We start from the raw sequence: 53,695 nt of genomic DNA, 5'->3' as shown, positions 1-53,695 counted from the left end.
GGCTGTCCCCTAGTCCTGCGCGCGCGAAAGCTGCTCTGCCTCGGCGGCGGCGATCTCGGCGGCGGATTGCACCAGCGGCACCGCCACGGGTTCCGACAGGCCCAGAACGAAGGCCCGCCCATAGCCCCACAATTGCAGCACCAGCCGCAGGCACAGCACCGAAAAGGCGACCGGCGCCAGCAGTTTGGCGGGCCACAGCGGCAGGTTGATGTCAAAGCTGGAATCGCGGCTCCACATCGGGGCTGCGAAATCGAAACTGCGCTGGAAATGGGCCCAGGTGCCCCAGACCAGCAGGACCATCAGCACCAGAACGGCAAAGGTGGTCAGGAATTCCGCCGCCCACAACAGGCGCCCTTTCAGCGCGCCGATCAGGATGTCCATGCGGATATGGCCGCCGTCGCGCTGCGTGTACGCGATCCCCATAAAGGCGATCAGCGGCATCGCCTGCTGGATCCAGTCCACGTAACCGGGCAGCGGCGCGTTGAAGAAGTTGCGCCCGCCGACCGAGAACACGGCCAGAACCATCAGGCCGAACACGGCCAGCCCGGACAGCAGGGCCAAAAAACGTTCGATGCGGTAGAAACCACGATCTAGGCGGGACAGGAGGCTGTGATCCTCCAGCACCGGGGCAAGGGCAGCCATGGAACCCTCCGGTCAGGCGAAACGCCCTGCCCCGGTTGCGCCGGGGCAGGGCAGGCGGATCGTCAGGCCGGGCTTATTGCCCGATCATGCCGGTCACGAGGTCATAGAGTTCCTGCGCGGGCAGGCCCCGGGCGCTGTTTTCGTCGATCCAGGCGGCGGCGGCAGGGCCCGCGGCCGCCGCTTCGAAGGCGGCCAGTTCCTCGGCGGTGAAGGTCACACGCTCGATCCCGCGCTCGTCCAGCGCCGGGCCCCAACGTTCCATCGTGTTGGAGTTGTAGTAGTCGATGTAGTAATCCAGCGCCTCATCGACCGACCCCAGCAGCGCCTCGCGGTGCGCATCGGACAGCCCGTCCAGCGCGTCGGTATTCACCACGACCGGGCAGTTCACAGTGCCGGGGTTCAGGTTGGTGGTCCACCATTCGCCGGTTTCGATGGTGCCAAAGGACATGTGCGCATGCGGGGCAAAGCTGACGCCCTTGACCACGCCGGAATCCAGCGCCTGGCGCACCTCGGACGCGGACATCGAGGTCGGCACAGCGCCGATGGCGGCCATCGCCACCCCGATCCCGCCGGTGGCGCGCACCGGGAAGCCTGCGAAATCGTCCAGCGTGTGCGGCGCGTCGCCCACACCCACGACGTTGTATTGCGGCAGCGGTGAGGGCATCAGCAGCGTGGCGTTCCAGCGCGCCAGATCGTCCTGCACCGCCGGGTGCTGATAGACGGCCTGGCTGATCTTGCGCTCTTCCTCCAGGCTGGAAACCCCCAGGAACGGCAGTTCCAGAACGGTGATCGAGGGGTTCTTGTCGCGGTGATAGCCCGCGCAGAACTGTGCCATCTCGAAGGCGCCGATGGAAATGCCGTCCAGATTCTCGGTGTTCTTGGACAGCCCCCCGTAAGAGATGTTCAGCGTGAACTCTCCCCCGGTCTTTTCGGCGACCAGCTCGGCCAGCTTTTCGACATGCTCGGTAAAGGCGCGGCGCTTGCCCCACAGGGACACATTCCATTCCTCGGCCATCGCCTCGGCGGCCAAGCCAAAGGTGAAGGTGGCAACCGTCGCGGCGCCCAGCAGCGTTTTCATGATAGTCCTCCCGTGTTTGTTATTGGGGTCGAGAGTAACGGGCCGGGGGCGCGGGTAAAGGGGAAATTTCCCTACGCTTCGGGTGCGCAAGTCGCTTGCTCTGGCTTTGTCGGGCATGGCACATCAATGACCGCAAGCACAGGAGCCCCGCCCATGTTCACGCCACGCCCCCGTTTCGGCGAACAGACGCCGCCCGCGATCTTCCCCCCGGTGCTGGGGCTGTTCGGGCTGGGTCTGGCCTGGCGGCGCGCGGGGGATGTGCCGGGGGCGCCGGCCTTTCTGGGGGAAATGGTGCTGGGGGCCGTGACGTTGCTGTTCCTGTTCTGCGCATTCGCCTATGGGCGCAAGGTTGCCCGCCGCGCCGGTGTCGTGGCCGAGGATCTGCGCGTCTTGCCGGGCCGGGCGGGGCTGTCGGCGCTGGTGCTGTCGGTCTACCTGTCGGCCGCGGCGCTGGCCCCGCTTGCCCGCCCGCTGGCCGAGGGCGTTCTGTGGGCCGGGTTCGCGCTGCATGCGGGGCTGGTCGTGCTGGTCGTGCGCGCGCTGCTGACCGGCCCGGCCGAGGCCCGCACGGTCACCCCGGTCTGGCACCTGCAATTCGTGGGCTTCATCGTCGGGGCGGTGGCCGCGCTGGCGCTGGGGCGTGTGGGCGTTGCCGCCGCCATCCTGCCGGTAACGGCGGGTCTGGCCGTCCTGATCTGGGGGGCAAGCCTGGTCCAGCTGATCCGTCGGGACGTGCCGGCGCCGCTGCGGCCGCTGCTGGCGATCCATGTTGCCCCGGCCAGCCTGTTGGGCACCGTAGCCGCGGGCGTGGGCAACTGGACGCTGGCCTATGTGTTCGCCGCACTTGCGTTGGGGCTGGTCGTGGCGTTGTTGGCGCGGTTGCGCTGGCTGATCGCGGCGGGGTTCTCGCCGCTGTGGGGGGCGTTCACCTTTCCGATGGCGGCCTTTGCGGGGATGTTGCTGGCGTTGGGGCAGGGGCCTGTTGCGGCGCCGGTCTTTGCCGTGGCGGGGGGCGGGGCGCTGGTGGCGGCCAGCTTGGCGATCCCTGCCATCGCGGTCAAGGTGATGCAGGCCTGGGCGCGCGGCGGGCTGGGGCCCAAGACCAACGCCGCCCGGGCGTGATCCGGGCGTTTGCACGGTGCCCATCCAATGGGCAAGCTTCGGGAAAGAGGGTATCTTTTCCGGTCTACTGCGGGGCGCGCGTCCAGTTTCGGCGGTTTCCTCCTGACGTCCCCCTTGCGAGGCGCTAAGCCGCGCGGGTCGCGCAGCAGGCAAGGAGACACCGACATGACCGACCAGACCCCCGACCGCTATGTCAGCTTCAGCGGGATCGACTGCAATGGCAATGCCGCACGCCTGATGGCGATGCTGGAGGCGCATATGCAGAAAAGCGAGTCACGCTGGGTCAGCTATTTCGAGACCAAGCAGGAAGAGCGCCGGCGCATGGGCAATGACGACCTGCATTTCATCGGCTCGCAGCTGAACACCCTGCGCGCCTTTTTCGAAGAGCTTGAGGATGACGCGGCGCTGGAGCTTTTGTGGGATCTGGAACAGACCTGCTGCTAGCGCCGGTCAATCGCTGCCATCGAAGTCGTCGAAATCGCTGGTCATCCCCACGGCCCAGATCGTGGCTGCCGCCGCGGCCGGGTCGGCGGGCTTGCGCGGTTTGCGCAGAACCACGACGAGCAGCAACAGCCCGCAAAAGCAAAGCAGTCCGCCCATGAAGATCCCGGCATACAGGTCGTCGCGGTTCCCCGTGGCAAGCGACTGTTCGTAGAACCCGAAGAAGGACGCCAGGCCGAAAAACAAGAACCCCAGGGCGATGACCAGGCCCAGCAGTTTGCGGATGAAACGCATGACAAACCTCCCTTTTTCCTCGGCGCATCGTAGCAGACATTCGACATTCCGTAGGGGAAACCTGCGCCGCTGAGGCAATTCGCGCCTATGCTAGGGGGCGTGGCGCAGGGTATTTTCAACCATGGCGGCGCTTTGGGTCGCGGTGTTCAGCCAAGGGTCGATCGAATGCGGCGAACGATGTCCTGTCTGTTGATGTGCCTGCTGGCCAGCCCGGCCTTTGCCGGGCCGTTTGATGGCCGATGGGAGCTTGATCCAGCGTCGTGCGGGGCGGTCTATTCCGAAGCGCGGGTTGCCATCGCCGACGATCGGATCGGCTTCGTGGAATCCGCATGCCGTCTGACCAACCCGACCGCAATTCGCGGAATGGACAGTGCCGTTCTGTACGACATGGAATGTTCGGGCGAGGGCATGATGGAATGTTCGGGCGAGGGCATGACATGGTCGGAGCGTATCCTGCTGGCCCGCGACGGAGAGGCCGGCCTGCTGATCTATTCGCGGGGGTTCGCGTCGCGCCGCCAACGTTGCCCCGAGTCCTGAGCCGCTGACCCGGCGTGCGCCGGGGCCGGTGGGCGCGTCACAACAAGCGGGCGCCGTGCAGGAAGACGGCGATGGCGCGGTTGACATGGGCGCTGCGCGTGGCGGCATCCGACTGTCCCTCGCCGGGGTTCAGGAAGGCCTCCAACGGGCAGGGCAAGGCCATCGCGTGCAACAGATCCGCGGCGGTCCCGGTATCGCGCAGCGCGATTTCGCCCCGCGCGACGCCGCGATCCAGTTCCTGATGGATCAGCCCGCGCACGGCGCGCGGACCGTCCTGTAGAAAACGCCGGGCCAGATCGGGGTGTTGCGGGGCCTCTGCCACCACGGCGCGCAGGATTTCCAGTGCGGTGGCGCGCGCCTGATTTTCGGCCTGCGGATCCAGCAACAGGTGCAGGCGCCGTTCAAGGGGCAGCGCGATCTGCTCGGCGTTCAGGGGTTTTATGACCGCCTCGCGCAGGCGGGTGACCAGGGCCGACATCAGCGCATCGCGCCCCGAGAAATGGCAGTAGAGCGTGCGCTTCGACATCCCGGCGGCTTGGGCCACGCCCTCCATCGTCAGGGCGTGCAGGCCCCCGTCCAGCAGCACCTGTTCGGCGGCGTCCAGGATCAGCGCCCCGCGTTCGGCGGGGCTCATCTGCGGCGGGCGGCCGCGGCGGGACGGTGGACGGCCCATGGGGCGGAGCTACCTCTTTTGCTGTGCCGGCACGTCGCGGGTGCCTTTTTGCTTGCGTGGCGTGGCGGGAGAGAATAACGAAACGCTGACGTTTCTTAAATCCAACTCCGGCGCATTTCCAGCCCCATTCGCGCCGATCAGGAGCTTCGCCATGCCCCGTCCGTTCAGGGTGGCTGCCGCCCTTGCGCTTTTGTCCGTGTTTCTTGCGCCGCCCGCGCTGGCCCAACAGGGCGGCGGGCAGGACCGTCCGCCGCCGGCCGTTACCGTCGTGACGCTGAGCGCGCAGGATGTCACGCTGACCACCACGCTGCCGGGGCGGGTCGTGGCCTCGGGCGTGGCAGAGGTGCGCCCGCAGGTGGCCGGCATCATCACCGAGCGGCTGTTCGAAGAAGGGGCAGAGGTTGACGTGGGGGACGCGCTGTACCAGATCGACCCGGTGGTCTACGAGGCCCGCGTCGCCGCCGCCCGCGCCGCCGTGGCGCAGGCCCAGGCCACCCTGAATGCCGCCCGCAAGGAGGCCGACCGCCTGCAAACCCTGCTGGAACGCAACGTGACCAGCCAGCAGAACCTGGACGATGCCGTCGCCGCCCGCGATGCCGCCGCCGCCGGGTTGCAGGTGGCCGAGGCCGAGTTGCTGGCCGCCCAGATCGATCTGGATCGCACCGTTATCACCGCGCCCCTGTCGGGCCGGGTGGGTCGGTCGCTGACCACGCGCGGGGCGCTGGTCACGGCGGGGCAGGCCGATCCCCTGGCGGTGATCCGCAATCTGGACCCGGTCTATGTGGATGTGACCATGTCGGCTGCGGAACTGATCCGTTGGCGGCGCGGCCACATGGATGCCGAACTGGGCGAGGCCGACCGCACCGTGACCCTGCGCCTGCCCGATGGCGGCGCGTATGAGGAAACCGGCCAGTTGACCGCCGCCGAACCGCAGGTCGATCCCCTGACCGGCGTGGTCGTGCTGCGCATGACCTTTCCAAACCCCGATCAGCTGCTGCTGCCGGGGATGTACGTGCAGGTGGAACTGCCCCAGGGCGTGGCCGAGGACGTGATCCTGGCCCCACAGGCCGCGATCAGCCGTGACCGGCGCGGGCGGCCCACCGCAATGGTTGTCACCGCCGAAAACACCGTCGAGGCCCGCGTGCTGGACGTGCTGCGCGACCGTGGCAGCGACTGGATCGTGCGCGGCGGGTTGGCCGACGGCGACCGCCTGATCGTCGAGGGCCTGCAAAAGATTGCCGCCGGCGCCCCCGTCACCCCGCAGGAACGCGGCGCGCAGCCGCAGAACTAAACAGCAGGAACCGCCCACATGGCCCGCTTCTTCATCGACCGTCCGGTTTTTGCCTGGGTGATCTCGATCCTCATCATGGGGGTGGGGCTGCTGTCGATCTTCAGCCTGCCGGTCGCGCAATATCCGCAGATCGCGCCGCCCTCGGTCAGCGTTTCGGCCAGCTATCCGGGCGCCTCGGCCCAGACGGTCGCCAACACGGTGACCCAGGTGATCGAGCAACAGATGACCGGCCTAGACGGGATGCGCTATATCTCGTCCTCCTCCACGTCGTCGGGGCAATCACAGATCACGCTGACGTTCGAGACCGGGACCGACCCGGACATCGCGCAGGTGCAGGTTCAGAACAAGCTGGCGCAGGCCACGCCGCTGCTACCCGAAACGGTGCAGCGGCAGGGGGTCAGCGTGCGCAAATCCTCTGCCGGGTTCCTGATGGTGATCGGCCTGATCTCCACCGATGGCGCGCTGGAGCAGGTGGATTTGTCCGATTACATGGTCTCGAACCTGGTGGACGAATTCAGCCGGATCGAGGGCGTGGGCGAGGTGCAGGTGTTCGGCGCGCAATACGCCATGCGCATCTGGCTGGATCCCTCGAAACTGGCGGCGTTCGAGTTGACGCCCTCGGACGTGGTGTCGGCCGTGTCCGCCGAGAATGCACAGATTTCGGCCGGTTCCTTTGGCGCACTGCCCGCGCCCGAAGGGCAGATGCTGAATGCCACGATCACCGCGCAATCGCTGCTGTCCACGCCCGAGGATTTCGAACAGATCGTGCTGCGCGCCGAAACCGATGGCGGGCTGGTCCTGCTGAAGGATGTGGCGCGGGTGGAAATCGGGGCAGAAAACTACGCCACCATCGCCCGTTTCAACCGCCAGCCCGCCGCGGGTATGGCGATCCGGCTGGCGCCGGGTGCCAACGCGCTGGACACCGCGACGCTGGTCAAGGAACGGCTGGAGGAGGTGTCGGCCTTCTTCCCCGAAAACGTGGATTACGTGATCCCCTACGACACCACGCCTTTCGTCGAGATTTCGATCAAGGAGGTGGTCAAGACCCTGTTCGAGGCGATCCTGCTGGTGTTCCTGGTGATGCTGCTGTTCCTGCAAAACCTGCGGGCCACGCTGATCCCGACGCTGGCCGTGCCGATCGTGTTGCTGGGAACGTTTGGGGTGATGGCGGCGCTTGGCTTTTCCATCAACACGCTGACCATGCTGGCCATGGTGCTGGCTATCGGCCTGCTGGTGGACGATGCCATCGTCGTGGTCGAAAACGTCGAACGCATCATGGAGGAAGAGGGCCTGTCCCCGCGCGAGGCCACGCGCAAATCCATGGGCCAGATCACCGGCGCGCTGGTCGGTATCGCGCTGGTGCTGTCGGCGGTGTTCGTGCCGATGGCGTTTTTCCCCGGCTCTACGGGCGTGATCTACCAGCAGTTTTCCGTGACCATCGTGTCCGCCATGGCGCTGTCGGTGCTGGTGGCGCTGACGCTGACACCGGCGCTGTGTGCCACGATCCTGCGCTCGCGCGATGCGGTGCATGTGCGCAAGGGGCCGTTCGGCTGGTTCAACATCGTCTTTGACAAGATCACCGGGGGCTATGGCGCCTCGGTCGGGTGGATCGTGAAACGGCCGCTGCGCGTCGGGCTGATCTACGTGATGCTGGCGGTGGCGATGGGCTGGCTGTTCGTCAAGACGCCCACCGGGTTCTTGCCGGACGAGGATCAGGGCATCCTGTTCACCCTGATCCAGGCGCCCACCGGGGCCACCGCCGAACGCACGCTGGATGTGGTGCAGCAGGTCGAAAACCATTTCCTGGAAAACGAGCCCAACGTGAACTCGATGTTCGGGGTTGTCGGTTTCAGCTTTGCCGGGCGCGGCCAGAACATGGGTATCGCTTTCGTTCAGTTGAAGGATTGGGACGAGCGCAAGGAACCGGAGCAAAGCGTGCAGGCGGTGGCTGGCCGGGCCTTTGGCGCGTTCAGCCAGATCAAGGACGCGATGGTGTTTCCCATCGTGCCGCCCTCGGTGATCGAACTGGGCAACGTGTCGGGCTTTGACTTTTACCTGCAGGCCCGCGCCGGTCAGAGCCACGAGGAATTGCTGGCCGCGCGCAACCAGTTGCTGGGTATGGCGGGGCAAAGCCCGATGATCGCCTCTATCCGGCCCAACGGGTTGCAGGATGCCGCGCAGTTCAACCTGGATATCGACTGGCGCGCGGCGGGCGCGATGGGGCTGTCGGCCACGGATATCGGGCAGCTTTTGTCCATCGCCTGGGCGGGCCGCTATGTGAACGATTTCGTGGATCGCGGCCGGATCAAGCGCGTCTATGTCCAGGGCGAGCCCGAGGCCCGCGCCACGCCCGAGGATATCGAACTGTGGCGCGTGCGGAACACGTCGGGGGGGCTGGTGCCGTTTTCCAACTTTACCACCGCCAGCTGGGAATTCGGGCCCCAGGGTCTGAACCGCTATAATGGCGTGCCCGCGATGCAGTTGCAGGGCAGCCCCGCACCGGGCGTGTCCACCGGCGAGGCGATGGCCGAGATCGAGCGGCTGGCCGCGCAGTTGCCGCCGGGCTTCGATGTCAGTTGGACCGGCCTGTCGCTGGAGGAACGGGAATCGGGCAACCAGGCGCCGCTGCTTTACGCGCTGTCGCTGGCTGCGGTGTTCCTGTGTCTGGCGGCGCTTTATGAAAGCTGGGCCATTCCGTTTGCGGTGATGCTGGCTATGCCGATCGGCGTGTTGGGCGCCCTGATCGGCGCCTGGCTGGGGCAGTTCGAGAACGGCGTGTTCTTCCAGGTGGCGATCCTGACGGTGATCGGCCTGACCGGCAAGAACGCGATCCTGATCGTGGAATTCGCCCGTGACCGGCAAGAGGCGGGGGACAGCCTGTATCAGGCGATCCGCACCGCCGCGCAGCAGCGCTTCCGCCCGATCATCATGACGTCGATGGCGTTTTCGCTGGGCGTGCTGCCGCTGGTGCTGAGTTCCGGCGCGGGTGCGGGCGGGCGCACGGCTATCGGCTCGGGCGTGCTGGGCGGCACCCTGACGGCGACGATCCTGGGGGTGTTGTTCGTGCCGCTGTTCTATGTTGCGATCCGGCGGCTGGCGGGCGGCAAGTCCGGGGCGTAACCCGTGGCGTGCGGGACCGGTCGGTTCAGGCCGGTTCCCGCAGCGCCTCCAGCGTGGGTTTGATGGCGCACCAATCCGGTAATGTGTCGGCCTGGGCGGTCTGCTGGCCCATCCAGGCCATGCAGCTTTCGGCGCGGTCGCAATGGCAACAGGCGGCGACCAGTTCGGCATACGCGCCCCGTGCCATGCGGCCGTCCTTCAGCGCGTCGTTGACGTTCACGCCAAGGGTGCGCGCCATGCCCTGCGTCAGCCAGAAATGCTTGGAAAGTTTGCCGTGATCTTCCATGACACTCAGGCAGAAACCAGCCGGGTACGCATCGCCTCCAGCAGGTCCTTGTTGCGGCAATAGCCGGGGGTTTCCTTGGCCCCGTCGCGGTTGTCGGTCAGCCAGCCCTTGCACTGGGCGGGATCGGTGCAGCCCATGCAGCGGTTGACCGTGGCCGACATGTCCTCGGGGGTCCAGCGGCCGGCCATCGTTTCCTCGGCCAGATCAACCCCCAGGGTTTCGGCCATCGCCTCGACCAGGCGGGTATGCTCGTCATAGCGTTTCGCACCGGACATCGGCGGTCTCCCGTTGGTTGTGGTCGGGGCTAAGGTGCCCCGAAAGGCAGGCGGGTGCCTTGATGCGTGTCAAATCGGGGCGATCCCTGTCCGAACGCGCCCCGGGCACTATTTCAAGGAGTATGAACCAGACCGAAGTGATCTATAACGCAGAGTGCCCCATCTGTTCGCGCGAGGTTGGCGCCTACCGCCGCCATGCGCAGGCGCGGGGGCTGCCGATCCGGTTTTCGCCGCTGGACGGGGCGAATCTGGCCCGCTGGGGTCTGAGCGCCGAGGACGCCGCGCGCCGGTTTCATGTCGTGCAGGACGGGCGGCTGATTTCGGGCGTGCCGGCCTTTGCCGCGCTGTGGTCCGCGATGCCGCGCTATCGCTGGCTGGCCTGGCTGGTGACGCGTCCCGGCCTGCGCGGCGTGGCGGGGTGGGGCTATGACCGTCTGGCCGCGCCGCTGCTTTACGCGATGCATCGCCGCCGGCAGGCGCGCGCGCTTCACAAGCGGGCCGCGGGCGGCTAGCCTGTTCCCATGTTCACGATCGAGCACGAATTCGACGCCACGATCATCACCCTTGTGGATGAGGGGCCGACCCATTTGCAGGAGGACGTGACCGTCACGGCCTTTGAGGATTGCGTGACGGTCGAGCAACTGGACCCACGGACCGACCGGGTGCAGAAGGTGACCCTGTCGCTGGCGCAATTGCACGAACTGGCCGCGGCGCTGGACCTGCCCGAAGGCGTCTACCGAATCCGCCCCCCCATCGACTGAGCGATGGGGCCGCAGATACCCGCACGCAATCGGCGCAACGCTGTGTGGTGGATAGCCCCCACGCCGAAGCGCATCCGCACCCCGGCCATGCCAGGAACGGATGCACCCCGAGCGTACTGGTTACCGACATGGGGCGGGACTGGCCCCTCACGCGTGATCGGTGAAAAACCTTCCGATCATTTTCCATACTAGGGGCGGAACCATGTCCCGAGTTTGTGGGAAGAATGGGAAAATTATGGTCTTTGAGTGAAAGGGCGCCCCTTGGCCGGGCCGCGGCTGCGGGGGATATGGCGGGGATTGTCCATGGGGCAGGCGATTCGACCTGTCCATTGGGGCAGGTTTCGGGTGGGGGTGTTGCGGTTCTGTCCAGCGAACATGAACAATCCGTTTCGCCCAACGGTGCCACAATTCGGATGATCGTGCGAACGGGGCGCAACTGTGGGGCGGTTTGCCACGCTGCGGCCTGTGGTAACGGGTGGCCTACCCGCTGACGCGAAAGACCTTGTCCCGTGCCGTCTGCCCGCGGACCAGATCCAGCCGTGATTTCGGCACGCCCACGGCCTTGGCCAGCAGCTTGACCACCGCCGCCGTGGCCTTGCCGCCCTCGGGGACGGTGGTGACGTAAACGCGGATCTGGCCATCCTCGAACGTCACGCGGTTGCGCGAGGCCTTGGGCGTGACGCGCACCGCGATTTCGGTGCCGGGCGCGGACAGGTGCGAAAGATCGGTCATGGCACAGGTGCTGTGCGATCCGTGGCAGCGGGTCAAGGGTTGAACCCCGCGACCCATGGCCCAAGATCGAACCCAAAGGAGGTGCCCCTTGCCCATGCCCATACATCGCCCCGCCGTTCTGGAATTCCTGCACACCCGCCGGTCCTGCCCGTTGCGCACCCTTGCCGCACCGGCGCCGGATCGCGCGGCGCTGCGCGAGATGCTGACCGCCGCTGCCCGCAGCCCCGATCACGGCAAGCTGGAGCCCTGGCGCTTTGTCGTGCTGGAACGGGGCGCGCTGGACCGGCTGGCCGACCTGGTGCGCCTGCGCGGGCCGGCCCTGGGCAAGGATGCCGCCACCATCGACAAGGCCGCCAACGCCTATCTCGGCAGCCCGCTGGCGGTGGCGGTGATCGCCTCGTCCAAACCGTCGGAAAAAGTGCCCGAGATCGAGCAGATCTATTCCGCGGGCGCGGTCTGCCTGGCGCTGGTAAACGCGGTGCTGGCCTCTGGCTGGGGCGCGGCGTGGATGTCGGGCTGGGCCTCGCACGATCGGGATTTCGTGGAACAGGGGCTGGGCGTGGCCCCGCATGAACAGGTCGCGGGCATCGTGCATATCGGCACCGCCACCGCCGCCCCGCCCGAACGCCCGCGCCCCGACATCGATGCCATCACCGAGTGGAGGGCGGAATGATCCTGTCAGCCTTTCTGAAGACGCTGGGCCAGATCGGCGACCGGGCCTTTCGCCGGGTTCTGTTGCTGGGCCTGGGGTTGACCGTGCTGTTGCTGGCCGTGGTTTATGCGCTGGTGTTTTTCCTGGTCGGCTGGATGTTGCCCGACACGCTGAGCCTGCCGTGGATCGGCGCGGTCAACTGGGTGGACGAGTTGCTGTCCGGCGCCTCGCTGCTGTTGATGCTGGTGCTGTCGGTGTTCCTGATGGTGCCGGTTGCCTCGGCCTTTATCGGGGTGTTTCTGGATGATGTGGCCGCAGCGGTGGAACGGCGCCACTATCCGCATTTGCCCGAGGCCCCGCGCATCCCCGTACTGGACCAGATCCGCGATGCGGTGGGCTTCTTCGGCGTGGTGGTGGCGGTGAACCTGGCCGCGCTGGTGCTGTATTTCCTGGTCGGCCCGCTTGCACCGCTGCTGTTCTGGACGGTCAACGGCTATCTGCTGGGGCGGGAATATTTCCAGATGGCCGCGATGCGGCGGCTGGGGCGCAAGGGCGCGGTCGCCCTGCGCAAGCGGCACGGGCTGACGGTTTTCGCGGCGGGCCTGCTGATGGCGGTGCCGTTGTCGCTGCCGCTGGTGAACCTGGTGATTCCGATCCTGGGGGCGGCGGTGTTCACGCACCTGTACCACGGGCTGGCCGCGCGCGAGGGGGCGGCGCCGTAGCGCCGCGCCATGCTCAGACCTGTTCCAGCTCGACCAGGCAGCCGTTGAAATCCTTGGGGTGCAGGAACAGCACCGGCTTGCCATGGGCGCCGATCTTGGGTTCGCCATTGCCCAGCACGCGCGCGCCTTCGGCCTTCAGCTTGTCGCGGGCGGCCAGGATATCGTCCACCTCGTAGCAGATGTGGTGGATGCCGCCTGCGGGGTTCTTGTCCAGAAAGCCCTTGATCGGGCTTTCGTCACCCAGCGGATACAGCAGTTCGATCTTGGTATTGGGCAGTTCGATAAAGACGACGGTCACGCCGTGCTCGGGTTCGTCCTGCGGCGCGCCGACCTTGGCGCCCAGCGTGTTGGCATATTGCGCCGCGGCGGCGGTCAGGTCCGGAACGGCGATGGCGACATGGTTCAGGCGGCCGATCATGGCAGTCTCCCTTGGCAATGCGTTGCGCGGTTATCGGCCCTGCCGCGCCGCGACGCAAGCCCTCAGCCCAGGGCCGGATCGCTGGCCACGCGGATCGGTGCGGTCAGATCGCCCAGCCGTGCGATCTGGCGTCCCTGGTCATCGAAATTCGACGGGCTCAGCCAGCGGTCATGGGCGGCCTGCAGCGCGGGCCATTCCGCATCGATGGCGGCGAACCATGCGGTATCGCGGTTGCGCCCCTTGACCACCGCCTGTTGGCGAAAGACACCCTCATAGCTGAAGCCCAGCCGTTGGGCCGCCCGGCGCGAGGCCAGGTTCAGCGCGTTGCATTTCCATTCCACCCGGCGATAGCCCGCCTGAAAGGCGCGGGCGATCAGCAGGGTCACGGCCTCTGTCGCGATGCGGGTGCGTTGCAGCGCGGGAGAAAAGCAGACATGCCCGATTTCGATGCTGCCTGCCGCGGGTTGGATGCGCAGGTAGCTGAGAACCCCCAATGCGGCGCCGCCCTCGGCGGGGCAGATCGCGTAGAATTGCGGATCGCTGCCCGCCGTCGCCTGGGCGATCCAGTCGCGATGGGCGGCCGCGCTGCCGAAGGGGCCATAGGGCAGGTAGGTCCAGATGCTGTCGTCGGCGTGGCAGGCGCGGAACAGGTCGTCGCCGTGGCGCGCCGCTTGCAGCGGTTCCAGTCTGGTATAGCGGCCCTGTAGAACGTCATGCGGGGGGATGGGCGGCGCTGTCCAGCCCGGCACTGCGGGTCCGATCGGCAAAGAGGGCGGCATGGGCGGGCTCCTGCATTTCGGCCCGGTCTAGCCGCAAAGGCCCACGTTCTGAACCCGGAAAACACCGTCCAACAGTTGGGTGGGGGTGGAAAGCAGGCGGAACCACCGCGACCGTTGAGGCAACGAATTCCCGAGGACCTGTATCTACAGGTGGGCGCCAGGTAGCCGGGCCACGACCCGGTCAGAGCCAGCTCCCTCGGAATTGCTTAAGGCCACCGGAATTTGACCTCGTCACGGGAAGGGCAGAACCGCCTGTTCGTTGACATAGGGCGCCGCCGGGGTGGCTGCAAGCCTTGCCATGTGTTCACGTATTGTTCATTCTGCGGCCATGTCCGATACGCCCCCGCTGACCCCTGGCCAGATGTTGGCCCGTGGAACCTGCCGCCACTTGCGCGATCTGGGCTTTGCTTGTGTCGAGGAACTGGTGCCCGCGCCGGGGCTGCGGGTGGACGTGATGGCCATGGGCCGCAAGGGCGAAATCTGGATTGTCGAATGCAAGTCGTGCCGGGCGGATTTCGCGTCCGACCGCAAGTGGCAGGGCTATCTGGACTGGTGCGACCGCTTTTTCTGGGCGGTGGATGCGGATTTTCCCAGCGATCTGCTGCCCGACGACACCGGCCTGATCCTGGCCGATGGATACGGTGCCGAACTGGTGCGCGAGGCGCCCGAGTCGCGGCTGGCCCCGGCCCGGCGCCGCGCCGTGCTACAGACCTTTGCCCGCCATGCGGCCCTGCGGTTGCAGGCGCTGCGCGATCCTGGGGTCAGCCCTTTGCCTTAGGCCCCTTGGCCGGTTTGCCACCCTCTGCCATGGTGCGGGCGCGGCTGGCGGCGGCGCGGATTTCCTCGGCGATCTCTTCGGCCTCTTCAGGGTCGAAATCCATCGGCAGTTCCAGGCCGTCGCCCTCGACATAGATTCGCACCATGCCCAGGCTGGTCGGCCCGATTTGCAGGTTGGCGGCAAAGTCGCTTTGCTTGTCGATACTCATCACTCGCCCCTTTGCGAAACGCAGGACGTGTCCCTACCGCGTTGCCAACAGGCTGGCAAGAGAGCGCCCCGAGGGGGCTTGCATTGCCTCTTCAGGGACGCTAAATGGCGCGGACCGGGCCGCCTTAGCTCAGTTGGTTAGAGCGCTGGATTGTGGATCCAGAGGTCCCCCGTTCAAGCCGGGGAGGCGGTACCACCTCTTCCTTTACAATCCGTGACTTGTGCCACGCACCGATTCGCGCCCAGATCGGGACGCGAAATGCGGGAGGTATCATGCTGGACGGATGGATGCGGCGCCTGATCGATCCGCCGCTGGACCGGCTGGGCCGGGCGCTGGCGGGTCGGGGCGTCACGGCGGATACGGTCACGCTGGCGGGGCTGGCACTGGGGCTGCTGGCGGCGGGGCTGATCGCGTTGGGGGAACCCGCGCTGGCGCTGATCCCGCTGCTGGGCAGCCGGCTGGCCGACGGGCTGGACGGGGCGGTGGCGCGGGCCACGGCGAAAACCGATTTCGGCGGTTTTCTGGATATCGTGTGCGATTTCCTGTTCTACGGGGCGATTCCGCTGGGATTCGTGCTGATGGACCCCGCAGCCAATGGCGCGGCGGGGGCGTTCCTGCTGGCCAGTTTTTATTTCAATGGGGCGACGTTTCTGGGCTTTGCCATCCTGGCAGAACGGCGGCGGATGGAAACGCGCGCACGGGGCCTGAAATCGCTGTATTTCACCGGCGGGCTGCTGGAAGGCACTGAAACCATCGCCTTTTTCGTGGCGCTTTGCGTCTGGCCGGGCTGGTTCGTGCCGTTGGCCTGGGCCTTTGGCATGTTGTGTTTCGTTACGGCCGTGTCGCGTATCCTGTTGGCGAAAAAGGTGTTTCCGCCGGAATAGGGCGCCTTAGCGGGTGATCTGAACGGTCTGGCGCAGGTCGCCGGTGGCGGCGTCATAGATCAGGATGCGGTCGTCGCCGGTCACCACGGCAAACCAGTTCGGCCCGCGGGTAAAGGCGGTGGCCTGCGTGCCCTCGGGCAGGGAGATCGTGTCGGGCAGGGGCAGTGTGCCGCCGCCGCCCGGCATGCGGATGACAAACAGCGCAACGATCACTAGAAACCCGCCAATCATCGTCACCATCAGCAGGGTGACGAGCGTTTTCAGCAGTTTCAGGTTCGGGGGCAGTTCCCCCGGTTCCGGGGTTTCATCCATGTCCATGCCGCGCCACCTTACCGTTGTCATCGGGCCGAACCCGCCCCCCCGCCTTGATAAGGCGCTGGCCCGCGATGTGCCAGAGCAAGCGGGCCTGACCCGGTCGCGCCTGGCCAAGCTGATTGCCGAGGGGGGCGTCAGCCGCGACGGTGTGCCCCTGACCGAGGCGCGCGCCAAGGTCGCCGAGGGCGACACGATCGAGATCGCGATTGCGGAACCGGCCCAGATCGCCACCCGCCCCGAGGCCATCGCGCTGACCGTCGTCCATGAGGATGCCCACCTGATCGTCGTGGACAAGCCCGCGGGCATGGTCGTGCATCCTGCGCCGGGCAGCCCCTCGGGGACGCTGGTCAACGCGCTGTTGGCCCATTGCGGCGACAGCCTGTCGGGGATCGGCGGCGAACGACGCCCTGGCATCGTGCACCGGATCGACAAGGATACCAGCGGCCTGCTGGTGGTGGCCAAGACCGACAAGGCCCATGCCGGGCTGGCCGCGCAATTCGCCGCCCACAGCGTGGACCGGCGGTACCGGGCGCTGGTGGTCGGCCTGCCCGATGCGGGCGACCCGCGGTTGCGCGGGCTGGCGGGCGTCAGTGCCGAACCGGGCGGCGTGCTGCGCATCGCAACGCAGATCGGGCGGCACCGCACGGATCGCCAACGCCAGGCGGTGCTGCCCGGCGGTGGGCGCCACGCGGTCACGCGGATGCAGGTGGTCGAGCGATTCGGCACGCCCCCCGCCGCCGCGCTAGTGGAATGCTGGCTGGAAACCGGGCGCACCCACCAAATCCGCGTGCACATGGCCCATATCGGGCACGGGCTGATCGGGGACACGGTCTATGGCGGGCGGCGCAAGCTGTCGGCGCGGGCCGTGGGCGAGACCGCCGCCGAGGCCGCCGCGGCCTTTCCCCGGCAGGCGCTGCATGCGGCGACGCTGGGTTTCGTCCACCCCGAGACGGGCGAACATTGCCATTTCGCGGCGCCCCTGCCCGCCGACATGACCGGCCTGATCGCCACGTTACGCGGCTGAAACATCCGCGCAAAGCTGCGTGAGCGGGTGTTACATCCGAACGATTTCGACGGATTTCCGCCGCGTTTCCGTGCAAGGGTTATATCAGCGTCAACTTGAACTGCACGGTTCAGTTCCTAAGTTCACACACAAGACCGAGGGAGTAACAGGGACCACATGAGCACATATGCCAACCTTCCTGCCCCGTCCCCGGAGCAGGGCCTGAATCGCTATCTTCAGGAAATCCGCAAGTTTCCGCTGCTGGAACCGGAAGAGGAATACATGCTGGCCAAACGCTGGGTGGACCATCAGGACACCGAGGCGGCGCACCGCATGGTCACCTCGCACCTGCGGCTGGCGGCCAAGATCGCCATGGGTTATCGCGGCTACGGGCTGCCCCAGGCCGAGGTGATTTCCGAGGCCAATGTCGGCCTGATGCAGGCGGTAAAGCGGTTCGATCCCGAAAAAGGCTTTCGCCTGGCGACCTACGCGATGTGGTGGATTCGCGCCGCGATCCAGGAATATATCCTGCGGTCGTGGAGCTTGGTGAAGCTGGGCACCACCAGCGCCCAGAAAAAGCTGTTCTTCAACCTGCGCAAGGCCAAGGCGCGCATCGGCGCGCTGGAGGATGGCGACCTGCGCCCCGAGAATGTCCAGCAGATTGCCAACGATCTGAACGTGACCGAAGAAGAGGTCATCTCGATGAACCGTCGCTTGTCGGGGGGCGATGCCTCGCTGAACGCGATGGTCGGCGGGGCCGATTCGGACACCGCGACCGAGTGGCAGGACTGGCTGGAGGATGAGGACGCCGACCAGGCCGAGGCCTATGCCGAAAAGGATGAGCTGGAAAGCCGTCGCGCCCTGCTGGCCCAGGCGATGGATGTGCTGAACGATCGGGAAAAGGACATCCTGATCCAGCGTCGGCTGAAGGACCAGCCGGTCACGCTGGAAGAGTTGTCGGGCGTCTACGATGTCAGCCGCGAGCGGATTCGCCAGATCGAAGTGCGCGCCTTTGAAAAGCTGCAGAAGCGCATGACCGACCTGGCCCGTGAAAAGGGCATGGCGGCCGCGGTCTGAGCCGCGCGCCGCGCCTCTCTTGCGACCGGGGAACGGCGCAAGGGGGCCTATGACCGCCTTGTCATCAGCGCCCCGCTTGCCGGGGCGTTGCAGCAAAGGCCTGCCGCTGATCCCGGCACGGACCGGATGGGGGTTGCGATGGCCGACCCGCCGCGCCATTTCGAGGATATGATCGTCTTTTGATGCCGGGGCTGGCCCCCGGCCCAACCGTGGAGGTGCAGATGACAGACGGACCCGAAACGCCGGCGGTGCAGGCGGACAAGCGTGCGGTCTGGGTGCGCGGCGCGTGGATGGTGGTCTTGATGCTGCTGTTCTCGGTGGCGCAGGCGTTGCTGTGGCTGACGGCGATTTTGCAATTCGGCTGGCTGCTGTTCACGGGCAAACCCAACCCCAACATCACTGTATTCGGAACCCGGCTGGGCAACTGGCTGGCGATGACGGCGCGGTTTCAGGCCATGGAAAGCGAGGACAAGCCCTTCCCGTGGAGCGCGTGGGAATGAGGCTGGTCCGGCGGCGGATCTGCCCCCCTGACGGAGATACGGCATGAGTTGCGGCCCACGCGGTATCGTTCGCGTGCTGACCGTCGTCGCAACCCTGCTGCTGGCCGGGTGCGTTACCCCGCCAGAGACACCGGAACGCGCCCCGGATCAGGTTGCGGACCTGGCCGCTGCGCTGCGCGCCATGGGCCCTGGTGTCGACCAGCAAGAGGCCGCGCGCGCGGCGGAACTGGCCTATAGCCATACCGCCGTGCTGGCCGAGGAATACCAGATCACCGACCCGCCGCTGGTTCACAACGCCAAGGTCAACATGGGCCTGCGCCCGCGCGGATTGTGCTGGCACTGGGCCGAGGACATGGAAACCCGGCTGAAGCAGGAAGGGTTCGCCACCTTGCAGGTGCATCGGGCCATCGCCAATTCGGACAATCCGTTCCGCATCGATCATTCCACCGCGATCCTTTCCCGGCGCGGCGACCCGTTTGACAAGGGGATCGTTCTGGACCCGTGGCGCGAAGGCGGCCGGTTGTTCTGGGCGCCGGTGGCCGAGGATACCCGCTACAACTGGCGCGCGCGCAGGATCGTCATGGCCGAAAAGTGGGAGCGCCAGAGCGCGCAGGGCGTTTTGGCGACCTCGGGCGCAGCGGCCGCCCGCTAAGCTAGTCGCCCTCGCCCCGTTCGCGCATCAGGCGTTCTGCCTTCTTGCGAACCAATGTGCTGCGCAGGTCGTGCATCGCCAGCAGCAGCGCGTCGGTCACGATTTCCAGCTCTTCGTCAGTGGCGCGCGATTGTACCCATTGCGTGGTCAGGTTCAGGTGGTCGACCGCGCGCAGGATGTCGTCAATCTCGCGCTCTGCCAGTACCGCGCGGCGGTCGGCGATCCAATCCTCGATCACCGCGCGGTCCTCTGCGCTCAGCGTCCGATCGCCATGGGCCTTGATTTCGCCGTTGCGGATGTTGACCACGGCGATCTGGTCCATGTCGATCCGGCGCTGCCGGTTTTCCGTATCGATGCGAAAGACCAGCGCCCCGTTTTCGCGCACGCGGAAATAGTAGTCGGGCAGTTCGCTGGCCATGTTGCAGTCCCGGATCAGGTGAGGGCGGCGCAGAACTCCTGGATGCGGCGGCAGGCCTCTTTCAGGTTTTCGTCCGAGGTGGCGTAGCTGACGCGGAAGTTCGGCGACAGGCCGAAGGCTGCGCCAAACACCACGGCGACGCCCATCTCCTCCAGCAGGGCGGTGGCGAAGGCCTCGTCATCCTCGATCTTGACCCCGCCGTGCGAGGTCTTGCCGATGCAGCCCGCGATCGAGGGGTAGACGTAAAACGCCCCCTCGGGCACCGGGCAGGTGATGCCCTCGGCGGCATTCAGCAGGTCCACCACCATGTCGCGGCGCCGCTGGAAGGTGGCGTTGTTGACGGGGATGAAATCCTGCGGCCCGGTCAGCGCCTCAAGGGCCGCCCACTGCGCGATGGAGGACGGGTTCGAGGTCGATTGCGACTGGATCTTGCGCATCGCACCGATCAGTTCCTCGGGGCCGGCCGCATAGCCGATCCGCCAGCCGGTCATCGCATAGGCCTTGGACACGCCGTTGCAGGTCAGCGTGCGGTCGTAAAGGCCGGGTTCCACCTGCGCGGGGGTGGTGAACTCGAAATCGCCGTAGACCAGGTGTTCGTACATGTCGTCGGACATCACCCAGACATGGGGATGGCGCATCAGAACGTCGGTCAGTGCCTTCAGCTCGTCCCGGCTGTAACCCGCGCCCGTGGGGTTGGAGGGCGAGTTGAAGATGAACCACTTGGTTTTCGGCGTGATCGCGGCCTCCAGCGCCTCCGGCGTCAGCTTGAACCCGGTCTCGATCCCGGCCGCAACGAACACCGGCTCGCCGCCCGCCAGCAGCACCATATCGGGATAGCTGACCCAGTAGGGCGCGGGAATGATGACCTCGTCACCCGGGTTCAGCGTCGCCATCAGCGCGTTATACAGGATCTGTTTGCCGCCCGCGCCGACGCTGACCTGGGCGGGGGTATAGTCCAGCCCGTTGTCGCGCTTGAATTTGTCGCAAATCGCCTGCTTCAGCTCGGGCAGGCCATCCACGGCGGTATATTTCGTCTCGCCCCGGTCGATGGCGGCCTTGGCGGCCGCTTTCACGTTGTCGGGCGTGTCGAAATCGGGTTCGCCCGCGCCCAGGCCGATCACGTCCTTGCCGGCAGCGCGCAATTCCTTCGCCTTGGTGGTCACGGCGATCGTGGGCGAGGGTTTAACGCGCGCGAGTGTCGCAGACAGAAAGGACATGGTCGCCTCCGGTTTGAAAGTGAAGTTCCTTTCTCATAGGGTGCAGGCGATGGCCGTTGCAAGCGGCTTTGCCCCGAAGGTGCCCCAGATGAGCGATGAAACCGCAACCGGATCGGACTGGTATTCCGAGGATGCCGCCACCTTTGGCGACCGCGTGGCCGGTGCGCGCGAGGCATTGGGGCTGACGCGATCCGAACTGGCCAAGCGCCTGGGCGTCAAGCTGAAGACCGTGACCGCCTGGGAAGAGGACATGGCAGAGCCGCGCGCCAACAAGCTGCAGATGCTGGCGGGTGTGCTGAACGTGTCTATCATGTGGCTGCTGAACGGGCATGGCGACGGGCTGGACGGCCCGGATGAGGCGCACGCCCTGCCCGGCGACGTGCGCGCGATCCTGACCGAGATCCGCCAGGTCAAGACCGAGATGGGCCGCCTGTCCGTGCGCCTGGGCGTGCTGGAAAAGAAACTGCGCCAGACGCTGAAGGAGCATGGCTGAGAATGGGTGAAACGGTCGAGGATCGGCGCAAGCGGATGCATATCCGCGCCTGGCGCCGGGGCACCAAGGAAATGGACCTGATCCTGGGCGGCTATGCCGATGCCCATCTGGCCGACATGGACGCCGCGGCGCTGGACGCCTTCGAGGCGCTGTTGGCACAGGACGATCACGCGCTTTATGGCTGGATCACCGGGCAGGCCGCGCCGCCTGCGGAATTCGCGCCGCTTGTGGGTGTCCTGGCCCGCCGCCCCGCCGGGGCGTAAGTCCCGGCCTCTTAACCCCCTGTTCTTGATTCGGTCGCTACACCTGCCGTTGCACAGCGAACGGTGGAGCAAGACATGAGTATCCATTCCCCCCTTTCGGTGCAGGGGCAAGCGGGCGTCATGGACGACTATCTGGAGGTCCTGTCGCTGGTCGAGCGGCTGCACCGGCTGCTTCTCGATGTCATCAAGGACGAATTCGAACGGCTGGGCCTGTTGGAACTGAACGCGGTCCAGGCGCTGCTGTTGTTCAATGTCGGCGATCACGAGGTGACCGCCGGCGAATTGAAAAGCCGGGGCTACTACCAGGGCTCCAACGTGTCCTACAACCTGAAAAAGCTGGTGGAAAAGGGCTACATGCACCACCAGCGGTGCGAGATCGACCGCCGCGCCGTGCGGGTTCGCCTGACCCAGAAGGGGCGCACCGTGCGCGATCTGGTCGGCGCGCTGTTCGCCCGCCATGCCGAGGGGCTGGACAGCCGCGGCGTGATCGATCACGGCGGGCTGGTGGAAATCACCCACGCGCTGAAGCGGATGGAACGCTACTGGTCCGACCAGATCCGCTATATCTACTGAGGCGGCCGGGCGGGCGCGGGGCGCGCAGTCCCGGCGCCGCGCCTTGGCGGCCTGCGTCGTGGTCCGTGGGCAGGACCGTGGCCTGGGGCGGTGCGCGTTTTCACATCTATCGATGTGCTGGCCGTCTTGTCCGCTTCGGTTCACCGTCCGCGTTGCGTTCCGGGGTGTTCGCCATTGCCGTTTCGGGGCATCGGGCCACCGCGCCTGTTGGTGGACCGCGCCGTTTGTGCTGACCGTGTCGGGGGCGGCTTGCCCCCGGGGCCGCAGCGCCCGCGCGGATCGCAAGTAGGGGTCAGCCCGGCGCCGCGATGGTGACGCGGCCGCGCCCGGCGCGCTTGGACTCGTAAAGCGCCCGGTCGGCCTCGTGCAGCAGGCGTACAGGGTCGGTCGGGGCGGGGCCGGTCGAAAGCGCGACCCCGATACTGGCAGATATCCGGCAGGTCTGGCCGTTCACCTCGATCGGCTGCTCCAGCCGTTCGATCAGCCGTTGCCCGATGCGGTGCAGCACGCGCGGGTCTACGAGGTCGTCGAAAACCAGGACGAATTCGTCACCGCCGATCCGCCCGACCCCATCGCGGCGGCGGCACTGTCCGCGCAAGATCGCGGCCGCCTCTTGCAGCAGCGCATCGCCCGCCGCATGGCCATGGGTGTCGTTGATCGCCTTGAAATGATCCAGGTCCACCTGCATCACCGCGAAGGGGCGGCCGGATGCGGCCTGGCGGGTCAGCATCGCCTCCAACCCGCGGCGATTCGCGACATTCGTCAGCGTGTCGGTGGCCGCGCGCGCCTCGGCACTGGCGCGGGCGCCGTTCAGGCGGTTGGCCAGGCGCTTCAACTCGGTCGTGACGGCGGATTTGGCCTCGACCAGCCACAGCAGTTCCACCGCCAGGTCGGTCGCCGCGAAATCCTGCAAGGTCAGGTCGAAGCGGTTGACCGCCTCGACCAGCGACAGGCCGGGGGACAGGTTCAGGAACGCGCCGCTGCCCGCGGGCAGGGCCACGACCATACCCTTCAACGGCATGTCGGGCGCGGCGGTCAGGTTCAGCTTCAGGGGCGTGCCCTGCAGGCGCAGCATCAGGTCCAGCGTGGCGGCGCGGGCCGGATGGCGTAGCGCGATCACCCGTTCCAGCGGTTGGCCGCACAGCCCGTCGCCCGCCATGCGCGCCAGGGTTGGCCCCGCCCGCACGACCAGCCCGCTGGCCCCGATCCACAGATGCATCGGCATCAGCCGATCCAGGGCCGAACCCGACAGCCCGATCACGCGCCCTTGCCCGACGGGGGGACCGGCCATGTTCATGGCGCCGCCGCCCCCTTCAGTGAAAAGTCGCGCCCCCGGGCAAAGCGCATGTCCAGCAGTCGGATTCGGATCGCCGTCCGGGGCCCCTCGAGGCCGGTGATATCCAGCATGACAAGAACGCCGTAATCGTCGGCCATGGCGCGCAGGATACCCTGCAGGATGGGACAGAACCCGGCCCAGGCATCGCGGCAATGCAGGGTATAGCTTTGCCGGCCGTCCTCTGTCAGCGTCAGGTCGGGCAGGTCCAGGTCGGGCACGGCCAGCCGCGCCCGGTCGGGCAGGTGATCCAGGGAATACAGGAACTCCATGAAATTCGCCCCGCCAAAGCGCAGCAGCCGGCGCAGCGCCTCCATCGATGGGTCGGACACGAGGTAGGTTCCCAGATCCTCCAGGATCATCGCGCGTGGTGTGTGCAGATGCGCGCTGGCCGCGTCCAGCACGGCCTCTGTCAGCGCGTCGGGGTAGGTCAGCATCGCTTCGAACCCGCGAACGTCGACATCGGCGGCCCCGGCAATCGCCGCCCAGGCCTCGCGCCCGTGGGCATCGCGCAAAAAGTCCTGCAATGCGCGGTTGATCAGCCCGTGCATGGCCCCTCCGGTAGGTGTTGTTCATCCTGGGGGCAGATTAGCCGCCGGTTCCTAACGGATCGCAAATGTCAGCGGCCGAAGAACAACTGCCGTCCGGCGACATCGAGCGCGTTCAGGGGCATCGGGCGCAGCGTGTACGCCCCGGCGATCAGCGCATCGATGGCGGTGTCGGCCTCGCGGTAGAAATCCCCGCCCTGCAGATAGTCGGGGCTGCGCATGGCGAAACCGGCGCCGTTTTGGTTGCGGAAATAGGCGCGCACCAGGGGGGCACCGGCCGTGTTGTGCGCCACGATCAGAACTTCGTCGCCCGCGCGCGTGCCCGACAGGTCGGCCAGCACCGCCACGCAGCCCGGATTGCCCGCCGCCGTTCGATTGGCGCAGGCGCGGCTGATCTGCTGCAATTCCCACAGGCGCAGGCTGTCCAGCAGGCCGGGGGGCAGGGTGGCGCCCTTTGGGCGCACCGGCAGGCGCGTGGCCAGGTCGGCCTTCAGCGCTGCGGCATCGTCGGGACCGCTTTCCCGCTCAAACGCATAGCGGTTGGGGGCCTCGTCCAGGGCGGCCAGACGCCGGGCCATGGTCTCGGCCTCGGGGTGATCGCGCATCGCGGCCAGCCGTTCGGTGGCCGCCTGGCCCGGCCGGCCCCATTCCCGCGCCAGCGACCACAGGTCCAGCGCACCGGCGCTGGTCGTGCCGTCGCGATAGCGGGCCACCTGATCGGCGGCGGCTATGGCCTGTGGGTTCAGCAGCGGGGTCAGAAATGCCGCCGCCACGCCCATCGCCACCACGGCCATGGCGACATTGGCCCGCCGGATGCGCCCGGCCCACCCCCGGCCGCCCAGCACCGAGGCCGCGTAGGCCAGCCCGTATCCCAGCAGCACCGCGACGACGGCGGCCGCTGCGATCCGGTCCGGCGACAGCCCGTACTGGGCCACCCGTTGCCAAAGCGCCAGACCGGCCAGTGCCGCCAGCGCGGGCAGCAGCAGCGCCATCGCCCGGCACGCCCAGCACAGCGCACCGCCCGGCGTGCGGCGGCTGTCCTCGGCATCCAGCGTGACCGAGATCAGCGTTGCCGCCCCGATCGCCATGGCCGACAGGATCGCCGTGGCCGAGAAATCGCCAAAGAGGTTGGACAGCCCCTGGAACGGCAGCGCGGCCAGGAACACGGCCACCACCAACAGCACCACCGGCATCAGCAGCCGCAGCAGCCGCAGCACGAGGTAGGGCGAGACATAGTCCGACAGCTCGCCCACCACCGCCAGGGCGACACCCAGGGTCAGCCCGCTCAGCAGATAGGGGGCCTCTTGGCGTTCGATCAGCCATTCGATCACGCCGATACCGACCAGTTCCAGCAGGGCGTTGGACAGGAACAGCACCCCCCAGACCAGCCCGACGAACAGCCAGGCCGCGGCAAAGCGGACGACGATCATCCAGGACTGGATGAACAGGGTTTTATAATCGCCCCATCGCCCGCGCGGCCCCAGCCCGGCGATCAGGAAGGGCAGCGGCAGGAAGGCCAGCAACGCAAAGGCCGCCTGCGGATGCCCGGTATCCAGAAACCCGGCCACCGTATCGAAACGCAGGCTGGCCCAGCTCAGCAGTGCGGCCAGCGGCGCGGCCAGCAGGAACGCGGCGGCGGGCGCGCGGGGCAGGGGCAGGGGGCCGGTCAAGGCCAATGCGGCGGGGAAAAAGGCGGCGGCAAGCGCCGTCAGGAACAGGTAGTTGCGCGGCTGGTCCACCATTGCCTCGGGCAGCACCTCGACCAGCAGCCACATCGCCACCCCGGCCAGCAACCCGGTCAGCCCCAATGCGATGCGTCCCGTCAGGGTGGTGCGCGTCGTGTCGTCCATGGTGCCCCCCGCGCCCGTACGGCTCAGTTCTCGGCATCCTCTTCGATGCCATACCGCTTGAACAGCCCGCCTTGCGTCATGAAGAAGGCAAAGATCGCGATGGTCAGGCCGAAGGTCTTGAAATTGACCCACATGTCGGTGGACATCGTGCGCCAGATCACCTCGTTCAACACGGCCAGCCCGGCAAAGAACATCGTCAGCCGCCGGGTCAGGATCATCCAGCCCTCTTGTGCGAGGGGGACCATCTCTTCCATCACGTATTGCAGGTAGGACCGGCCCCGCATCAGCCCGATGCCCAGCACCCCGGCGAACAGCAGGTAGATCGCGGTCGGCTTCATCTTGAAGAAGCGGTCATCGTTCAGCCACACGGTCAGCCCGCCGAACAGAACGACCAGAACCGCCGTCACGATCTGCATTTTGGACACATGCCGCGTCAGCGCCCACAGGATGCCCGTGGTCAGCAGGATCAGCGGGACAAACCCGGCGGTGACCAGGATAAAGCCCTCATATTCCACCCCGCCGATGGTAAAGCTGTGGTCGCGCAGCTGCAGATAGGCGACGAAGAAGGCCGCGATCGGGCCCAGTTCCAGTACCGATTTCAGGATCGGGTTGATCTTGCGTTTCTCGGCCATGGTCCTCAGCCTCCCATTTCCACGATCACCGCGCCGGCGGCGATCAGCCCCATCAGTGCCAGGCGCCGCGGTCCCACCTTTTCGCCCAGCAGCAGCCAGCCGATCAAGGCCGCAAACACGGTCGAGGTTTCGCGCAGCACCGCGGCCTCGCCCACCTTGTCCAGCCGGGTGGCCAGCATGATCGCCCCGAAGCTGAAGAAGGCCACAAACCCGCCGGTCAGCCCCCGCAGCAACAGCGGCCCCGGCGCGGGCCTGTGTGTCATGCTCGCCCACCGGGCGGCGGCCAGCCAGGGCATCACCGTCAGCCCGTCGATGAAGAAGAACCACGCCAGAAAGGTAAATGGGTTCGCTGTGGCGCGAATGCCATAGGCATCATAGGTGGTGTAAAGCGCGACGAAGGCCCCGGTCAGCACCGCCAGCGCCAGCGCGGGCTTCAGCGTGTCGCGGTCCAGTTCCCAGTGTATCAGGTTGTAGCGCGCCAGCCCAAAGATGCCGGCCAGCAAGACCGCCACGCCCAGCCACTGCACAAGGGTAAAGGTTTCCCCGAACAGCAGCCCCGCGCCGATCACGGTGAACAGCGGGCCGGTGCCGCGCACAACCGGATAAACCACCGTGTAGGCGCCCTTGGTATAGGTGTACCCCTGCGAGATCTTGTAGCCCAGGTGGATCAGGAACACCCAGCCGAAGATCGGCCACATATGGGGTTCGGGCCAGGGCACGACGAACAGCGCAAAGGGCGCGGCCATCATCCCGTAGGAAAAATCGATCGCGCCCCGGCTGAGCCACGGGTCATGCCGCCCCTTTTGCAGGGCGCCGAACACCGCGTGCAGCAGCGCGGCCAGCAATGCCAGCGCCAGGGCAAGGGTGTGCCCGGCCTCGGTGCCCTCGATCCCGGTCAGCCACTCAGCCATGCCGCGCCCCCCGGCCGGTCAGGGGCGCGGTCGCGTGCCGGTCAGCCATCTATACCGGCCAGCGCGTCGGCGAATTCCTCGGGGTCGAAGGGGGCCAGGTCGTCGATCTTTTCGCCCACGCCGATGGCGTGGATCGGCAGGCCGAACTTGTCGGCCAGGGCCACCAGCACGCCGCCCTTGGCGGTTCCGTCCAGCTTGGTCATCACCAGACCCGACACGTCGGCCATCTTGCGGAAGGTTTCGACCTGGCTCAGCGCGTTCTGGCCGGTCGTGGCGTCCAGCACCAGCAGCGTGTTGTGCGGCGCGGTCTCATCGCGCTTGCGGATGACGCGGACGATCTTTTCCAGCTCGGCCATCAGATCCTGGCGGTTCTGCAACCGCCCCGCCGTGTCGATCATCAGCAGGTCGGCGCCCTCGGTCTCGGCCCGGGCCATGGCGTCATAGGCCAGGCTGGCAGGGTCGGACCCCTCGGGCGCGGTCATCACCGGCACGCCCGCGCGGTCGCCCCAGACCTGCAACTGTTCCACTGCCGCGGCGCGGAAGGTGTCGCCGGCGGCGATGATCACGGATTTGCCCGCATCGCGGAACTGGCTGGCCAGCTTGCCGATCGTGGTGGTCTTGCCCGAACCGTTGACGCCCACCACCAGCACCACTTGCGGCTTTTTCGGGTACAGCGGCATCGGCACGGCGACGGGATCCATGATCCGGGCGATTTCATGGGCCAGCAGGCCCTTGATCTCGTCCACCGACAGGCGTTTGCCGAACCGGCCCTCGGCCATGTTGGCGGTCACGCGCATGGCGGTGTCCACGCCCATGTCGGCGGTGATCAGCAACTCTTCCAGGCTTTCCAGCATGTCGTCGTCCAGCTCGCGCTTGATGACGGTGCGCTTGCCGCCCCCCAGCACGCGCCCGAACAGGCCGCGGCGTTCGGGTTCCTCTGCGGATTGCTCGTCCTCCAACGCGGCCAGCGCCGATTGCGGGCGGTCATCGGACGGCGCGGGCGCCGTGTCAGGTACGGGGTCGGAGCCCGGTTCCGCCGGGGGCAGGTCGGGCGTTACCCAGGCCGAGGGCTGCGCCGGCTCTTGCGGCGCTTCGGGGATTGGCGGCTCTTGCGGGGCGGGCTGTGCCTCGGGTGCGGGCTGTTCCTCGGGCTGCTCTGCGCTGCGGTTCAAGAAGCGGCCGAAGAACCCCTTGCGCCCCGCGGTGTCGTCCGTTTGCGGAAGGTCCGTGCCGGTGTCGCCGCCGGGCAGATCCGACGGGGGCAGCGGGGGCAGTTCGTCGGGCGCGGCCGGCGGGGTTTCCGCGGGCGCGTCAGGCAATTCCGCCGGCGGGGTGGGGGGCGTTTCGACCGGCGGCGCCGGCAGTTCCTCCGGCGGCGTGGGGCGCGGTTCGGGGATGGGTTCCGGCGCGGGTTCCGGGGCCGGGGGCAGTTCGGGGTCCGGTTCCGGGGCCTCTTCCGGTTCCGGCATGGGAATCGGGGTGGGCTCGGGCTGTGGCGCAGGCTCCGGCTCGGGGATAATTTCGGGCTCGGGCTCGGGCTGCGGTTCTGCGGCCTGCCACGGGGCCGGGTCCGGCTCTGCCGCCGGGGTGGGGGCCGGGTCCGGTGCAGGCTCTGCCTTGGGTGTTTCGGCGGGCCGGTCCGCGACCGGGCCTTCGTCCATGTCGTCCAGCGGGGCCGGGGGCGGCGGCATCCGCTCGGCGTCCGGCGTCACCGCCTGATCCGCGCCCAGCACCAGCGGTTCGGGGGCGTTGGGGGGCTGTTGCGCGGCGTCGGGCTGGGTCACCTCTTCTTCGGTGCCCCCCTCCTGCACGATGGCCTCCAGCCCCTCCTCGATCTTGGAGGAAGATTTCCGCAACCGGTTTCTGAGTTTGCTGAACAATGCCATGTCGCCTCCTGCCGGGCCTTGGCCTGGCCCTGCCCTGACCTATGCGCATTCGCCGCGATATGGAAGGGTCGCCGTCCGGCCCGCGACCGTGCCATCCTGCCAAGCGCGCCGCGCCCGCGCCATGCCACCCGGCGCCGCAGTTCCTCGCCCCTCTGGTCAATCGTGCGGCGATCTGGCACGCTGGCACACGCGTTCCCGGACCGGAGGCCCCATGCGCCGCACCCTTGCCGCCCTTGCCGTTGTCGCCGCCCCGCCCGCGCTGGCGCAAGAGCCGATGAGCGCGGCGGAATTCGACGCCTATGCCACCGGAAAGACGCTGTATTACGCGACCGGTGGTCAACCCTACGGGGCAGAACAATACCTGCCGCAGCGACGGGTGATCTGGACCTTTCTGGATGGTGATTGCGTCGAGGGCAGCTGGTACGAGGCGGACGGCCTGATCTGTTTCAGCTATGACCGCGATCCGGGCAATCCCCAGTGCTGGAGCTTTTTCCGCGCGCCCACGGGGCTGACCGCGCGGTTTGAGAACGACCCGGCAGCAACTCAGCTGATCGAGGTGGAGCAGAGCCGCGAACCGCTGATCTGTACTGGCCCCGAGGTCGGGGTCTGAACGCGCCTGCCGCGCGGGCCGCGGCGGTCTACTCGACCGTGCCGGTGGTCAAAACGCCATCCTTCCAGGTGCCGCGTTCCTCTTCGCCGCTTGCATAGCGCATGACCCCGTCGCCCTCGCGCTTGCCCATGGCAAAGGTGCCCTCGTAGACATCGCCGTTCGCATAGGTGGCCCGGCCCTGGCCGTGGAACTTGCCAGCCTTCCAGCCGCCTTCGTAGGTGAACCCGTCGGCCATGGTGATGGTGCCCTGGCCGTCGCGCTGGCCCTGGACGTATTCGCCGGTATAGACCGAGCCGTCGGCATAGCTGGCCGTCCCTTGCCCGTGGCGCAGGCCGTTTTTCCATTCCCCTTCGTAGGAATAGCCGCCCGGATAGGTGATCGTCCCCTGCCCGTCATAGGCGGCGTCCTTGAATTCACCTTCATAGACCTGGCCGTCGGGGAAGGTGGCGCGGCCCTTGCCCTCGATCACGCCGGCGACCCAGTCCCCCTCGTAGGTGGAGCCGTCGGTATAGACGACCTTGCCGATGCCTTCGGGCAGGTCGTTGGCGAAACTGCCGACATAGATGGTGCCGTCGGGATAGGTCAGGGTGCCTTCGCCCTCCATCCGGCCGGCGACCCACTGGCCCTCATAGCGGTAGCCGTCCGCCCCGATGAAGGTGCCCATGCCGTGGCGTTTGTCGGCCTCGTAGTCACCCTGATAGACATCGCCGTTGGCGTAGGTGACCTTGCCGGTCCCGTGGCGTTCGCCGTCAACGAAATCGCCCTCGTAGATGTCGCCGTTGGGCTGGGTCAGGCGGCCGGTGCCGTTCATGCCGCCATCCGACCATTCGCCGGTATAGGTCAGGCCCTCGGGGGTAATCAGCGTCCCCGTGCCCGCGCGTTCGCCGGCCTTCATCTCGCCTTCGTAGATGCGGCCGCCGGGGTAGGTGATCTTGCCCTTGCCCTCTTTCACGCCGCCGACCCAGGTGCCCTCGTAGACATAGCCGTTGGGGCTGGTCATGGTGCCCACGCCGTGGTGCACGGCGTTGCGGAACTCGCCCTCGTAGCGCACGCCGTTGGCATAGACCGCGACGCCGGTTCCGGTGATTTCGCCCTCGACCCACTCGCCCTCATAGGTGCCGCCGTCGGCGAAGGTGATCTTGCCCATGCCGTGGGGCTTGCCGTCCTTGAACTGCCCCTCGTAGATCGAACCGTTCACCAGCCGCGCGACGCCCTGGCCCTCTATCCGGCCCTCGACCCACTCGCCGGTGTATTCATAGCCGTTGGGCAGCCGGTAGGTGCCGGTGCCGTGCTGCTTGCCATCCTTGAAGGTGCCTTCGTAGATGCCGCCGTCATCGTATTGCCGGGTGATGACCTCGTCGGTGTCCTGCGCCTGGGCCGTTCCCGCAAGCATAACGAATCCCACCAGCGCTGCGCGCGATACTGCCATGCCTGCCTTGTGCACTTTCGCCCCCTTGGCCCTGCCTCTGCGGTCTCTGATGAAAGCGGGCAAACCCTAGATTAGGTGCCTCAGGCTGACAACGGTTTTCGCTATCTATCGGCTTTCACTTGCCTGTAAGTCTGCTAAGACGCGGGAAAGATGCAAGGGGATGGGGTCATGGCCGACAGCTTTCGCCTGACGCTGGCGCAACTCAACCCCACGCTGGGGGCGCTGGCCGCAAATGCCGACAAGGCCCGCGCCGCCTGGGAAGAGGCGCGCCGCGCCGGTGCCGATATGGTGGCCCTGCCGGAAATGTTCGTGACCGGCTACCAGGTGCAGGACATCGTGGCCCGGCCCGCCTTTGCCGCCGATGCCATGGCCCATGTTGCCGCGCTGGCCCGCGAATGCGCGCAGGGGCCCGCGTTGGGGATCGGCGCGCCCTTTGCCGCGCATGGGCACCTCTACAACGCCTATTACATCTGCCAGAACGGCGCGGTCACCGCGCGCATCTTCAAGCATCACTTGCCCAACGACGGGGTGTTCGACGAAAAGCGCATCTATGACAGCGGCCCGATCAACGGTCCCTACACCGTAGGCCCGGTGCGCATCGGCACGCCGATCTGCGAGGATGCCTGGTTCGACGACGTGACCGAGGCGCTGGCCGAAACCGGCGCCGAAATCCTGATGGTGCCCAACGGCTCGCCCTATCACCGGGGGAAGTTCGATCACCGCATGTCGCTGATGGTGGCCCGCACGGTTGAAACCGGGTTGCCGCTGGTCTATCTGAACCTGACCGGCGGGCAGGACGATCAGGTGTTCGACGGCGGATCCTTCGTGCTGAACCCCGGCGGGCAGCTGGCCCTGCAGATGCCCCTGTTCGACGAGGGGCTGGCCCATGTGGATTTCACCCGCACGCCCGAGGGCTGGCGCGCCGAGCTGGGCGCGCGCGCGGTGCATCCCGATACGTGGGAACAGGATTACCGCGTCATGGTCACGGCCCTGCGCGACTACCTGGGCAAAAGCGGGTTTTCCAAGGTGGTGCTGGGTCTGTCGGGCGGGATCGACAGTGCGCTGGTGGCTGCGATTGCCGCCGATGCCATCGGGCCGGACAACGTGCGCTGCGTGATGCTGCCCTCGGAATACACCTCGCAGCATTCGCTGGAGGATGCCGCCGCCGTGGCCCGTGCCTTGGGCTGCCGGTTGGACGAGGTGCCGATTACCGGACCCCGCGCCGCCGTGACAGAGGCGCTGTCGCCGCTGTTTGCAGGTCGCGACCCCGACGTGACCGAGGAAAACATCCAGTCCCGCCTGCGCGGGCTGATCTTGATGGCGCTGTCCAACAAGTTCGGCGAGATGCTGCTGACCACCGGCAACAAGTCAGAGGTCGCGGTGGGCTATGCCACGATCTATGGCGACATGGCGGGCGGCTACAACCCGATCAAGGATCTGTACAAGACGCGGGTGTTCCAGACCTGCCGCTGGCGCAACGAAAACCACCGTGACTGGATGATGGGCCCGGCGGGCGAGGTGATCCCGCCCCGCGTGATCGACAAGCCGCCGAGCGCCGAGTTGCGCGAGGATCAGAAGGACGAGGACAGCCTGCCGCCCTACGACGTGCTGGACGCGATCCTGGAAGGGCTGATCGACGACGAGAAATCGGTGGCCGAACTGGTCGAGGCCGGATTCGACCGCGACACCGTCAAGCGGGTCGAGCATCTGATCTATATCAGCGAATACAAGCGCTTTCAGTCCGCCCCCGGCGCGCGGCTGACGCGCCGCGCGTTCTGGCTGGATCGCCGCTATCCCATTGTGAACCGCTGGCGCGATCCGTCCTGACGCCCGCAGCCGCTTGCCAACGCGACCAAGGACTGCCCAGGGGCGGCAAAAATCGCTGAAATTTCTAGCATTTCAGGGGCCGTCCGGTGGCCTGCCGGGGGCTGGCCCTCACATTTCCGGCTGGGCGTGATACCACGGCGCTGCGACACGCTTTCGGTTTTGTCCTTGGAAAAAAAGGAAAATTCCGAGTTAGAACCTGAGGTAACTTCTGCGTTGCAACTGACGCATGACATGTTACCGTCTTGGGTAAGAGCCTGAAAGGCCGATACACAGGGGCCCAGCCAGGGCGCCGCGATGCAACAGGGGGTATCGCTTGACCGCTTCGACGGACGATGCGTTCGTGGTCTTTGACCGCGTTCAGAAAAGCTATGACGGCGAAACGCTGGTGGTGAAGGATCTCAACCTTTCGATCGGAAAGGGCGAATTCCTGACAATGCTGGGGCCCTCGGGGTCGGGCAAGACGACCTGCCTGATGATGCTGGCGGGGTTTGAGACCGCCACCCATGGCGACATCCTGCTGGACGGCCAGCCCATCAACAACATCCCGCCGCACAAGCGCGGAATCGGCATGGTGTTCCAGAACTATGCCCTTTTCCCCCACATGACCGTGGCCGAGAACCTGGCCTTCCCGCTGGAGGTGCGCAATATCGGCAAGTCCGAGCGCGAAGCCAAGGTCCGGCGCGCGCTGGACATGGTCCAGATGGGCGATTTCGGTGGCCGCCGACCGGCGCAATTGTCCGGCGGTCAGCAGCAGCGTATCGCGTTGGCCCGCGCGCTGGTGTTCGAGCCCGAACTGGTGCTGATGGACGAACCGCTGGGCGCGCTGGACAAGCAGTTGCGCGAACACATGCAGTTCGAGATTACCCGGCTGGCCCACAACCTGGGCATCACCACGGTCTACGTGACCCACGACCAGACCGAGGCGCTGACCATGTCGGACCGCGTCGCCGTGTTCGACGATGGCCGCATTCAGCAACTTGCCCCGCCCGATGAACTGTACGAGCAGCCGAAAAACAGCTTCGTCGCGCAATTCATCGGTGAAAACAACACGCTGATGGGCACCGTCAAGGAAATCAACGACGGTGTGGCCCTGGTCGAGCTGGACGATGGCGAGTTGATCGACGCCAAGCCGGTGAATGTCGCCGAACCCGGTGAACGCACGCTGGTCTCGATCCGCCCCGAGCGGGTGGAGATCAGCAAGGACCGGCTCAGCCCCGATGCGCATCTCATCCACGCCGAGGTGCTGGAATTCATCTACATGGGCGACATCTACCGGACCCGGCTGCGCGTGGCCGGCAACGAGGATTTCGTCATCAAGACCCGCAACGCCCCCGACCAGCCCCGCCTGAAACCCGGCGAGAAACTGGAAATCGGCTGGTTGCCGGAAGATTGCCGCGCGCTCGACGCCTGAGCGCCGGCCAAGCCCCGCCCGAAGCCCGATCTGCGCGGGGCATAGAAAACCCAAAAGGGCGCACAACAAGGAGAGAACCGCATGAAACTCAAAAGCATTCTGCTGAGCACGGGCATTGCCCTGGTCGGCGCGCCGATGGCGCTGGCACAGGAGATGGCCGATTCCATGACGCTGGTGTCCTGGGGTGGCGCCTATCAGCAAAGCCAGATCAACGCGTATTCCGACCCCTACAAGGAAATGCATGAGGGTCTGACCGTCGTCTGGGACGAAAGCTCGAACGAGGCCGTGGCCAAGCTGCGCGCGATGAACGAGGCCGGCAACGTCACCTGGGATCTGGTGGACGTGACCGCCGCCGACGCGATGCGCCTGTGCGACGAAGGCCTGGCGATGGAAATCGACCACGACGAGATGCTGGCCCCCGCACCCGACGGCACGCCCGCCTCGGATGATTTCGGCGAAACCATCGTCAGCGACTGCTTCATTCCGCAGATCGTCTACTCGATCACCTTCGGCTATCGGCAGGACATGGTCGGCGACACGCCGCCCGAAAGCGTCTGCGCGATCTTCGACACCGAAACCTACCCGGGCAAGCGCAGCCTGGAAAAGCGCCCGATCAACAACGTGGAATGGGCGCTGCTGTGTGACGGCGTGCCGAAGGACGAAATCTACGACGTCCTGGAAACCGAAGAGGGCCAGGACCGCGCGCTGGCCAAGCTGGACACCATCAAGGACGACGTGATCTGGTGGTCGGCCGGTGCGGACACGCCGCAACTGCTGGCCGATGGCGAAGTCGTCATGGGCTCTACCTATAACGGTCGTCTGTTCAGCCTGATCGCCGAGCAGGGCCAGCCCGTGAACATGCTGTGGGACGGCCAGGTCTACGACCTTGACGGCTGGATCATTCCCGAGGGTCTGCCCGAGGATCGTCTGGCGCGCGCGATGGACTTCGTGAAGTTCGCCACCGATACCCAGCGTCTGGCCGACCAGGCCAAGTACATCTCTTACGGCCCGGCCCGCGCGTCGTCGGCGCCGCTGGTGTCCACCCACGCGACCCTGGGCATCGAGATGGCCCCGCACATGCCGACCGATCCGGCCAACGCGCAGAACACCTTCCTGCAGAACTTCGAATGGTGGGCTGATTACCGCGACGACCTGGACGCCAAGTTCCAGGCCTGGCTGGCCAAGTAAGCAAGGGCCACGGGCGCGCCCCGCTGCGTGCCCGGCCCAAGACCCGCGGCGGCGTGACCTGCGCCGCCGCGCCCAGAACCCCGGAGAACGCGACGATGCCCAAGGGATACATCATCGGTCATATCACCGTGACTGACCCCGAGGCCTACCGCGAATATATCGAGCGCGACACGCCGATCCTGGAAAGCCACGGTGGACGTTTCGTCGTCCGCGGCGGCCGCAGCGAAGTGGCCGAGGGCACGGCCCACGACCGCCATGTGGTGATCGAGTTTCCCAGCTACGAAGCGGCGCGCGCCGCCTACGAAGACCCCGCTTACCAGGCCGTTGCTGACATCCGCCGCAGCAGCGCCGACAGCGTCATCATCCTTGTGGAGGGGACCGGATGAGCACCCTGAACAGTTCAGGCCCGCAGACCGCCGATGCGCCCACCCCCGACGACGCGTTTCACGAGGCCACCGGCCTGGACGCGCGCGAGTCGCAGCCCCCGCACGGGTCCGGCGATGGCGATGGCCCCGTTCTGGCCGCAGATGGCCGCCCGCTGAAGCAAAGCCTGAAACGTGCGTTGCGCGCGCAGAAGCTGCGCGCCCTGATGCTGATCGCGCCGTTGCTGATCTTCGTGCTGGTGACGTTCATTGCCCCGATCGCGGACATGCTGTTCCGCTCGGTCGAGAACCAGATCGTTTCCGACACGCTGCCGCGCACGACCCAGGCGCTGGCCGGTTGGGACGAGGACAGCGGCGCGATGCCGCCCGACAACATTCTTGCGGCCTTTACCTATGACATGGTGGCCGCCGCCGAGCGCAAGGAACACACGCGCCTTGGCACCCGCCTGAATTACGAGATGACCGGCATCTCTTCGCTGTTCCGCAAGACCGGGCGGCGGGTCGACGATTTCGGTGAAACCTACCTGGACCAGTTCGAGGCACTGGACCCCGCCTGGGAAGAGGCCAAAACTTGGGTGCGCCTGATGGGCGATCCCGACTGGCTGGCCGCGAACGCCGATTGGGCCGCAGAGGCAGACGCCGCGGGGCGCGATTTCGACAAGCCGGCGCCGCCGTTCGAGTTGAAACCCGGCATCGCCGCCGCCCTGCCGGAAACGGCCGACGCCTATGCCGAGTTTGCCCGCATCACCCAGGTCGAGGACGAGGACAACCCCGCCGAAGAAGAACCCTGGGCGCCCGTCTATCTGGCGCTTTTCCGCGATCTGGCGAAACAACCGGCCCCGGATTTCGCGGCGCTTGCCGCGCCCGACCGTGCGCTGCTGGCCCCGGCGGCGCAGGCGGTGCCCGATTTCGAGACCGTGGCCCTGGCCGACCTGTACATCAAGGCGGATGAGGATTGGGCCGACCCCGAGGTCTGGAAGACCATCAAGGCGTTCTCGCCCGACTATACCTCGGGCTATTTCCTGGCATCGGTCGACCTGCAAAAGACCGTGGACGGCGTCAGCGCACAGCCCGAGGATCGCCAGATCTACATGTTGCTATTCAAGCGCACGCTGTTCATGAGCATGGTCATCATGGGATCCTGCGTCCTGCTGGGCTATCCGATTGCCTACCTGCTGTCGAACCTGCCCATGCGCACCTCGAACCTGTTGCTGATCCTGGTGCTGCTGCCCTTCTGGACCTCGCTGCTGGTGCGCACCTCGGCGTGGAAGGTGCTGTTGCAGCAGCAGGGGGTGATCAATGACATCCTGGTCTGGGCGCATATCGTCGCCGACGACGCGCGGCTGGTGATGATCAACAACCAGTTCGGCACCATCGTGGCGATGACGCATATCCTGCTGCCCTTCATGATCCTGCCGCTCTATTCGGTGATGAAGACGATCCCGCCATCCTATGTCCGCGCAGCGAAATCGCTGGGCGCGACCAACTGGACGGCCTTTTGGCGGGTCTATTTCCCGCAATCGGTGCCGGGGATCGGCGCAGGCTGTATTCTCGTGTTCATCCTGGCCATCGGTTACTACATCACGCCCGAACTGGTCGGCGGCACGACGGGCACCTTCATTTCCAACCGGATCGCCTATCACATTTCCAGCTCGCTCAACTGGGGCCTTGCGGCCGCTTTGGGCACGATCCTGCTGGCGGTGGTGCTGATCCTCTACTGGCTGTACGACCGGCTGGTGGGCATCGACAACGTGAGCCTGGGGTAACGAGATGTCACAGATGGACCTGCCTCCCTACGCGACGCTCGGCCAGAAGATCTGGCATTACGGGTTCCTGGTAATCTGCGGGCTGATCTTCTTTTTCCTGATCGCGCCGATCATGGTCATCATCCCGCTCAGCTTTAACGCCGAGGATTTCTTTACCTTCACGCCCGAGATGCTGGCCTTCGACCCCGAAGGTTATTCGCTCAAGCACTATCGGGATTTCTTCACCAATCCCGACTGGCAGCAGGCGTTGTGGAACTCGGTCAAGATCGCGCCGGCGGCGACCTTCCTGTCGGTCACGCTGGGTACGCTGGCGGCCATCGGGCTGAGCCAGGATCACGTGCCCTTCCGTCGTGCGATCATGGCGATCCTGATCTCGCCAATGATCGTGCCGCTGATCATCTCGGCGGCGGGGATGTATTTCTTCTATTCGCGGATCGGGCTGCAGGGCACCTATCTGGGCGTTGTTCTGGCCCACGCGGCCCTGGGCATTCCCTTTGTCATCATCACGGTGACGGCAACCCTGGTAGGGTTCGACCGCTCGCTGACGCGGGCGTCGGCCAGCCTTGGCGCGGACCCGGTGACGACGTTTTTCAAGGTGCAGATGCCGCTGATCCTGCCCGGCGTGATTTCGGGCGGGCTGTTTGCCTTTATCACCTCGTTTGACGAGGTCGTCGTGGTGCTGTTCGTCGGCTCGGCCAATCAGCAGACGCTGCCCTGGCAGATGTTCACCGGCCTGCGCGAACAGATCAGCCCGACGATCCTGGCGGTTGCGACGATCCTGGTGGTCATCTCCATCGCGCTGCTGACCACGGTCGAGATCCTGCGCCGCCGCTCGGAAAAGATCCGCGGGATGAGCCCGGGCTGATAACCTTTCGGCCGGAGGGAACATCGAGAGTTTCCTTCCGGCCCGCTGCCTATGGCAGCAGGGCCAGCCACACCCAGACTGTCAGGATCGACAGGGCCGTCCCGACCAGCACCGAGGACGCCGCCACCCGCCGCGCCGCGCCATACATGTTGGCAAAGATATAGGCGTTCACGCCCGGTGCCATCGCCGCCGTCACCACGGCAGAGCGCATGGGCCCGACATCCAGCGCCAGCCCCCGCGCCATCAGCCAGACCACCGTGGGATGCACCAAGAGAGAGATCGAAACCGCATAGGCGATGGTGCGCAAATCGCCCTCTGGCCGATACCGCACCAGCACGCCCCCCAACCCGAACAGCGCCGCAGGCAGGGCGGCGCGGATCATCAGGTCCAGCGCCTCGGTCACGACGCCGGGCAGGGTCAGCCCCGACAGGTTCACGGCCAGCCCCAGCGTGATGCCGATGACCAGCGCATTGCGGAACATCGCCCGGCCAATCGCGCCCGCCGTGCGCACCAGTCCCGCGCCCTGGTTGCGGGCAATTTCCATCGCGGTCAGCCCGATCCCATAGCAAAAGGGCGAGTGCATCGCGATGATGGCGTAGTTGGCCTCCAGCGCGTCGGCGCCATAGGCCCGTTCGGTGATCGGCAGGCCCAGCAGCAGCGAGTTCGAGAACAGCCCGACAAAGCCGATGGCGACGCTGTCCTCCCAGCTGCGCTTGAACAGCAGACGCGCGCCCAGCAGGCCCAGGATGAACCCGGTCACCGCCCCGGTGTAAAAGCTGAGCAAAAGCCGCCATTCGAAGCTTTGCCCAAGGTCCAGGGTGGACACCGCGCGGAACAGCAGGCAGGGGATGGCAAAGTTCTGCGTGAACTTCATCAGCCCATCCACGCCCGCATCGGTGAACAGCCCGCGCCACACCGCGACATAGCCGAAGCCCAGCACCAGAAAGACGGGAAGGATGACCTCGATCAGCGCCTGCATCAGGCGGGCAGGCTCAGCACCATCCCGTCATGGGCGGGGGTGATGTGATCGGCGGTTTCGGCGGCGACGGTGTCGTAATCCATGTCGATATGCATATTGGTCAGCACCGCGCGGCGCGGCGCGATCCGTTCGATCCAGTCCAGCGTCTTTTCCAGGTGCAGGTGGGTCGGGTGCGGGTTGTAGCGCAGCGCATCGATCACCAGGATCTCCAGCCCCGCCAGCACGTCCCAGCTTTCTGGATACATCTCGATCACGTCGGGCATGTAGGCCAGCCCGCCGATGCGAAAGCCCAATGCGTCGATTGCGCCGTGGTTCATGCGGAAGGGGACCGCCGTGATCCGCCCGCCCGCGCCGTCGATGCTGACGGGCCCGTCAATCGTGTGCATTTCCAGGATCGGCGGATAGGGCGATCCCTCTGGCTGGGTGAAGGCATAGCCGAACCGGGAATACAACGCGTCCTGCGTCGCCCCGTCCGCCCAGACGGGCAGGCGCTTGCGCGTGTTGAACACGATCTGGCGCAGGTCGTCGATGCCGTGGACGTGGTCCGCGTGGGCATGGGTGTATAGCACCGCGTCCAGTTCGCCCACGCCGGCCTGCAACAACTGGCCGCGCAGGTCGGGCGTGGTGTCGATCAGAACGCGGGTCAGGCCCTGCGGACCCTCACGCTCGATCAGCATGGAACAGCGCTGGCGCCGGTTGCGGGGGTTTTCGGGGTCGCAATTGCCCCAATGCCCCCCCAGGCGCGGCACGCCCCCGGACGAGCCGCAGCCCAGGATCGTATAGCGGATCACCCCGGTCACGCGGGCGCCTGCGCGGAAACGGTTTTCCAGAACAGCCGCTCGAAATTGGCCTGGGTCTGCGCGGCAAAGGCCGCATAATCCATGCCGAACAGATCGGCCCCCACCTGCGCGGTATGCACGCTGAAGGCCGGTTCGTTCCGCTTGCCGCGATGGGGCGGGGGCGCCAGGTAGGGCGCGTCGGTTTCGACAAGGATACGGTCCACCGGGGCCGCGGCGAAGATTTCGCGCAACTCCTTAGACTTGGGAAAGGCCGCGATGCCCGACATCGACAGGTAGAAGCCCAGATCCAGCGCCGCGCGGGCCAGATCCGCGCCGGAACTGAAGCAGTGCATCACGCAGGAATAGGCGCCGGTCTTGTATTCCTCGGTCAGGATGCGGGCCATGTCCGCGTCCGCGGCGCGGGCATGGATGATCAGCGGCAGGCCGGTTTCGCGCGCCGCCGCGATGTGGATGCGCAGGCTGTGTTGCTGCACCTCGGCGGACTCGGCGGTGTAGTGGTAATCCAGCCCGGTTTCGCCGATGCCCACGAATTTCGGGTGGCGGGCCAGCGCGACCAGTTCGTCCACCGTGGCCATCGGTTCCTCGGCCGCGCTCATCGGGTGGGTGCCTGCGGCCCAATAGACGGGGGCGTAGGCATCCGCGATGGCGCGCACCTGATCCACCTGGCGCAGGCGGGTGCAGATCGTGACCATGCGCGTGACGCCGGCCTGTTGTGCCCGGTCTAGCACCAGTTCCAGTTCATTGGCGAAATCGGGGAAATCCAGGTGACAATGGCTGTCGGTGATTTCGGGTCTGTCGTCACTCATGCGGGGGTGCCTCGGGCAGTCAGGCGGCCGGCGATGTCGTCGATCCTGTGCACGGTATCAAGGATGAGCGAGGCGGGGTCAAGGTTGACGGCCTTGCCCTGGCGTGCCCGCGCGCTCAGCGTTTGCGCGGCCTCGGCCCAGCCCCGTGCCGCATGGGCATCGGGCGATAGCCGGGCCAGCATCGCGGCCTCGTCTTCGGCGGCCTCTGGCGGGGGCTGACCGGTGGCGCCGGTGCGGGCCAGCCGGGACAGAAGCAATTCTATCAGGCGCAGGGCCAGATCCAGCCGCGCCTCGGCGCCCTTGCCGGTGACGGATTGGGCCAGCGCGATGGTGCGGGGGCGGTCCATGCGGGGGTGACCGGCCAGCAGCGCCACCAGTTCGGAATAAAGTGTCAGCCCGTCCAGTTGCAGCAGGCGCAGCGCCTCGCCCACCGACCCGCCCGACAGTTCGGCCAGCGCGCCTGCGCCCTCGCCGGGCGCATGACCGGCCTGGGCCAGCGCCTGGGCCATGTCCGGGGGCGCAAGCGGCGAGAGCCGCAATTCCCGGCAGCGCGAGCGGATCGTTGGCAACAAGCGCGCGGGTTGATGGCTGACCAGCAGCAGGGTTGCGCGCGCGGGCGGTTCCTCCAGCAGTTTCAGCAGGGCGTTGGCGGCGTTGGGGTTCATCTCGTCGGCGCTGTCCACGATGACCACGCGCCGCCCGCCCTCTGTCGCGGACAAGCCAAAGAAGGCGTGCAGCTTGCGCACCTCGTCCACGGTGATGACGGTTTTCAGGCCCTTCTTCTTGTCGTCCCAGGCCCGGCGCAGCAGGAACAGGCCCGGATCGGACAGTGCGGCGATGCGGTGGGCAACGGGGTGATCGGGGGCGATGGCCAGGCTGTCCGGGGCAGGGGGGGCATCGCCGAACAGCCCGGCGCCCTGCGGTTCTGCCGGTTGGGCCAGCAGGAAGCGCGCGATGGACCAGGCCAGCGTTGCCTTGCCCACCCCGTGCGGGCCGGTCAGCAGCCAGCCGTGATGCATCCGCCCGCCGGAAAACGCCTCCAGGAACGTGGCTTCGGCGGCGCCTTGGCCGATCAGTCGGGCGGTTTCGCGGGGGTGGGGAGCGCCCTCGATCCGGTCGGGTTCGGGCAGGTCGTCGGGCGCGGTCATGCCAGGGCCCCCCTGACCAGCGCGGCGATTTCGGCGGCGATGTCATCCGTGCTGCGCTGTGCGTCCACCACCTGGCAGCGGTCGGGAAATTCCCGTGCCAGGTCCAGAAACCCCGCGCGCATCCGGGCCTGCATCCCTTCGCCGAAATCTTCGAACCGTTCCTCGGTGCCGTTGCGGCCTTTCGCGCGGGCCAGCCCCAGGCCCGGGTCCATGTCCAGGATCAGCGTCAGGTCAGGATCCTGTCCGATCATCAGCGCATGCAGACGGTCCACCGCCCCGCGCAGATCGCCCCGCGTGATCCCTTGATAGACACGCGTGGAATCCGCAAAGCGGTCGCAGATCACCACCTTGCCCGCGGCCAGGGCGGGGCGGATCGTCTTTTCCAGATGGTCGCGGCGGGCGGCGGTGAACAGCAGCAGTTCGGTTTCCGCAGACCAGCGGTCGGGGTCGCCCTCCAGCACCAGGCGGCGGATTTCCTCGGCGCCGGGGCTGCCGCCGGGTTCACGGGTCAGCACCACCTGGTGCCCCTCGGTGCGCAGGGTATCGGCCAAACGGCGGGCCTGGGTGGATTTGCCCGATCCGTCGATCCCCTCGAAACTGATGAACCGCCCGGCCCCTGGCATCAGAGGCCGGCGTCCTGCACCCCGAAACGGCGCATCAGAACTTGCGCGGCGGTGCGCAGGCGCGGCACGAACCCACCACGGGCGACGGCGCGCTCGGCCACCAGGGGCACGCGGACCGGCGCCAGTTCGGGCCGGTTGATGACCAACTCGCCCAGTTCCTGCCCCTCGGCGATGGGGGCGATCACGGGCGAGCGATAGGTGATCTCGGCCTCTACATCCTCGCGCACGACGGCGGGCAGCAGCATTTCGATATCGGCGGGCACGACAAGCGAGACCTGCTCGATCTCGCCCAGCCAGACGCCGGTTTCAGCCAGGCGCTGGCCCTCGCGCAGGATCTTGCGCTGCACGAATTGGCGGAAGGCCCAGTTGACGATGCGCTCTGCCTCTTCGGCGCGCTGCTCGGCGGTGTCCAGCCCCGAGATGACGAAGGTCACCCGACGCCCCGCCTGCAACGCGGACCCGACCAGGCCATAGCCCGCCTCGGAGGTATGGCCGGTCTTCAGCCCGTCGGCGCCGATCCCCAGCCCCAACAACGGGTTGCGGTTGAAACGGTTCTGCGGCGCGCGCCCGTCAAAGGGAAACTCCCGCTCGCTGAAATAGCCGTAATATTCGGGAAATTCGTCGATCAGCCGCTGCGCCAGGATCGCCAGATCCTTCATGCTCATCCGCTGGTTGGGATGGGGCCAGCCGCTGGCATTGGCGAAGGTGGAGTTTTCCATGCCCAGGGCCTGGGCGCGTTCGGTCATCAGGCGGGCGAATGCCTCTTCGGTGCCGGCCAGCCCCTCTGCCACCACAACGCAGGCGTCGTTGCCCGACATCACGATGATGCCCTGGATCAGTTCCTCGACCGTGGGGCGGTCGCGTTCGTTCAGGAACATGGTGGAGCCGCCCATCGCCTTGGCCCGCTCTGACACGGAAAACCGGGTCTGCAGCGTTACCCGCCCGTCATGCAGCGCCTCGAACAGCATGTTCAGCGTCATCAGCTTGGACATGGAGGCCGGGGGCAGCGGCTGTTGGGCGTTCTTTTCCAGCAGAACGGTGCCGGTGGACTGGTCGATCACGTAGGCGGCCTTGGCGCGTGTCTCAAAGGCCGCGCGCGCGGGCAGGGCCAGCACCATCACGGCCAACGCGGCTACAGCCAGGCGGAGCAAGGGGGGGCGCATGGAACCTCCTGTCATTGGGCGGGGCCGGTCAGTTGGTTACGAAATAGGCATCCGAATACCCCAGCCCCTTGACCTTTTCCAAGAGCTGGGCGCGTTCCGTGGCAGTGCCGGCCGGGCCGACCACGACCCGCCAGAAACGTTTGCCGCGGCTTTCCTGATCATAGACCGTCGGCACGACCCCGGCCTGGCGCAATGTCTCGCCGGTGCGGGTGGCGTTGGCCTGAACGCTGAAGATGCCGACCTGGATATAGGGCTTGGCAAGCGCAGAGGCCTGCGGCTGTCGGGGGGCGGGGGTCGGGGCGGGGTCCGGTTCGACGGCCTCGGCGCTTGCAATCGCGGCGGCTGCGGCGGCCAACGGTTCGCTGTCGATTTCCCCGTCCGGGGGCGGGGTGGTTTCGGCCTCTTCGGTGACGGGCACGGCGGTTTCGTCGCGGCGCAGCGCGGTCACGTTCAACTCGGCCGGTTGACCGGATACCATGCCCAACGCCTCTGCCGCGTCCGAGGAGACCTGCAACGCGGCACCCGTTGCGGGCCGGTCGCGCCGGAACAGCGCGCCGATGACGAATTTCCCGTTGGCGGAGTTGCGAATGATCACGCGCTCGGGGTCGGTGACATCGGGATAGGCGACCCATACGCCCCCCAGCGAGGGCCGTCCGTCCCACAGCGCGGTTTCGGTGACCTGGAAAACCTCGGGCGCCTCGACATCGCGTTCCACCAGGCGTGTCGCGGTCGCCGGTGTGCTGCCGCCCTCTGCGTCGGGCGGCGAGGTCAGAAAGCCGAACGGTCCGCCTTGCTGGCAGCCGCTCAGGGCTGAAACGCTCACGAGAAATACCGCCAGAGCTGCGATACGGTTTGCCTGCATGCCGTGCCCCCTTGCCGCGCGGTGCGGTCCGCGTCTGGTCGTTCTGCGATACGGATCGTCGCGGCCGGCCAGTCCGGTCGCGGTCCGCGCGAAATGATAGCGACAGGCCCGGCACAAGGAAAGCCTGCCGCCGCCGGTGTGGCAAAAAACGGCCCTTGCCGCTTTCAGAATCGCGGATGACGGCCTATGCGTGAATGCCCGGCGGGACGGCGCCATCACGCCACCGCCGCCGCCGGAACGGAAGCGTGGCAGAGTGGTCGAATGCACCGGTCTTGAAAACCGGCGATGGGCAACCATCCGTGGGTTCGAATCCCACCGCTTCCGCCATGTTCCTGCCCTGCCTGTCCCCAGTCATTGCAACGACGTTAAGCGCGGGCGGCTATGTCCCACCGGCACGGCGCACCGTTGCATGGGCCGTCCCCTGGATTTGCCCCGTGGAAAGAGCGCCCCATTTTTTCGGTTGGATCGCGATGCGCCAGCTGCCGCGTATCCGACCGGGAAAGGGAGGGAGACCCGATGCGACTTGGATCGTTTTTCGCCGCTGCGATGATCGCGGCAACGCCGAGCCTGGCCGAGGATGTGGCCTACACCGTCGATGGCAACAGCTTCACCGGCTACTGGGCGGCGGCCGAGCAGCCCAGGGGGCTGGTTCTGATCGTGCATGACTGGGACGGCATGACCGGGTACGAGCGTCAGCGCGCCGACATGCTGGCCGCGATGGGCTACAACGCCTTCGCGCTGGACATGTTCGGGGATGAAACGCCGACCGAAACCGTGGATCACCGGCGCGCGGCCACCGGGGCGCTATATGGCGACCGGGGGCGCATGCGCGCGCTGTTGCGGGCGGGCGCGGAACAGGCGCTTGCGCGATCTGCGACGACCGACATGGTGGTCATGGGCTACTGTTTCGGCGGCGCCGTCGCGCTGGAAATGGCGCGCAGCGACATGGCGGATATGGCGCGGGGCTACACCACCTTTCACGGCGGGTTGTCGACCCCCGAAGGCCAGTCCTGGGACGGGGACGAACCACCCATCCTGGTCCTGCACGGGGGCGCGGACACGTCGATCACGATGCAGGATGTGGCGACCTTCGCAACCGAGATGGAAGCCGCTGGCAACACCTACACGATCGAGGTCTATTCGGGGGCGCCTCACGCCTTTACGGTATTCGGTTCGGGCCGCTACCAGGCGCGTGCCGAGCAGGCGAGTTGGGCGGCCTTCTCGGAGTTCCTTGCCTCGGCGCTGCCAGAGTAACGCCCTGACCCACAGGCGCTGGCTGTGCCGCCCCTTGGGGCAGCGCGGCCAGCGTTGCGGTGCGCGGGCCTGGCTGGTGCAGCCGCCCGGCCATTGTAGCAAAACATTTAACTTTTCTAGGGCGAATTGTCACACACCGCCGTCATCCAAGTCCCGTCTGTGAACTGGCACCTCCCGATCGTGAATCAGGGGGTGGAAATGCGGCCGTAATTGGGGGCCGGGCGCGCGGCCGTGTCTGGGCCGCCTAGGGGATTTGGGAGTATTCCTGTGAGCATCACTTTTCGCCTGAACGAAATCGTCGGCAGCACGACCGGCGCTGATATCGAATTCGTGGAACTGATCGGTACGCCCGGCGCCAGCCTGGATGGGCTGAGCCTGATCGTCGTCGAAAGCGATGACGGCGGCAGCTATGGCACGATCGACCGTCGTGTCGATTTCGGTGCCGGCGACACGATCGGCGACAACGGCTATTTCCTTGTCGGCAATGCCAGCGTGCTGGGCACCTATGGCGTCACCCCGGATGTCGAGATCCCGGACAACTGGATCGAGAATTCCTCTTACACCGTTGCGCTGGTTCAGACCTCGACCCTGTCGGGCGAGGCCATCACCGGCAGCGAAACCGTACTTGACGGTGTGTTCTTCTCTGACGGCGACGCGGCGGATGCCTCTGCCTTTGAAGGGTTGGTCGAGATCGAGGCCTTTGGCGGCAGCAGCGTTCAGGCCGGTGTCTACCGCCTGGTCGGCCCCGAGGTCGCGGCCGCCCGCGACGATTACGGGATTTCCAGCTATACCAACGACCCCGCGGTAAACACCCCCACCCCGGCCGGCCCCGCCGAGGACAACGGCAATGGTGGCGAAGAGGCGCCCGAAACCCTGGTGATGATCCACGCGGTTCAGGGCGGCGGCCAGTCCACCGAGCTTGCCGGCCGGACCGTCACGGTCGAGGGCGTGGTGACCCGCGTCTTCCTGGGCGATAACGAGATCGAGGGCTTCTTCCTGCAGGAAGAGGATGCCGATGCGGATGCGGATGCCACCACCTCCGAGGGGATCTTCATCTACGCGCCGGGCCTGAACCCGGGCGATGTGGCCGAGGGCCAGATCGTTTCGGTGACCGGCACGGCGGGCGAGTTCGGCGGTCAGACCCAGATCGCCCTGTCCTCTTACGAAATCGCCGATGCGGGCGACAACAGCGCCCTGGTCACGGCGACCGACCTGTTCTCTGTCGATGCGGATGCGCGCGAACAGCTTGAGGGCATGCTGGTTTCGATGGACGAGGTGACCGTCACCGAAACCTACTACCTGGCGCGCGACAACCAGTACATGGTGTCCGAGGGTGGCAAGCTGCAGCAATACACGCAGGTCATCACGCCGGGCACTGCGGATGCCTATGTCTACCAGGCCTACAGCGAGGCGAACGCCAACCGCTCGGTCTTCATCGACGATGGTTCGGATCGCTATGACGAACAGAACCCGGCCGATATCGAGGTGATCGACGGCAACGACGGGTCGCTGGATGGCACCGATACCTTCTCCATGGGGGATACGCTGACCAACGTGACCGGGGTGATGTCGGTGGACTTCAACTCGTTCAACAGCGATGAGTTGGAAGTGCGCGGCGCGCGAGGCGACTATCAGGACACCGATGTCCTGCAGGAAACCCCGCCGCAGATCGAGGGCGACCTGAAGGTCGGTTCCCTGAACGTGCTGAACCTCTTCACCACGATCGATACCTACGGGGCCGAGACCGAAACCGGCGACGACCCGCGCGGCGCCGATAGCACCAGCGAATATGACCGTCAGCTGACCAAGCTGGCCAACCAGATCGTCGCGCTGGACATGGATGTTCTGGGCCTGCAGGAACTGGAAAACAACAGCCATGACAGCGCCGTTGCCGCGCTGGTCGAGGCGGTGAACGACCAGCTGGGTGCCGAGGTTTACGCCTATGTGGCCACCGGCCTGACCGGCATCGGGGACGATTTCCCGGACGCCGAACAGCAGCAGCCGATCACCAACGGCATCATCTACAAGCAGGATGTCGTGCAGCAGGTCGGCGAAACCGCCGTACTGGCCAGCGCGGAATTCCTGGATCCCAACGAAACCGGCGACGTGCGGAACCGCCCTGCCGTCACCGCCAGCTTCGAGGTGGTCGAGGGCGGCGCCGCCGGTCAGGTCATCACCGTGTCGTCGAACCATCTCAAGTCCAAGGGATCGTCGGGGCTGGATGCTGGCGACGCGTCCAACCCGGACAGCGACCAAGGCGACGGCCAGGGCTTCTGGAACGACACCCGCGCCAAGGCCGCGGCCGAACTGGCCGATTGGCTGGACACCAACCCGACCGGGGTCGATGCGCAGAACACGCTGATCGTGGGCGACCTGAACTCTTACGCCGGTGAGGATCCGCTGGCAGCCCTGCAAGAGGCCGGTTACGTCAACACCCTGGCGGCCGATCAGGGCGCGGACACCTCGTCCTACGTCTTCGGCGGCGAGTGGGGCACGCTGGACTATGTGATGGGCAAGGGCACCGCCTTTGATTGCGACACCGCGAACGGTGATTTCGACGCCGCGGTGTGGAACGCGAACTCGCCCTTCGCCACGGTCTTTGACTACGACCAAAGCTATGAGCCCACCCCGGCGGGCGACCAGGATCTGTACGACGAAACCGATCCGTTCCGTGCCAGCGACCACGACCCGATCATGGTGGGTCTGGATCTGGAACAACTGCCGATGGACGATGTCGCGGTGATCGACAAGTTCGGTTTCCAGCGCGTCGATGTTCTGGGCAACGACCCCGAGGGCTACGAGATCCTGGGCGTCAACGGGATGGAGTTCACCTGGCCCGGCCGCTGGCTGATCCTGCGTGACGACGACGGTGCCTACCAGGGGCTGGCCCGCCTGTCGGAAGATCGCGAGGCGCTGCTGGTCAACTCTCGCTGGGATCTGGCCGACCTGTCGCTGGATGTCACCGTTGGCGGCACCGCCGAGGATGGCACGCAGGTCGAATACGTCACCGACCTGGACATCCGGGTTTCGGACTACACGCTGGAACTGCTGCACGTCGCCGACCAGGAGGGGGGTGCCAACTCGGTCTTCGATGCGCCGAACCTCTCGGCCGTGATGAACGCGCTGGAGGCGCAGGACCTGGGCGATGACGGCCAGGTGGACAACACGATCCGCCTGTCCTCGGGCGATGCCTTCATTCCGGGCCTGTTCTACTCGGCCTCCGAGGCGCTGTTCGGCGCTGGCGGTGTTGCCGACATGCAGATCCAGAACGAACTGGGCTTCGACGCGATTGCCTTCGGCAACCACGAGTTCGACTTCGGCACCGAGGCGCTTGCCGCGCTGATCGACGGCTCGGCCGCCGGACGGTTCGGTGAACTCTTCGATGATCCGTTCTACTTCCTAGGCACCGACCTGTTCTACCGCGAGTTCCAGGGCGCCGAGTTCGCCTATCTCTCGACCAACCTCGATGTCTCGACCGATGCGAACCTGGCCCCGCTGGAGGCCGAGGGCGGCCAGTGGTCGGAACTGGTCAAGGGGACCGTGACCACCTCGACCGTGGTCTACGAGAACTTTGAACCGATCGGGGTTGTGGGCGCTACCACGCCGACGCTGGACCGGATTTCCAGCCCGGACGATGTCACCATCTCGCCCGAGTGGGCCGATACGGTGCCGACTGCCGACGAGCTGGACGCGCTGGCCGCTGAAATCCAGTCCGAGGTGGACGCCCTGCTGGAGGCCAACCCGCGGATGGACAAGGTCATCCTGCTGGCCCACATGCAGCAGATCGACATCGAGGTGGAACTGGCCAGCCGCCTGTCGGGGGTCGACATCATCGTCGCGGGCGGGTCCAACACCCGCCTGATGGACGAAAACGACCGCCTGCGTGACGGGGACACCGCCCAGGGCGAATACCCGATCTTCGTGGAAAATGCCGACGGGGGTCAGACGGCGGTGGTCAACACCGACGGCTCTTACAAGTATGTCGGCCGGCTGGTCATCGACTTCGACGCTAATGGCGAGATCATCGCCGAAAGTTACGACGCCGAGGTCTCGGGCGCCTATGCCACCGATGACGCCGGCGTCGCGGCCCTGGGCGCCGAGGATCTGGTCGATCCCGAGGTTCAGCGCCTGGCCGATGCGGTTCAACAGCAGATCCTGGAAACCGAGGGCAACGTCCTGGGTGTCTCCGAGGTCTTCCTGAACGGCAACCGCTCGGGTGTCGACACCGCCACGGACCCCGATGGCGTGCGGACCCAGGAAACCAACCTGGGCAACCTCAGCTCTGACGCGAACCTGTGGTACGTGAACGAGTATTTTGACGGCACCGGCACGGTGTTCGAGGATGTGGAGTTCGTTGTCTCGATCAAGAACGGCGGCGGTATCCGGGCCTCGATCGGCCAGACCCTGGTGCCGCCGGGCGGTTCCGAGGCGGTGCGCACCGTCAACCAGGAAATCCTGGACGAGACCGGCACCGTTGTGAAACCCGAGGGTGGCATCAGCGAGAACGACATCGCCACGACGCTGGCCTTCAACAACGGTCTGGCGATCGGCCTGATGGATGGCGCCGAACTGCTGGCCGCCATCGAGCATGGCATCGACGCGCTGCCGCGGGTTGCCGGCCAGTTCATCCAGACCTCGGGGCTGATGTTCTCCTTCGAAAGCTACGACAACGAGGGCGAAACCGATTACCGGATCGTCGACGCGGCCGTGGTTGATGGGGACGGCAACATCATCCAAGTTCTTGCCCAGGACGGCGTGGCCAACGAGGCCGCCGCCGAGCAGGAATTCGGCGTGGTCACCCTGAACTTCCTGGCCGGTGGCGGCGATGGCTACACCTTCCCCGATTGGTTCGAGTTCGACGACCTGTCGGATCAGGAGGTGGAAACCTACGCCAACGGTTCGGCGATCTTTGCGCAGGACTTCACCGAACAGGACGCGCTGGCCGAGTACCTGCTGGAATTCCACGCCCCCGAGGCAGGCACGCCCTACGCCGAGGCCGATACCGGCCGGGATGAGGACATGCGCATCCAGAACCTCGACTACCAGTCGGGCCTGGAACTGGGCGAGATGGTGGACGAGTTCCTGCTGGCCGTCTGACCGGGCAGACCCGATAGAAACGGATGCCGGCGCCCTGGGCGCCGGTGTCTTCTTTCGGGCGCCGCGTTGGGCCGATCCTGTCCGCCCGCGCGCAGCCCGATCCGCGAAAGGTCTTGGTGTGACGAACGAAACCGATAGAAGAACGCCGCGCCCACCCGCCGCCGCGATGGCGTGCAAGGGGATGGCGCGCATTTGCAGGTGGTCGGGATGGCTGTGAGGGAAGACACCCCCGAGGTGAGCCTGGGCCGGATCCGGGGCCGGGCGTTGTTTGTGGCCGTTGTGCTGTTCAGCGTGTTCACCAACCTGCTGATGCTGACCGGCCCGCTTTTCATGTTGCAGGTCTATGACCGGGTTCTCAGCTCGCGCTCCGAAGAAACGCTGCTGGCGCTGCTGATCCTGGTGGCGGCGCTGTACCTTTTCTACTGGCTGCTGGATTACGCGCGCGGGCGCGTTGCCGCCCGGATCGGGACGCGGCTGCAAACCCTCTTGAACCGGCGGGTCTTTGTCGCGGTGGTGGAACGCGCGGCGCTGCGGGGGGGCAAGGGGCCGGGAACGGCTGCCCTGTACGATCTGGACGCGCTGCGCAATCTCAGCGCCTCCCCGGTCTTTCTGGCGCTGTTCGATCTGCCCTGGACGCCCCTTTTCCTGGCGGCGATTTTCCTGTTCCACCCGTTGATGGGGTGGTTGGCCGTGGCGGGGGGCGCGCTGCTGATCGTGGTTTCGGTGATCAACCAGTTGCTTAGCCGCCGCGCCCTGGACGAGGCACAGCGCATCGGCCACGGCGCGCAGCGCCTGGCCCGGCAGGCCGAGGAAAGCGGCGCCCTGGTCTGGTCGCAGGGCATGGCGCCGGTGCTGGCCGAACGCTGGGCACAGGTGCAGGACCGCGCGGGCGAGGCCGCCCTGCGCGCCAATGACCGGGGCGGCACCTTTACCAGCTTTTCGCGGGCGTTCCGCCTGTTTCTGCAATCGGCGATGCTGGCACTTGGCGCGTGGCTGGTGCTGCGCAACCAGCTGACGCCCGGCGCAATGATTGCCAGTTCCATCCTGCTGGGCCGGGCGCTGGTGCCGGTCGAACAGATCCTGGGCCAATGGCCGACGATCCAGCGGGCCCGAACCGCCTGGCGCAGCCTGGCCGAGTTCCTGGAGGCATTGCCCGCACGGCGCCCCCCGACCGAGTTGCCCCGCCCCGAGGCGCGCCTGAAAGTGTCGGGCCTGGCGCTGCGCAGCGATGCCGACGGCGCCCCGCCGGTTCTGCAAGGCATCGATTTCGAGCTTGCCCCCGGCGAGGCCCTGGGCGTGATCGGCAAGAGCGGTGCAGGCAAGACCAGCCTGGCGCGCGCGATCCTGGGCCTGGTGCAGCCCGCGGCGGGGCAGGTTCGGCTGGCCGGGGCGACGCTGGATCAGTACGCGCCCGAGATCCTTGGCCGCCACATCGGCTGCCTGCCGCAGGATGTGCGGTTCTTCGATGGCACCGTGGCCGAGAATATCGCGCATATGGCACAGGAACCCGATGCCGCCCGCGTGGTCGAGGCGGCCAAACTGGCCCGCGTCCACGAAATCGTGCTGCGCCTGCCCGAGGGCTACGACACAGAGTTGAGTGCAGGCGGACATCTTTTGTCAGGGGGGCAGCGGCAGCGGCTGGCCCTGGCGCGGGCGCTTTATCACGACCCGGTGCTGCTGGTCCTGGACGAGCCAAACTCGGCCCTGGATGCGGAAGGGTCCGAGGCACTGAACGCCGTTGTGGCCGACATGAAAAAGGCCCGCAAATCGGTGTTGATCATGACCCACAGACCCTCGGCGATTGCGGTCTGCGACCGTTTGCTGGTGCTGGATGGGGGCCGTCAAAAGGCGCTTGGCCCCCGCGACGAGGTGGTGCGCGCGATGATGAAGAATGCCAGTGATGTGCAGCGCGCCATGGGGACGGCGGCGGCGGCCCCGCGGGAGGCCACGGGATGAGCAGGCCACAGGAAAACGTCCCCGCACGTTTCGGCGCCCGGTTGCCGCTTGCGGTGGGCTATCTCGCGCTTGCCCTGCTGTTCGCGGGGCTGGGGGGCTGGGCGGTCTTTACGAATATCGCTGGCGCTGTCGTCGCCTCGGGCACGGTCAAGGTGGAAAGCGAA

The 53,695-nt window shown here is 66.6% G+C and carries 56 protein-coding genes, 2 tRNA genes, 1 other RNA gene and 1 pseudogene (1 of these 60 cut by a window edge); 31 read left to right on the top strand and 29 right to left on the bottom strand.

What is annotated here, in order from left to right:
* Positions 1-9: 9 nt before the first annotated feature.
* Both EV656_RS05615 and dctP read right to left on the bottom strand, forming a co-directional pair.
* Positions 10-642: a TRAP transporter small permease subunit gene (locus EV656_RS05615; protein WP_132600589.1), complete on the bottom strand. Its 633-nt coding sequence runs from the start codon at positions 640-642 to the stop codon at positions 10-12.
* A 73-nt stretch (positions 643-715) separates the two neighbouring features.
* Entirely contained in the window at positions 716-1,720 is a 1,005-nt protein-coding gene (dctP, locus tag EV656_RS05610; protein ID WP_132600586.1) for a TRAP transporter substrate-binding protein DctP, read from the bottom strand.
* Between the two features lie 153 nt (positions 1,721-1,873).
* Here dctP and EV656_RS05605 point away from each other — a divergent pair, with 153 nt between their 5' ends.
* Positions 1,874-2,842 (top strand): TDT family transporter, encoded by a 969-nt coding sequence (locus tag EV656_RS05605; protein WP_242469090.1) that lies wholly within the window; start codon positions 1,874-1,876, stop codon positions 2,840-2,842.
* A gap of 165 nt (positions 2,843-3,007) precedes the next feature.
* Entirely contained in the window at positions 3,008-3,286 is a 279-nt protein-coding gene (cowN, locus tag EV656_RS05600; RefSeq protein WP_132600580.1) for a N(2)-fixation sustaining protein CowN, read from the top strand.
* A 6-nt stretch (positions 3,287-3,292) separates the two neighbouring features.
* Here cowN and EV656_RS05595 read toward each other — a convergent pair whose 3' ends face one another.
* Positions 3,293-3,577, bottom strand: a complete 285-nt coding sequence (locus EV656_RS05595; protein WP_132600577.1) for a hypothetical protein — start codon at positions 3,575-3,577, stop codon at positions 3,293-3,295.
* A gap of 177 nt (positions 3,578-3,754) precedes the next feature.
* Here EV656_RS05595 and EV656_RS05590 point away from each other — a divergent pair, with 177 nt between their 5' ends.
* Positions 3,755-4,114, top strand: coding sequence for a hypothetical protein (locus tag EV656_RS05590; RefSeq protein ID WP_132600574.1), 360 nt, complete (start codon positions 3,755-3,757; stop codon positions 4,112-4,114).
* A gap of 37 nt (positions 4,115-4,151) precedes the next feature.
* Here EV656_RS05590 and EV656_RS05585 read toward each other — a convergent pair whose 3' ends face one another.
* Entirely contained in the window at positions 4,152-4,787 is a 636-nt protein-coding gene (locus tag EV656_RS05585) for a TetR/AcrR family transcriptional regulator (RefSeq protein WP_132600571.1), read from the bottom strand.
* A gap of 9 nt (positions 4,788-4,796) precedes the next feature.
* Positions 4,797-4,940 (bottom strand): hypothetical protein, encoded by a 144-nt coding sequence (locus EV656_RS16490; RefSeq protein ID WP_165918942.1) that lies wholly within the window; start codon positions 4,938-4,940, stop codon positions 4,797-4,799.
* On the opposite strand from EV656_RS16490, the gene EV656_RS05580 reads away from it, so the two are divergent.
* Positions 4,939-6,078 (top strand): efflux RND transporter periplasmic adaptor subunit, encoded by a 1,140-nt coding sequence (locus EV656_RS05580; protein WP_132600568.1) that lies wholly within the window; start codon positions 4,939-4,941, stop codon positions 6,076-6,078. The two genes, EV656_RS16490 and EV656_RS05580, sit on opposite strands and share 2 nt — an antisense overlap.
* Positions 6,079-6,096: 18 nt before the next feature.
* The gene (locus EV656_RS05575; protein ID WP_132600566.1) at positions 6,097-9,198 is read left to right on the top strand and encodes an efflux RND transporter permease subunit; all 3,102 of its coding nucleotides are present in this window, start codon (positions 6,097-6,099) and stop codon (positions 9,196-9,198) included.
* 25 nt (positions 9,199-9,223) lie between these two features.
* On the opposite strand, the gene EV656_RS05570 is transcribed toward EV656_RS05575, so the two are convergent.
* Both EV656_RS05570 and EV656_RS05565 read right to left on the bottom strand, forming a co-directional pair.
* A complete protein-coding gene (locus tag EV656_RS05570; protein WP_200276684.1) occupies positions 9,224-9,484 on the bottom strand; it encodes a DUF6455 family protein in 261 nt (86 codons plus the stop codon).
* Between the two features lie 5 nt (positions 9,485-9,489).
* Positions 9,490-9,759 carry a DUF6455 family protein gene (locus EV656_RS05565; RefSeq protein ID WP_132600560.1) on the bottom strand — a complete coding sequence of 90 codons (270 nt, stop codon included), beginning with the start codon at positions 9,757-9,759 and terminating at the stop codon, positions 9,490-9,492.
* Positions 9,760-9,881: 122 nt separating this feature from the next.
* On the opposite strand from EV656_RS05565, the gene EV656_RS05560 reads away from it, so the two are divergent.
* Positions 9,882-10,271, top strand: coding sequence for a thiol-disulfide oxidoreductase DCC family protein (locus tag EV656_RS05560; RefSeq protein WP_132600557.1), 390 nt, complete (start codon positions 9,882-9,884; stop codon positions 10,269-10,271).
* 9 nt (positions 10,272-10,280) lie between these two features.
* Positions 10,281-10,520 carry a hypothetical protein gene (locus EV656_RS05555; protein ID WP_132600554.1) on the top strand — a complete coding sequence of 80 codons (240 nt, stop codon included), beginning with the start codon at positions 10,281-10,283 and terminating at the stop codon, positions 10,518-10,520.
* Between the two features lie 480 nt (positions 10,521-11,000).
* Here the strand turns inward: EV656_RS05555 and EV656_RS05550 are convergent, their stop codons facing one another.
* Complete coding sequence (locus EV656_RS05550) at positions 11,001-11,252, bottom strand: DUF167 domain-containing protein (RefSeq protein WP_132600551.1); 252 nt, start codon at positions 11,250-11,252, stop codon at positions 11,001-11,003.
* Positions 11,253-11,346: 94 nt separating this feature from the next.
* Here EV656_RS05550 and EV656_RS05545 point away from each other — a divergent pair, with 94 nt between their 5' ends.
* Positions 11,347-11,925, top strand: a complete 579-nt coding sequence (locus tag EV656_RS05545; protein ID WP_132600941.1) for a nitroreductase family protein — start codon at positions 11,347-11,349, stop codon at positions 11,923-11,925.
* The gene (locus tag EV656_RS05540) at positions 11,922-12,626 is read left to right on the top strand and encodes an EI24 domain-containing protein (protein ID WP_132600548.1); all 705 of its coding nucleotides are present in this window, start codon (positions 11,922-11,924) and stop codon (positions 12,624-12,626) included. The genes EV656_RS05545 and EV656_RS05540 overlap by 4 nt, the downstream gene beginning before the upstream one ends.
* A gap of 13 nt (positions 12,627-12,639) precedes the next feature.
* Here EV656_RS05540 and mce read toward each other — a convergent pair whose 3' ends face one another.
* The 3 genes from mce to ssrS all read right to left on the bottom strand — a co-directional run bounded on the left by mce (position 12,640) and on the right by ssrS (position 14,075).
* Positions 12,640-13,044, bottom strand: a complete 405-nt coding sequence (gene mce, locus EV656_RS05535; RefSeq protein WP_132600545.1) for a methylmalonyl-CoA epimerase — start codon at positions 13,042-13,044, stop codon at positions 12,640-12,642.
* A 62-nt stretch (positions 13,045-13,106) separates the two neighbouring features.
* The gene (locus tag EV656_RS05530; RefSeq protein ID WP_132600542.1) at positions 13,107-13,823 is read right to left on the bottom strand and encodes a GNAT family N-acetyltransferase; all 717 of its coding nucleotides are present in this window, start codon (positions 13,821-13,823) and stop codon (positions 13,107-13,109) included.
* A gap of 95 nt (positions 13,824-13,918) precedes the next feature.
* A non-coding RNA gene (gene ssrS / locus EV656_RS05525) (6S RNA) lies at positions 13,919-14,075 on the bottom strand.
* Positions 14,076-14,151: 76 nt separating this feature from the next.
* Here ssrS and EV656_RS05520 point away from each other — a divergent pair.
* Entirely contained in the window at positions 14,152-14,601 is a 450-nt protein-coding gene (locus EV656_RS05520) for an MmcB family DNA repair protein (protein ID WP_132600539.1), read from the top strand.
* Here EV656_RS05520 and EV656_RS05515 read toward each other — a convergent pair.
* Positions 14,585-14,809, bottom strand: coding sequence for a DUF6324 family protein (locus EV656_RS05515; RefSeq protein ID WP_132600536.1), 225 nt, complete (start codon positions 14,807-14,809; stop codon positions 14,585-14,587). The two genes, EV656_RS05520 and EV656_RS05515, sit on opposite strands and share 17 nt — an antisense overlap.
* 118 nt (positions 14,810-14,927) lie before the next feature.
* Here EV656_RS05515 and EV656_RS05510 point away from each other — a divergent pair.
* Together EV656_RS05510 and EV656_RS05505 are read left to right on the top strand one after the other, a co-directional pair.
* Positions 14,928-15,004 (top strand) — tRNA-His (locus tag EV656_RS05510).
* Between the two features lie 77 nt (positions 15,005-15,081).
* Positions 15,082-15,693 carry a CDP-alcohol phosphatidyltransferase family protein gene (locus EV656_RS05505; RefSeq protein ID WP_132600533.1) on the top strand — a complete coding sequence of 204 codons (612 nt, stop codon included), beginning with the start codon at positions 15,082-15,084 and terminating at the stop codon, positions 15,691-15,693.
* A 6-nt stretch (positions 15,694-15,699) separates the two neighbouring features.
* Here the strand turns inward: EV656_RS05505 and EV656_RS05500 are convergent, their stop codons facing one another.
* Positions 15,700-16,005 carry a DUF6476 family protein gene (locus EV656_RS05500; RefSeq protein ID WP_132600938.1) on the bottom strand — a complete coding sequence of 102 codons (306 nt, stop codon included), beginning with the start codon at positions 16,003-16,005 and terminating at the stop codon, positions 15,700-15,702.
* Between EV656_RS05500 and EV656_RS05495 the strand changes: the two genes are divergently transcribed.
* The 4 genes from EV656_RS05495 (at position 16,004) to EV656_RS05480 (ending at position 19,240) form a co-directional block, all read left to right on the top strand.
* Complete coding sequence (locus EV656_RS05495; protein WP_132600530.1) at positions 16,004-17,032, top strand: RluA family pseudouridine synthase; 1,029 nt, start codon at positions 16,004-16,006, stop codon at positions 17,030-17,032. The two genes, EV656_RS05500 and EV656_RS05495, sit on opposite strands and share 2 nt — an antisense overlap.
* Positions 17,033-17,188: 156 nt before the next feature.
* Entirely contained in the window at positions 17,189-18,088 is a 900-nt protein-coding gene (rpoH, locus tag EV656_RS05490) for an RNA polymerase sigma factor RpoH (RefSeq protein ID WP_132600527.1), read from the top strand.
* A gap of 221 nt (positions 18,089-18,309) precedes the next feature.
* On the top strand, positions 18,310-18,588 hold the full coding sequence (locus EV656_RS05485; protein ID WP_165918941.1) for a DUF4389 domain-containing protein: 279 nt from the start codon (positions 18,310-18,312) through the stop codon (positions 18,586-18,588).
* Positions 18,589-18,631: 43 nt separating this feature from the next.
* Complete coding sequence (locus EV656_RS05480) at positions 18,632-19,240, top strand: hypothetical protein (RefSeq protein WP_132600521.1); 609 nt, start codon at positions 18,632-18,634, stop codon at positions 19,238-19,240.
* 1 nt (position 19,241) lies between these two features.
* Here the strand turns inward: EV656_RS05480 and EV656_RS05475 are convergent, their stop codons facing one another.
* Both EV656_RS05475 and EV656_RS05470 read right to left on the bottom strand, forming a co-directional pair.
* Complete coding sequence (locus EV656_RS05475; RefSeq protein WP_132600518.1) at positions 19,242-19,658, bottom strand: hypothetical protein; 417 nt, start codon at positions 19,656-19,658, stop codon at positions 19,242-19,244.
* A gap of 14 nt (positions 19,659-19,672) precedes the next feature.
* Positions 19,673-20,875: a pyridoxal phosphate-dependent aminotransferase gene (locus EV656_RS05470; RefSeq protein WP_132600515.1), complete on the bottom strand. Its 1,203-nt coding sequence runs from the start codon at positions 20,873-20,875 to the stop codon at positions 19,673-19,675.
* 88 nt (positions 20,876-20,963) lie between these two features.
* On the opposite strand from EV656_RS05470, the gene EV656_RS05465 reads away from it, so the two are divergent.
* From EV656_RS05465 to EV656_RS05455, 3 genes are all read left to right on the top strand, one after another.
* Positions 20,964-21,368, top strand: a complete 405-nt coding sequence (locus tag EV656_RS05465) for a helix-turn-helix domain-containing protein (RefSeq protein WP_132600512.1) — start codon at positions 20,964-20,966, stop codon at positions 21,366-21,368.
* A gap of 2 nt (positions 21,369-21,370) precedes the next feature.
* A complete protein-coding gene (locus EV656_RS05460) occupies positions 21,371-21,631 on the top strand; it encodes an FAD assembly factor SdhE (protein ID WP_132600509.1) in 261 nt (86 codons plus the stop codon).
* A gap of 75 nt (positions 21,632-21,706) precedes the next feature.
* Positions 21,707-22,204, top strand: a complete 498-nt coding sequence (locus EV656_RS05455) for a MarR family winged helix-turn-helix transcriptional regulator (protein WP_132600506.1) — start codon at positions 21,707-21,709, stop codon at positions 22,202-22,204.
* Positions 22,205-22,496: 292 nt separating this feature from the next.
* Here EV656_RS05455 and EV656_RS05450 read toward each other — a convergent pair whose 3' ends face one another.
* The 6 genes from EV656_RS05450 to ftsY all read right to left on the bottom strand — a co-directional run bounded on the left by EV656_RS05450 (position 22,497) and on the right by ftsY (position 28,842).
* Positions 22,497-23,495 (bottom strand): GGDEF domain-containing protein, encoded by a 999-nt coding sequence (locus EV656_RS05450; RefSeq protein ID WP_165918940.1) that lies wholly within the window; start codon positions 23,493-23,495, stop codon positions 22,497-22,499.
* 2 nt (positions 23,496-23,497) lie between these two features.
* On the bottom strand, positions 23,498-24,088 hold the full coding sequence (locus tag EV656_RS05445; protein WP_132600500.1) for a heme NO-binding domain-containing protein: 591 nt from the start codon (positions 24,086-24,088) through the stop codon (positions 23,498-23,500).
* A gap of 68 nt (positions 24,089-24,156) precedes the next feature.
* Positions 24,157-25,935, bottom strand: coding sequence for a DUF4153 domain-containing protein (locus EV656_RS05440; RefSeq protein ID WP_132600497.1), 1,779 nt, complete (start codon positions 25,933-25,935; stop codon positions 24,157-24,159).
* 23 nt (positions 25,936-25,958) lie between these two features.
* On the bottom strand, positions 25,959-26,567 hold the full coding sequence (locus tag EV656_RS05435) for an inner membrane-spanning protein YciB (RefSeq protein ID WP_132600494.1): 609 nt from the start codon (positions 26,565-26,567) through the stop codon (positions 25,959-25,961).
* Positions 26,568-26,572: 5 nt separating this feature from the next.
* Complete coding sequence (locus EV656_RS05430) at positions 26,573-27,478, bottom strand: EamA family transporter (protein ID WP_132600491.1); 906 nt, start codon at positions 27,476-27,478, stop codon at positions 26,573-26,575.
* A 41-nt stretch (positions 27,479-27,519) separates the two neighbouring features.
* Complete coding sequence (ftsY, locus tag EV656_RS05425; protein ID WP_425057167.1) at positions 27,520-28,842, bottom strand: signal recognition particle-docking protein FtsY; 1,323 nt, start codon at positions 28,840-28,842, stop codon at positions 27,520-27,522.
* Positions 28,843-29,575: 733 nt separating this feature from the next.
* Between ftsY and EV656_RS05420 the strand changes: the two genes are divergently transcribed.
* Positions 29,576-29,974 (top strand): hypothetical protein, encoded by a 399-nt coding sequence (locus tag EV656_RS05420; RefSeq protein WP_132600485.1) that lies wholly within the window; start codon positions 29,576-29,578, stop codon positions 29,972-29,974.
* Between the two features lie 28 nt (positions 29,975-30,002).
* Here the strand turns inward: EV656_RS05420 and EV656_RS05415 are convergent, their stop codons facing one another.
* Positions 30,003-31,403 carry an MORN repeat-containing protein gene (locus tag EV656_RS05415; protein WP_132600482.1) on the bottom strand — a complete coding sequence of 467 codons (1,401 nt, stop codon included), beginning with the start codon at positions 31,401-31,403 and terminating at the stop codon, positions 30,003-30,005.
* Between the two features lie 168 nt (positions 31,404-31,571).
* Between EV656_RS05415 and EV656_RS05410 the strand changes: the two genes are divergently transcribed.
* From EV656_RS05410 to EV656_RS05385, 6 genes and pseudogenes are all read left to right on the top strand, one after another.
* Complete coding sequence (locus EV656_RS05410) at positions 31,572-33,230, top strand: NAD+ synthase (RefSeq protein WP_132600479.1); 1,659 nt, start codon at positions 31,572-31,574, stop codon at positions 33,228-33,230.
* 313 nt (positions 33,231-33,543) lie between these two features.
* Entirely contained in the window at positions 33,544-34,641 is a 1,098-nt protein-coding gene (locus EV656_RS05405; protein WP_132600476.1) for an ABC transporter ATP-binding protein, read from the top strand.
* Between the two features lie 81 nt (positions 34,642-34,722).
* Positions 34,723-35,829, top strand: a complete 1,107-nt coding sequence (locus EV656_RS05400) for an extracellular solute-binding protein (protein WP_132600473.1) — start codon at positions 34,723-34,725, stop codon at positions 35,827-35,829.
* A gap of 95 nt (positions 35,830-35,924) precedes the next feature.
* Positions 35,925-36,215: a DUF1330 domain-containing protein gene (locus EV656_RS05395; RefSeq protein WP_132600470.1), complete on the top strand. Its 291-nt coding sequence runs from the start codon at positions 35,925-35,927 to the stop codon at positions 36,213-36,215.
* On the top strand, positions 36,212-37,978 hold the full coding sequence (locus EV656_RS05390; protein WP_132600467.1) for an ABC transporter permease: 1,767 nt from the start codon (positions 36,212-36,214) through the stop codon (positions 37,976-37,978). The genes EV656_RS05395 and EV656_RS05390 overlap by 4 nt, the downstream gene beginning before the upstream one ends.
* 10 nt (positions 37,979-37,988) lie before the next feature.
* A pseudogene (locus tag EV656_RS05385) lies at positions 37,989-38,843 on the top strand (ABC transporter permease); the annotation flags it as partial.
* 49 nt (positions 38,844-38,892) lie between these two features.
* On the opposite strand, the gene EV656_RS05380 reads toward EV656_RS05385, so the two are convergent.
* Genes EV656_RS05380 through EV656_RS05350 form a run of 7 tightly spaced genes read right to left on the bottom strand, consistent with a single transcriptional unit; the run spans position 38,893 to position 45,185 of the window.
* Positions 38,893-39,822, bottom strand: a complete 930-nt coding sequence (locus tag EV656_RS05380) for an AEC family transporter (RefSeq protein WP_132600461.1) — start codon at positions 39,820-39,822, stop codon at positions 38,893-38,895.
* The gene (locus EV656_RS05375; RefSeq protein ID WP_132600458.1) at positions 39,822-40,622 is read right to left on the bottom strand and encodes an MBL fold metallo-hydrolase; all 801 of its coding nucleotides are present in this window, start codon (positions 40,620-40,622) and stop codon (positions 39,822-39,824) included. Before EV656_RS05375 ends, EV656_RS05380 begins: the two co-directional genes overlap by 1 nt.
* On the bottom strand, positions 40,619-41,428 hold the full coding sequence (locus EV656_RS05370; protein WP_132600455.1) for a TatD family hydrolase: 810 nt from the start codon (positions 41,426-41,428) through the stop codon (positions 40,619-40,621). The genes EV656_RS05375 and EV656_RS05370 overlap by 4 nt, the downstream gene beginning before the upstream one ends.
* Entirely contained in the window at positions 41,425-42,576 is a 1,152-nt protein-coding gene (locus EV656_RS05365) for a DNA polymerase III subunit delta' (protein WP_132600451.1), read from the bottom strand. The genes EV656_RS05370 and EV656_RS05365 overlap by 4 nt, the downstream gene beginning before the upstream one ends.
* Positions 42,573-43,199, bottom strand: a complete 627-nt coding sequence (tmk, locus tag EV656_RS05360; protein ID WP_132600448.1) for a dTMP kinase — start codon at positions 43,197-43,199, stop codon at positions 42,573-42,575. Before tmk ends, EV656_RS05365 begins: the two co-directional genes overlap by 4 nt.
* On the bottom strand, positions 43,199-44,362 hold the full coding sequence (locus EV656_RS05355) for a D-alanyl-D-alanine carboxypeptidase family protein (protein WP_132600445.1): 1,164 nt from the start codon (positions 44,360-44,362) through the stop codon (positions 43,199-43,201). The genes tmk and EV656_RS05355 overlap by 1 nt, the downstream gene beginning before the upstream one ends.
* Before the next feature lie 28 nt (positions 44,363-44,390).
* Complete coding sequence (locus tag EV656_RS05350) at positions 44,391-45,185, bottom strand: SPOR domain-containing protein (protein WP_132600442.1); 795 nt, start codon at positions 45,183-45,185, stop codon at positions 44,391-44,393.
* Positions 45,186-45,463: 278 nt separating this feature from the next.
* On the opposite strand from EV656_RS05350, the gene EV656_RS05345 reads away from it, so the two are divergent.
* From EV656_RS05345 to EV656_RS05325, 5 genes are all read left to right on the top strand, one after another.
* Positions 45,464-45,551 (top strand) — tRNA-Ser (locus EV656_RS05345).
* 189 nt (positions 45,552-45,740) lie between these two features.
* Complete coding sequence (locus EV656_RS05340) at positions 45,741-46,478, top strand: dienelactone hydrolase family protein (protein WP_132600439.1); 738 nt, start codon at positions 45,741-45,743, stop codon at positions 46,476-46,478.
* Between the two features lie 267 nt (positions 46,479-46,745).
* Positions 46,746-51,575: an ExeM/NucH family extracellular endonuclease gene (locus EV656_RS16485; RefSeq protein ID WP_165918939.1), complete on the top strand. Its 4,830-nt coding sequence runs from the start codon at positions 46,746-46,748 to the stop codon at positions 51,573-51,575.
* Between the two features lie 207 nt (positions 51,576-51,782).
* A complete protein-coding gene (locus EV656_RS05330; protein ID WP_132600436.1) occupies positions 51,783-53,531 on the top strand; it encodes a type I secretion system permease/ATPase in 1,749 nt (582 codons plus the stop codon).
* Positions 53,528-53,695, top strand: partial view of an HlyD family type I secretion periplasmic adaptor subunit gene (locus tag EV656_RS05325; RefSeq protein WP_132600433.1) — the start only. The gene runs 1,149 nt beyond the window's last position; 168 of the gene's 1,317 nt are visible here — the first part of the coding sequence; the start codon lies at positions 53,528-53,530; its stop codon lies beyond the right edge, outside the window. Before EV656_RS05330 ends, EV656_RS05325 begins: the two co-directional genes overlap by 4 nt.

The organism is Rhodovulum adriaticum (assembly GCF_004345735.1).
In the GTDB taxonomy this organism is placed as follows: Bacteria; Pseudomonadota; Alphaproteobacteria; order Rhodobacterales; family Rhodobacteraceae; genus Rhodovulum; species Rhodovulum adriaticum.
This window is presented reverse-complemented; position numbering and strand designations above follow the sequence as displayed.

Excerpts from the sequence above, each read along its gene's own strand:
- EV656_RS05550 (WP_132600551.1), bottom strand. The coding sequence starts at position 11,252 with ATGACCGATCTTTCGCACCTGTCCGCGCCCGGCACCGAAATCGCGGTG.
- EV656_RS05355 (WP_132600445.1), bottom strand. The coding sequence starts at position 44,362 with ATGCGCCCCCCCTTGCTCCGCCTGGCTGTAGCCGCGTTGGCCGTGATG.
- EV656_RS05530 (WP_132600542.1), bottom strand. The coding sequence starts at position 13,823 with ATGCCGCCCTCTTTGCCGATCGGACCCGCAGTGCCGGGCTGGACAGCG.
- EV656_RS05565 (WP_132600560.1), bottom strand. The coding sequence starts at position 9,759 with ATGTCCGGTGCGAAACGCTATGACGAGCATACCCGCCTGGTCGAGGCG.
- EV656_RS05450 (WP_165918940.1), bottom strand. The coding sequence starts at position 23,495 with ATGGCCGGTCCCCCCGTCGGGCAAGGGCGCGTGATCGGGCTGTCGGGT.
- EV656_RS05410 (WP_132600479.1), top strand. The coding sequence starts at position 31,572 with ATGGCCGACAGCTTTCGCCTGACGCTGGCGCAACTCAACCCCACGCTG.
- EV656_RS05485 (WP_165918941.1), top strand. The coding sequence starts at position 18,310 with ATGACAGACGGACCCGAAACGCCGGCGGTGCAGGCGGACAAGCGTGCG.
- EV656_RS05595 (WP_132600577.1), bottom strand. The coding sequence starts at position 3,577 with ATGCGTTTCATCCGCAAACTGCTGGGCCTGGTCATCGCCCTGGGGTTC.
- EV656_RS05330 (WP_132600436.1), top strand. The coding sequence starts at position 51,783 with ATGGCTGTGAGGGAAGACACCCCCGAGGTGAGCCTGGGCCGGATCCGG.
- EV656_RS05585 (WP_132600571.1), bottom strand. The coding sequence starts at position 4,787 with ATGGGCCGTCCACCGTCCCGCCGCGGCCGCCCGCCGCAGATGAGCCCC.
- EV656_RS16490 (WP_165918942.1), bottom strand. The coding sequence starts at position 4,940 with ATGGCGAAGCTCCTGATCGGCGCGAATGGGGCTGGAAATGCGCCGGAG.
- EV656_RS05445 (WP_132600500.1), bottom strand. The coding sequence starts at position 24,088 with ATGCACGGGCTGATCAACCGCGCATTGCAGGACTTTTTGCGCGATGCC.
- mce (WP_132600545.1), bottom strand. The coding sequence starts at position 13,044 with ATGATCGGCCGCCTGAACCATGTCGCCATCGCCGTTCCGGACCTGACC.
- EV656_RS05420 (WP_132600485.1), top strand. The coding sequence starts at position 29,576 with ATGCGCCGCACCCTTGCCGCCCTTGCCGTTGTCGCCGCCCCGCCCGCG.
- EV656_RS05370 (WP_132600455.1), bottom strand. The coding sequence starts at position 41,428 with ATGAGTGACGACAGACCCGAAATCACCGACAGCCATTGTCACCTGGAT.
- EV656_RS05415 (WP_132600482.1), bottom strand. The coding sequence starts at position 31,403 with ATGGCAGTATCGCGCGCAGCGCTGGTGGGATTCGTTATGCTTGCGGGA.
- EV656_RS05365 (WP_132600451.1), bottom strand. The coding sequence starts at position 42,576 with ATGACCGCGCCCGACGACCTGCCCGAACCCGACCGGATCGAGGGCGCT.
- EV656_RS05520 (WP_132600539.1), top strand. The coding sequence starts at position 14,152 with ATGTCCGATACGCCCCCGCTGACCCCTGGCCAGATGTTGGCCCGTGGA.
- EV656_RS05590 (WP_132600574.1), top strand. The coding sequence starts at position 3,755 with ATGTCCTGTCTGTTGATGTGCCTGCTGGCCAGCCCGGCCTTTGCCGGG.
- EV656_RS05605 (WP_242469090.1), top strand. The coding sequence starts at position 1,874 with ATGTTCACGCCACGCCCCCGTTTCGGCGAACAGACGCCGCCCGCGATC.
- EV656_RS05540 (WP_132600548.1), top strand. The coding sequence starts at position 11,922 with ATGATCCTGTCAGCCTTTCTGAAGACGCTGGGCCAGATCGGCGACCGG.
- EV656_RS05400 (WP_132600473.1), top strand. The coding sequence starts at position 34,723 with ATGAAACTCAAAAGCATTCTGCTGAGCACGGGCATTGCCCTGGTCGGC.
- EV656_RS05570 (WP_200276684.1), bottom strand. The coding sequence starts at position 9,484 with ATGGAAGATCACGGCAAACTTTCCAAGCATTTCTGGCTGACGCAGGGC.
- EV656_RS05480 (WP_132600521.1), top strand. The coding sequence starts at position 18,632 with ATGAGTTGCGGCCCACGCGGTATCGTTCGCGTGCTGACCGTCGTCGCA.
- EV656_RS05455 (WP_132600506.1), top strand. The coding sequence starts at position 21,707 with ATGAGTATCCATTCCCCCCTTTCGGTGCAGGGGCAAGCGGGCGTCATG.
- EV656_RS05500 (WP_132600938.1), bottom strand. The coding sequence starts at position 16,005 with ATGGATGAAACCCCGGAACCGGGGGAACTGCCCCCGAACCTGAAACTG.
- EV656_RS05460 (WP_132600509.1), top strand. The coding sequence starts at position 21,371 with ATGGGTGAAACGGTCGAGGATCGGCGCAAGCGGATGCATATCCGCGCC.
- EV656_RS05580 (WP_132600568.1), top strand. The coding sequence starts at position 4,939 with ATGCCCCGTCCGTTCAGGGTGGCTGCCGCCCTTGCGCTTTTGTCCGTG.
- EV656_RS05390 (WP_132600467.1), top strand. The coding sequence starts at position 36,212 with ATGAGCACCCTGAACAGTTCAGGCCCGCAGACCGCCGATGCGCCCACC.
- EV656_RS05380 (WP_132600461.1), bottom strand. The coding sequence starts at position 39,822 with ATGCAGGCGCTGATCGAGGTCATCCTTCCCGTCTTTCTGGTGCTGGGC.
- EV656_RS05495 (WP_132600530.1), top strand. The coding sequence starts at position 16,004 with ATGTCCATGCCGCGCCACCTTACCGTTGTCATCGGGCCGAACCCGCCC.
- EV656_RS05555 (WP_132600554.1), top strand. The coding sequence starts at position 10,281 with ATGTTCACGATCGAGCACGAATTCGACGCCACGATCATCACCCTTGTG.
- EV656_RS05505 (WP_132600533.1), top strand. The coding sequence starts at position 15,082 with ATGCTGGACGGATGGATGCGGCGCCTGATCGATCCGCCGCTGGACCGG.
- EV656_RS05430 (WP_132600491.1), bottom strand. The coding sequence starts at position 27,478 with ATGGCTGAGTGGCTGACCGGGATCGAGGGCACCGAGGCCGGGCACACC.
- EV656_RS05560 (WP_132600557.1), top strand. The coding sequence starts at position 9,882 with ATGAACCAGACCGAAGTGATCTATAACGCAGAGTGCCCCATCTGTTCG.
- EV656_RS05475 (WP_132600518.1), bottom strand. The coding sequence starts at position 19,658 with ATGGCCAGCGAACTGCCCGACTACTATTTCCGCGTGCGCGAAAACGGG.
- dctP (WP_132600586.1), bottom strand. The coding sequence starts at position 1,720 with ATGAAAACGCTGCTGGGCGCCGCGACGGTTGCCACCTTCACCTTTGGC.
- EV656_RS05435 (WP_132600494.1), bottom strand. The coding sequence starts at position 26,567 with ATGGCCGAGAAACGCAAGATCAACCCGATCCTGAAATCGGTACTGGAA.
- rpoH (WP_132600527.1), top strand. The coding sequence starts at position 17,189 with ATGAGCACATATGCCAACCTTCCTGCCCCGTCCCCGGAGCAGGGCCTG.
- EV656_RS05470 (WP_132600515.1), bottom strand. The coding sequence starts at position 20,875 with ATGTCCTTTCTGTCTGCGACACTCGCGCGCGTTAAACCCTCGCCCACG.
- tmk (WP_132600448.1), bottom strand. The coding sequence starts at position 43,199 with ATGCCAGGGGCCGGGCGGTTCATCAGTTTCGAGGGGATCGACGGATCG.
- EV656_RS05395 (WP_132600470.1), top strand. The coding sequence starts at position 35,925 with ATGCCCAAGGGATACATCATCGGTCATATCACCGTGACTGACCCCGAG.
- EV656_RS05545 (WP_132600941.1), top strand. The coding sequence starts at position 11,347 with ATGCCCATACATCGCCCCGCCGTTCTGGAATTCCTGCACACCCGCCGG.
- EV656_RS05515 (WP_132600536.1), bottom strand. The coding sequence starts at position 14,809 with ATGAGTATCGACAAGCAAAGCGACTTTGCCGCCAACCTGCAAATCGGG.
- EV656_RS05615 (WP_132600589.1), bottom strand. The coding sequence starts at position 642 with ATGGCTGCCCTTGCCCCGGTGCTGGAGGATCACAGCCTCCTGTCCCGC.
- cowN (WP_132600580.1), top strand. The coding sequence starts at position 3,008 with ATGACCGACCAGACCCCCGACCGCTATGTCAGCTTCAGCGGGATCGAC.
- EV656_RS05575 (WP_132600566.1), top strand. The coding sequence starts at position 6,097 with ATGGCCCGCTTCTTCATCGACCGTCCGGTTTTTGCCTGGGTGATCTCG.
- EV656_RS05465 (WP_132600512.1), top strand. The coding sequence starts at position 20,964 with ATGAGCGATGAAACCGCAACCGGATCGGACTGGTATTCCGAGGATGCC.
- EV656_RS05440 (WP_132600497.1), bottom strand. The coding sequence starts at position 25,935 with ATGGACGACACGACGCGCACCACCCTGACGGGACGCATCGCATTGGGG.
- EV656_RS05340 (WP_132600439.1), top strand. The coding sequence starts at position 45,741 with ATGCGACTTGGATCGTTTTTCGCCGCTGCGATGATCGCGGCAACGCCG.